Origin of the sequence: Cryptosporangium arvum DSM 44712 (assembly GCF_000585375.1) — a bacterium.
GTDB lineage: Bacteria > Actinomycetota > Actinomycetes > Mycobacteriales > Cryptosporangiaceae > Cryptosporangium > Cryptosporangium arvum.
Genome location: NZ_KK073874.1, coordinates 7,062,538 through 7,118,758 on the forward strand (window position 1 = coordinate 7,062,538; position 56,221 = coordinate 7,118,758).

General features: G+C 71.5%; 54 protein-coding genes, 1 tRNA gene and 2 pseudogenes (2 of these 57 running past the window's edge). 12 read left to right on the forward strand and 45 right to left on the reverse strand.

All coding sequences use genetic code 11. The features are described from left to right. Positions 1-2,638 carry the 5' portion of a DNA polymerase I gene (gene polA / locus CRYAR_RS32295; RefSeq protein ID WP_035857014.1) on the reverse strand. It extends 41 nt beyond the left edge of the window, so only the first 2,638 of its 2,679 coding nucleotides appear in the window; its start codon is at positions 2,636-2,638; its stop codon lies off the left edge, out of view. A 52-nt stretch (positions 2,639-2,690) separates the two neighbouring features. Between polA and CRYAR_RS32300 the strand changes: the two genes are divergently transcribed. After that, positions 2,691-3,101 (forward strand): PaaI family thioesterase, encoded by a 411-nt coding sequence (locus CRYAR_RS32300; RefSeq protein ID WP_035857015.1) that lies wholly within the window; start codon positions 2,691-2,693, stop codon positions 3,099-3,101. On the opposite strand, the gene CRYAR_RS32305 is transcribed toward CRYAR_RS32300, so the two are convergent. From CRYAR_RS32305 to CRYAR_RS32350, 10 genes and pseudogenes are all read right to left on the reverse strand, one after another. Continuing rightward, entirely contained in the window at positions 3,069-4,439 is a 1,371-nt protein-coding gene (locus tag CRYAR_RS32305) for a cytochrome P450 (protein ID WP_051571231.1), read from the reverse strand. The two genes, CRYAR_RS32300 and CRYAR_RS32305, sit on opposite strands and share 33 nt — an antisense overlap. Positions 4,440-4,475: 36 nt before the next feature. Beyond that, a complete protein-coding gene (locus tag CRYAR_RS32310; RefSeq protein ID WP_035857016.1) occupies positions 4,476-5,240 on the reverse strand; it encodes an ATP-binding cassette domain-containing protein in 765 nt (254 codons plus the stop codon). Then, entirely contained in the window at positions 5,237-6,223 is a 987-nt protein-coding gene (locus CRYAR_RS32315; RefSeq protein ID WP_051571232.1) for an amino acid ABC transporter permease, read from the reverse strand. The genes CRYAR_RS32310 and CRYAR_RS32315 overlap by 4 nt, the downstream gene beginning before the upstream one ends. Before the next feature lie 7 nt (positions 6,224-6,230). After that, a complete protein-coding gene (locus CRYAR_RS32320; protein WP_211247746.1) occupies positions 6,231-7,103 on the reverse strand; it encodes an ABC transporter substrate-binding protein in 873 nt (290 codons plus the stop codon). A 139-nt stretch (positions 7,104-7,242) separates the two neighbouring features. After that, entirely contained in the window at positions 7,243-7,959 is a 717-nt protein-coding gene (locus tag CRYAR_RS32325; protein ID WP_035857018.1) for an ABC transporter ATP-binding protein, read from the reverse strand. Further along, positions 7,949-8,785: an ABC transporter ATP-binding protein gene (locus CRYAR_RS32330; RefSeq protein ID WP_342673882.1), complete on the reverse strand. Its 837-nt coding sequence runs from the start codon at positions 8,783-8,785 to the stop codon at positions 7,949-7,951. Before CRYAR_RS32330 ends, CRYAR_RS32325 begins: the two co-directional genes overlap by 11 nt. A gap of 469 nt (positions 8,786-9,254) precedes the next feature. Further along, a pseudogene (locus tag CRYAR_RS49220) lies at positions 9,255-10,295 on the reverse strand (branched-chain amino acid ABC transporter permease); the annotation flags it as partial. 89 nt (positions 10,296-10,384) lie between these two features. Further along, complete coding sequence (locus tag CRYAR_RS32340) at positions 10,385-11,335, reverse strand: branched-chain amino acid ABC transporter permease (RefSeq protein WP_035857020.1); 951 nt, start codon at positions 11,333-11,335, stop codon at positions 10,385-10,387. Between the two features lie 174 nt (positions 11,336-11,509). Next, positions 11,510-12,643 (reverse strand): branched-chain amino acid ABC transporter substrate-binding protein, encoded by a 1,134-nt coding sequence (locus CRYAR_RS32345; protein ID WP_211247747.1) that lies wholly within the window; start codon positions 12,641-12,643, stop codon positions 11,510-11,512. Positions 12,644-12,923: 280 nt separating this feature from the next. Next, positions 12,924-13,559 (reverse strand): ANTAR domain-containing response regulator, encoded by a 636-nt coding sequence (locus tag CRYAR_RS32350; protein ID WP_035857022.1) that lies wholly within the window; start codon positions 13,557-13,559, stop codon positions 12,924-12,926. Between the two features lie 228 nt (positions 13,560-13,787). Between CRYAR_RS32350 and CRYAR_RS32355 the strand changes: the two genes are divergently transcribed. After that, a tRNA-Leu gene (locus CRYAR_RS32355) sits at positions 13,788-13,873 on the forward strand. Between the two features lie 50 nt (positions 13,874-13,923). Here the strand turns inward: CRYAR_RS32355 and pyk are convergent. Further along, complete coding sequence (gene pyk, locus CRYAR_RS32360) at positions 13,924-15,339, reverse strand: pyruvate kinase (protein ID WP_035857023.1); 1,416 nt, start codon at positions 15,337-15,339, stop codon at positions 13,924-13,926. 116 nt (positions 15,340-15,455) lie between these two features. On the opposite strand from pyk, the gene CRYAR_RS51005 reads away from it, so the two are divergent. Further along, positions 15,456-15,671 (forward strand): FmdB family zinc ribbon protein, encoded by a 216-nt coding sequence (locus tag CRYAR_RS51005; RefSeq protein WP_084702006.1) that lies wholly within the window; start codon positions 15,456-15,458, stop codon positions 15,669-15,671. 13 nt (positions 15,672-15,684) lie between these two features. Here CRYAR_RS51005 and CRYAR_RS32365 read toward each other — a convergent pair whose 3' ends face one another. Together CRYAR_RS32365 and CRYAR_RS32370 are read right to left on the reverse strand one after the other, a co-directional pair. Further along, positions 15,685-17,910, reverse strand: coding sequence for a glycosyltransferase family 39 protein (locus CRYAR_RS32365; protein WP_211247748.1), 2,226 nt, complete (start codon positions 17,908-17,910; stop codon positions 15,685-15,687). 106 nt (positions 17,911-18,016) lie between these two features. Beyond that, on the reverse strand, positions 18,017-18,493 hold the full coding sequence (locus tag CRYAR_RS32370) for a PaaI family thioesterase (protein WP_035857024.1): 477 nt from the start codon (positions 18,491-18,493) through the stop codon (positions 18,017-18,019). A gap of 61 nt (positions 18,494-18,554) precedes the next feature. Between CRYAR_RS32370 and CRYAR_RS32375 the strand changes: the two genes are divergently transcribed. Continuing rightward, positions 18,555-19,007 (forward strand): winged helix-turn-helix transcriptional regulator, encoded by a 453-nt coding sequence (locus tag CRYAR_RS32375; protein ID WP_035857025.1) that lies wholly within the window; start codon positions 18,555-18,557, stop codon positions 19,005-19,007. Between the two features lie 235 nt (positions 19,008-19,242). Here the strand turns inward: CRYAR_RS32375 and CRYAR_RS32380 are convergent, their stop codons facing one another. The 3 genes from CRYAR_RS32380 to CRYAR_RS32390 form a co-directional block, all read right to left on the reverse strand. Beyond that, the gene (locus CRYAR_RS32380) at positions 19,243-20,421 is read right to left on the reverse strand and encodes an acyltransferase family protein (protein WP_035857026.1); all 1,179 of its coding nucleotides are present in this window, start codon (positions 20,419-20,421) and stop codon (positions 19,243-19,245) included. Then, the gene (locus CRYAR_RS32385) at positions 20,418-21,524 is read right to left on the reverse strand and encodes an alpha/beta hydrolase (RefSeq protein WP_035857027.1); all 1,107 of its coding nucleotides are present in this window, start codon (positions 21,522-21,524) and stop codon (positions 20,418-20,420) included. The genes CRYAR_RS32380 and CRYAR_RS32385 overlap by 4 nt, the downstream gene beginning before the upstream one ends. 100 nt (positions 21,525-21,624) lie before the next feature. Continuing rightward, positions 21,625-22,281 carry a response regulator gene (locus CRYAR_RS32390; RefSeq protein WP_035857028.1) on the reverse strand — a complete coding sequence of 219 codons (657 nt, stop codon included), beginning with the start codon at positions 22,279-22,281 and terminating at the stop codon, positions 21,625-21,627. A 234-nt stretch (positions 22,282-22,515) separates the two neighbouring features. Between CRYAR_RS32390 and CRYAR_RS32395 the strand changes: the two genes are divergently transcribed. After that, positions 22,516-22,770, forward strand: coding sequence for a hypothetical protein (locus tag CRYAR_RS32395; RefSeq protein WP_157018256.1), 255 nt, complete (start codon positions 22,516-22,518; stop codon positions 22,768-22,770). 9 nt (positions 22,771-22,779) lie between these two features. Here CRYAR_RS32395 and CRYAR_RS43935 read toward each other — a convergent pair whose 3' ends face one another. The 10 genes from CRYAR_RS43935 to CRYAR_RS32445 all read right to left on the reverse strand — a co-directional run bounded on the left by CRYAR_RS43935 (position 22,780) and on the right by CRYAR_RS32445 (position 37,411). After that, on the reverse strand, positions 22,780-24,162 hold the full coding sequence (locus CRYAR_RS43935; RefSeq protein WP_051571235.1) for a sensor histidine kinase: 1,383 nt from the start codon (positions 24,160-24,162) through the stop codon (positions 22,780-22,782). Between the two features lie 48 nt (positions 24,163-24,210). Next, entirely contained in the window at positions 24,211-25,665 is a 1,455-nt protein-coding gene (locus CRYAR_RS32405) for a glutamate synthase subunit beta (protein WP_035857029.1), read from the reverse strand. Next, complete coding sequence (gene gltB / locus CRYAR_RS32410) at positions 25,658-30,220, reverse strand: glutamate synthase large subunit (protein ID WP_035857030.1); 4,563 nt, start codon at positions 30,218-30,220, stop codon at positions 25,658-25,660. The genes CRYAR_RS32405 and gltB overlap by 8 nt, the downstream gene beginning before the upstream one ends. Before the next feature lie 322 nt (positions 30,221-30,542). Beyond that, complete coding sequence (gene lgt, locus CRYAR_RS32415) at positions 30,543-31,535, reverse strand: prolipoprotein diacylglyceryl transferase (protein ID WP_084701240.1); 993 nt, start codon at positions 31,533-31,535, stop codon at positions 30,543-30,545. A 17-nt stretch (positions 31,536-31,552) separates the two neighbouring features. Next, a complete protein-coding gene (locus CRYAR_RS32420; protein WP_169745114.1) occupies positions 31,553-32,134 on the reverse strand; it encodes a VanZ family protein in 582 nt (193 codons plus the stop codon). Positions 32,135-32,222: 88 nt separating this feature from the next. Then, on the reverse strand, positions 32,223-33,050 hold the full coding sequence (gene trpA, locus CRYAR_RS32425) for a tryptophan synthase subunit alpha (RefSeq protein ID WP_051571238.1): 828 nt from the start codon (positions 33,048-33,050) through the stop codon (positions 32,223-32,225). After that, the gene (gene trpB, locus CRYAR_RS32430; RefSeq protein WP_035857031.1) at positions 33,047-34,267 is read right to left on the reverse strand and encodes a tryptophan synthase subunit beta; all 1,221 of its coding nucleotides are present in this window, start codon (positions 34,265-34,267) and stop codon (positions 33,047-33,049) included. The genes trpA and trpB overlap by 4 nt, the downstream gene beginning before the upstream one ends. A 107-nt stretch (positions 34,268-34,374) precedes the next feature. After that, positions 34,375-35,187 carry an indole-3-glycerol phosphate synthase TrpC gene (trpC, locus tag CRYAR_RS32435; RefSeq protein ID WP_035857032.1) on the reverse strand — a complete coding sequence of 271 codons (813 nt, stop codon included), beginning with the start codon at positions 35,185-35,187 and terminating at the stop codon, positions 34,375-34,377. 146 nt (positions 35,188-35,333) lie between these two features. Beyond that, positions 35,334-35,900, reverse strand: a complete 567-nt coding sequence (locus CRYAR_RS32440) for a Trp biosynthesis-associated membrane protein (protein ID WP_035857033.1) — start codon at positions 35,898-35,900, stop codon at positions 35,334-35,336. Continuing rightward, entirely contained in the window at positions 35,897-37,411 is a 1,515-nt protein-coding gene (locus CRYAR_RS32445; RefSeq protein WP_035857034.1) for an anthranilate synthase component I, read from the reverse strand. The genes CRYAR_RS32440 and CRYAR_RS32445 overlap by 4 nt, the downstream gene beginning before the upstream one ends. Before the next feature lie 52 nt (positions 37,412-37,463). On the opposite strand from CRYAR_RS32445, the gene CRYAR_RS32450 reads away from it, so the two are divergent. Further along, positions 37,464-38,663, forward strand: coding sequence for a PP2C family protein-serine/threonine phosphatase (locus tag CRYAR_RS32450; protein ID WP_051571239.1), 1,200 nt, complete (start codon positions 37,464-37,466; stop codon positions 38,661-38,663). On the opposite strand, the gene hisI is transcribed toward CRYAR_RS32450, so the two are convergent. Both hisI and CRYAR_RS32460 read right to left on the reverse strand, forming a co-directional pair. Then, complete coding sequence (hisI, locus tag CRYAR_RS32455; protein ID WP_035857035.1) at positions 38,640-38,996, reverse strand: phosphoribosyl-AMP cyclohydrolase; 357 nt, start codon at positions 38,994-38,996, stop codon at positions 38,640-38,642. The two genes, CRYAR_RS32450 and hisI, sit on opposite strands and share 24 nt — an antisense overlap. Further along, the gene (locus tag CRYAR_RS32460) at positions 38,993-39,364 is read right to left on the reverse strand and encodes a MerR family transcriptional regulator (protein WP_035857036.1); all 372 of its coding nucleotides are present in this window, start codon (positions 39,362-39,364) and stop codon (positions 38,993-38,995) included. The genes hisI and CRYAR_RS32460 overlap by 4 nt, the downstream gene beginning before the upstream one ends. Positions 39,365-39,443: 79 nt before the next feature. On the opposite strand from CRYAR_RS32460, the gene CRYAR_RS32465 reads away from it, so the two are divergent. The 4 genes from CRYAR_RS32465 to CRYAR_RS32480 are packed head-to-tail and all read left to right on the forward strand — an operon-like array spanning position 39,444 to position 42,170. Then, on the forward strand, positions 39,444-40,166 hold the full coding sequence (locus tag CRYAR_RS32465) for an ABC transporter ATP-binding protein (protein ID WP_035857037.1): 723 nt from the start codon (positions 39,444-39,446) through the stop codon (positions 40,164-40,166). Position 40,167: 1 nt separating this feature from the next. Further along, positions 40,168-40,902 (forward strand): ABC transporter permease, encoded by a 735-nt coding sequence (locus CRYAR_RS32470; protein ID WP_035857038.1) that lies wholly within the window; start codon positions 40,168-40,170, stop codon positions 40,900-40,902. A gap of 12 nt (positions 40,903-40,914) precedes the next feature. Further along, complete coding sequence (locus CRYAR_RS32475) at positions 40,915-41,517, forward strand: TetR/AcrR family transcriptional regulator (protein WP_035857039.1); 603 nt, start codon at positions 40,915-40,917, stop codon at positions 41,515-41,517. A 20-nt stretch (positions 41,518-41,537) separates the two neighbouring features. Next, positions 41,538-42,170, forward strand: coding sequence for a TIGR03085 family metal-binding protein (locus tag CRYAR_RS32480; RefSeq protein ID WP_035857040.1), 633 nt, complete (start codon positions 41,538-41,540; stop codon positions 42,168-42,170). Positions 42,171-42,567: 397 nt separating this feature from the next. On the opposite strand, the gene CRYAR_RS32485 is transcribed toward CRYAR_RS32480, so the two are convergent. Next, positions 42,568-42,891: a hypothetical protein gene (locus tag CRYAR_RS32485; protein WP_035857042.1), complete on the reverse strand. Its 324-nt coding sequence runs from the start codon at positions 42,889-42,891 to the stop codon at positions 42,568-42,570. Between the two features lie 10 nt (positions 42,892-42,901). On the opposite strand from CRYAR_RS32485, the gene CRYAR_RS43940 reads away from it, so the two are divergent. Continuing rightward, positions 42,902-43,255, forward strand: coding sequence for a hypothetical protein (locus tag CRYAR_RS43940; RefSeq protein WP_051571240.1), 354 nt, complete (start codon positions 42,902-42,904; stop codon positions 43,253-43,255). Between the two features lie 41 nt (positions 43,256-43,296). Here CRYAR_RS43940 and hisF read toward each other — a convergent pair whose 3' ends face one another. The 7 genes from hisF to hisD are packed head-to-tail and all read right to left on the reverse strand — an operon-like array spanning position 43,297 to position 48,893. Then, positions 43,297-44,067, reverse strand: a complete 771-nt coding sequence (gene hisF, locus CRYAR_RS32495) for an imidazole glycerol phosphate synthase subunit HisF (protein WP_035857043.1) — start codon at positions 44,065-44,067, stop codon at positions 43,297-43,299. Beyond that, positions 44,064-44,789: a bifunctional 1-(5-phosphoribosyl)-5-((5-phosphoribosylamino)methylideneamino)imidazole-4-carboxamide isomerase/phosphoribosylanthranilate isomerase PriA gene (priA, locus tag CRYAR_RS32500; RefSeq protein ID WP_035857044.1), complete on the reverse strand. Its 726-nt coding sequence runs from the start codon at positions 44,787-44,789 to the stop codon at positions 44,064-44,066. The genes hisF and priA overlap by 4 nt, the downstream gene beginning before the upstream one ends. Positions 44,790-44,791: 2 nt before the next feature. Beyond that, positions 44,792-45,196, reverse strand: coding sequence for a hypothetical protein (locus tag CRYAR_RS32505; protein WP_035857045.1), 405 nt, complete (start codon positions 45,194-45,196; stop codon positions 44,792-44,794). Between the two features lie 19 nt (positions 45,197-45,215). Then, positions 45,216-45,827, reverse strand: a complete 612-nt coding sequence (hisH, locus tag CRYAR_RS32510; RefSeq protein ID WP_035857047.1) for an imidazole glycerol phosphate synthase subunit HisH — start codon at positions 45,825-45,827, stop codon at positions 45,216-45,218. Continuing rightward, complete coding sequence (gene hisB, locus CRYAR_RS32515; protein ID WP_035857048.1) at positions 45,824-46,426, reverse strand: imidazoleglycerol-phosphate dehydratase HisB; 603 nt, start codon at positions 46,424-46,426, stop codon at positions 45,824-45,826. Before hisB ends, hisH begins: the two co-directional genes overlap by 4 nt. Continuing rightward, positions 46,423-47,568: a histidinol-phosphate transaminase gene (locus CRYAR_RS32520; RefSeq protein WP_051571241.1), complete on the reverse strand. Its 1,146-nt coding sequence runs from the start codon at positions 47,566-47,568 to the stop codon at positions 46,423-46,425. Before CRYAR_RS32520 ends, hisB begins: the two co-directional genes overlap by 4 nt. Continuing rightward, positions 47,565-48,893 carry a histidinol dehydrogenase gene (hisD, locus tag CRYAR_RS32525; protein WP_035857050.1) on the reverse strand — a complete coding sequence of 443 codons (1,329 nt, stop codon included), beginning with the start codon at positions 48,891-48,893 and terminating at the stop codon, positions 47,565-47,567. Before hisD ends, CRYAR_RS32520 begins: the two co-directional genes overlap by 4 nt. 145 nt (positions 48,894-49,038) lie before the next feature. On the opposite strand from hisD, the gene CRYAR_RS32530 reads away from it, so the two are divergent. Beyond that, the gene (locus CRYAR_RS32530) at positions 49,039-49,770 is read left to right on the forward strand and encodes an LON peptidase substrate-binding domain-containing protein (protein WP_035868569.1); all 732 of its coding nucleotides are present in this window, start codon (positions 49,039-49,041) and stop codon (positions 49,768-49,770) included. A 4-nt stretch (positions 49,771-49,774) separates the two neighbouring features. Here the strand turns inward: CRYAR_RS32530 and CRYAR_RS43945 are convergent, their stop codons facing one another. The 8 genes and pseudogenes from CRYAR_RS43945 to CRYAR_RS32570 all read right to left on the reverse strand — a co-directional run. Next, positions 49,775-50,644: a DUF2567 domain-containing protein gene (locus CRYAR_RS43945; protein WP_211247749.1), complete on the reverse strand. Its 870-nt coding sequence runs from the start codon at positions 50,642-50,644 to the stop codon at positions 49,775-49,777. A 16-nt stretch (positions 50,645-50,660) separates the two neighbouring features. Beyond that, positions 50,661-51,710, reverse strand: a complete 1,050-nt coding sequence (locus CRYAR_RS32540; protein ID WP_051571243.1) for a MinD/ParA family ATP-binding protein — start codon at positions 51,708-51,710, stop codon at positions 50,661-50,663. A gap of 93 nt (positions 51,711-51,803) precedes the next feature. Beyond that, on the reverse strand, positions 51,804-52,766 hold the full coding sequence (locus tag CRYAR_RS46225; protein ID WP_084702009.1) for a GNAT family N-acetyltransferase: 963 nt from the start codon (positions 52,764-52,766) through the stop codon (positions 51,804-51,806). A 67-nt stretch (positions 52,767-52,833) separates the two neighbouring features. Further along, on the reverse strand, positions 52,834-53,613 hold the full coding sequence (locus CRYAR_RS32550) for a hypothetical protein (RefSeq protein ID WP_051571244.1): 780 nt from the start codon (positions 53,611-53,613) through the stop codon (positions 52,834-52,836). Beyond that, positions 53,610-54,554, reverse strand: a complete 945-nt coding sequence (locus CRYAR_RS32555) for an RluA family pseudouridine synthase (protein WP_035857051.1) — start codon at positions 54,552-54,554, stop codon at positions 53,610-53,612. Before CRYAR_RS32555 ends, CRYAR_RS32550 begins: the two co-directional genes overlap by 4 nt. A gap of 3 nt (positions 54,555-54,557) precedes the next feature. Further along, the gene (gene lspA, locus CRYAR_RS32560; RefSeq protein ID WP_035857052.1) at positions 54,558-55,064 is read right to left on the reverse strand and encodes a signal peptidase II; all 507 of its coding nucleotides are present in this window, start codon (positions 55,062-55,064) and stop codon (positions 54,558-54,560) included. Between the two features lie 122 nt (positions 55,065-55,186). Continuing rightward, positions 55,187-55,588 (reverse strand): annotated as a pseudogene (locus tag CRYAR_RS51010) (TraR/DksA family transcriptional regulator); the annotation flags it as partial. Between the two features lie 361 nt (positions 55,589-55,949). Beyond that, positions 55,950-56,221: the 3' portion of a DUF167 domain-containing protein gene (locus CRYAR_RS32570; protein ID WP_051571245.1), read on the reverse strand. 25 nt of this gene lie beyond the right edge of the window; 272 of the gene's 297 nt are visible here — the last part of the coding sequence; the start codon falls outside the window, past its right edge; its stop codon occupies positions 55,950-55,952.

A 56,221-nucleotide genomic window follows, 5' to 3' on the forward strand; every position in this document is an offset into this window, starting at 1 on the left:
TCACGTCGAGCGGCAGGTCCAACGGGTAGGCCGCGCCCATCGCGTCGCGGACCAGGGCCTCGAGCGCCTCGCGCTCGCCGGCGGCGGTCTCGAACACGAGCTCGTCGTGCACCTGGAGCAGCAGCCGCGACCGCAGCCCTTCCTCGCGCAGGCGCTTGTCGACCGCGAGCATCGCGACCTTGATGATGTCGGCGGCCGAGCCCTGGATCGGGGCGTTGAGCGCCATCCGCTCGGCCATCTCGCGCCGCTGCCGGTTGTCGCTGTTGAGGTCGGGCAGGTACCGCCGCCGCCCCATCATCGTCTCGGTGTACCCCTCGCCGCGGGCCCGCGCCACCACCGCGGACAGGTAGTCACGCACGCCGCCGAACTGTTCGAAGTAGTCGGTCATCAGCGCCCGCGCCTCCTCGGTGGTGATGCCGAGCTGCTGGGAGAGCCCGTACGCCGAGAGCCCGTACGCCAGGCCGTAGTTCATCGCTTTGATCTTGCTGCGCTGCTCGCCGCTGACCGCGGTGGGCTCGACGCCGAACACGCTGGCCGCGGTGGCCGCGTGGAAGTCGTGCCCGGACGTGAACGCCTCGATCAGCGTCGGGTCGGCCGAGAGGTGCGACATGATGCGCATCTCGATCTGGCTGTAGTCGGCCGTGAGCAGGGTCTCGTACCCCTCCCCCACGACGAACGCCTTCCGGATCGTGCGCCCCTCCTGGGTGCGTACCGGGATGTTCTGCAGGTTCGGGTCGGTGGACGAGAGCCGCCCGGTGGCCGCGATCGTCTGGTTGTACGTGGTGTGGATGCGGCCGTCGTCGGCGACGGTCTTCAGCAGACCGTCGACAGTGGTCTTGAGCTTCGCGACGTCCCGGTGACGCAGCAGGTGCTCGAGCAGCGGGTGTTCGGTCTGCGCGTAGAGCCACTGCAGCGAGTCGGCGTCGGTGGTGTAGCCGGTCTTGATCCGCTTGGTCTTCGGCAGGCCCAACTCGTCGAACAGGATGACCTGCAGCTGCTTCGGCGACCCCAGGTTGAACTCGCGCCCGATCACCCCGTAGGCGGCCTGCGCGGCGGCCTTCACCTCGGCGGCGAAGTGCGACTCGAGATCGGCCAGGTGCGCGGTGTCGGCGGCGATACCGACGCGTTCCATGCCGGCCAGCACGCGCACCAGCGGCAGCTCGACGCCGGTGAGCAGCGCCGTGCCGCCGCGCTGGTCGAGCTCCTGCACCAGCGCCTCGGCGAGCTCGCTGGTGGCCTGCGCCCGCTCCATCAGGTGGTTCTTCTCGGCGTTCTCGTCCAGCCCGTCGAGTGAGAGCTGACCGTCGCCGGAACCCTCGGCACGCAGCTCGCGCCGGAGATACCGGAGGGCGAGGTCGGCCAGGTCGTACGTGCGGTTGTCGGGCTTGACCAGGTAGGCGATCAGCGCGGTGTCGGCGGTGACACCCTCGATGCTCCAGCCGCGGGCGGTCAGCGCCAGCAGCGGACCCTTCAGGTCGTGGATCGCCTTGGGCCGGGTCTCGTCGGCGAGCCAGGCCGCGACCGCCTGGTCGTCGGCCGAGGTGAGCTGCGACGGGTCGAACCAGGCCCCGGCTCCGTCGGCACCGGCCACCCCGACCGCGGTCAGCTCACCGCTGCCGCGGCCCCACTTCCCGTCGAACGCCACCCCGGTGCGGACGCCGACCGGCGCGTGCGCGGCGAGCCACGGCCCGACCGCGTCGGCCCCCAGCAGTTCGCCGGTGACCTCGATCGTCGAATCGGCCTCCGGCTCGGCGGACTCGAGCGTCGCGTAGAGGCGGTCGCGCAGGACGCGGAACTGCAGCGTGTCGAAGACCTGGTGGACCTGCTCCCGGTCCCACGCGCGACGCTCCAGGTCGGCCAGGTGCAGCGGCAGCTCGAGCTCGGTCATCAGCGCGTTGATCTGGTAGTTGCGCAGGACGTCGGCCAGGTGCGTGCGCAGGTTCTCACCGGCCATGCCCTTCACCTCGTCGACGTGCTCGACCAGGCCTTCGAGCGAGCCGTACTGGGTGAGCCACTTCGCCGCCGTCTTCGGGCCGACCTTCGGCACACCGGGCAGGTTGTCGCTGGTCTCGCCGACCAGCGCGGCCAGGTGGCGGTAGAGCGCCGGCGGTACGCCGTAGCGGGCGACGACCTCGGCCGGATCGATCCGGGCCAGGTCGGAGACGCCCTTCCGCGGGTAGAGCACCGTGGTCTTGTCGTTGACGAGCTGGAACGCGTCCCGGTCGCCGCTGCAGATCAGCACCTCGGCCCCGGCGGCGTTCGCCTCGGTGGCCAGCGTCGCCAGGATGTCGTCGGCCTCGTAGCCCTCGACGCTGAGGAACGGGATCTGCAGCGCGTCCAGAATTTCCTGGATCAGGCTGACCTGGCCCTTGAAGTCCGACGGTGTCTCCGAACGGCCGGCTTTGTACTCCGCGTACGCCTCGGTGCGGAACGACGTCCTGGAGACGTCGAACGCCACGCCGAGGTGCGTGGGTTTCTCGTCACGCAGCACGTTGATCAGCATCGACGTGAAGCCGTACACGGCGTTCGTCGGCTGCCCGGTGGTGGTGGAGAAATTCTCCACCGGCAGCGCGAAGAACGCCCGGTACGCCAACGAGTGGCCGTCGAGCAGGAGCAGTCGGGAGGCGGTCTGGCTCACACCCCGAGCCTAGTCAAGACCACCGACAAAACTCGCGCCTAGGCTAAGTGCCATGTTCACCAGCGATGATCTCGGCCCGTTCGCCAAATTCCTCGGGCTGGAACTCGAGACCGTCACGGCGGACGAGATCTCCGCCTCCTGGACGGTGCGGGCCGACCTGCTGCAGCCCTACGGGATCCTGCACGGCGGTGTGCACTGCGCGATCGTCGAGAGCCTGGCCAGCACCGGGGCCGCCGTCTGGCTCTCCGACCGCGGCCAGGTCGTCGGGGCCACGAACACCACGGACTTCTACCGGCCCACCACCGAGGGCGCCCAGCTGCGATCGGTGGCCACGCCGGTCCACCGCGGCCGCTCGCAGCAGGTCTGGCTGGTCGAGACCCACGACGCGGACGGCAAACTCGTCGCCCGCGGCCAGGTGCGCCTGGCGAACCTAGGCGTCGACACGCTCCACAATGCCCGGTAGCCCACCGGCCGGACGCAGCGTGATCGCCGCGTGCAGCGCCATCCGGTGGCCCGGGTCCACCCGGAACGACCAGCGGCGGGCCAGCGCGGCGAGCACCAGCACCGCCTCGGTCCAGGCGAACGACTCGCCGATGCAGATCCGGGTGCCGGCGCCGAACGGGTACCAGGCGCCGCGCGGCACGCCCGGGTTGTCCTCGCTGAAGCGACCGTCCGCGTCCAGCCACCGCACCGGCGCGAACACGTCCGGCTCGGGCCAGAACCGCGGGTCGCGGTGGAGCACGAACTGCGACGCGAGCACGGTCGCCCCGGCGGGAATCGTCCAGCCACCGAGGGCGAGGTCCTGCTCGACCTCGCGCTCGAGGATCCAGGCCGGCGGGAACAGCCGGAGCGTCTCCGCCACCACCGCGTAGGCGTAGTGCAGTTCGCGCAGGTCGCCGTAGCCGGGATCGGCGTCGGGCAGCGACTCGCGTAAGGCGGCGGCCTCGGCCGGGTGCCGGGCGAGCAGCCAGAACGCCCAGGTCAGCGCCAACGCGGTGGTCTCGTGCCCGGCGAGCATCAGGTTCATCGTCTCGTCGTGCATCGCGGCGTCGTCGAGTGCGGCGCCGTCGTCGCGGGCCTTCCTCATCTCGGTGACGACGCTGTCCGCGGTCTCCCCGGCGAGCACCCGCCGCACCACCGCGTGGAGGTTGTCGGCCGCCGCCCAGAACCGGCGGGGCGCGCCCAGCGGGAGCTTCAGGTACCAGGCACCGCCCGGCACCATCAGCGCCTCCCAGCCGCGCATCGCGATCGTGAGCTCCTTGCCCACGTGCTGCCAGTCCAGCTCGGCCCCGAGGACGGTGCGGCCGATGACGTCGAGCGTGAGCCGGGACATCTCCCGGCTCAGGTCCACGTGCGCGCCGTCCCGCCAGCGGGCGTCGGTGGCGCGGGTGGCGTCGAGCATGCCGGTGGCGTAGCCCGCCATCCGCGCGTGGGCGAACGCCGGGTTGACCAGGCGGCGCCGCGGCAGGTGCAGGGCCCGGCGGGCGGTGATCAGACCCTCGCCGAGCACGATGTTCGCCGTGCGCAGCGCCTCGCCCTTGTCGACCTTCCGGCCGTCGGTCACCAGCACCTGGCGGACCAGCTCCGGGTCGGAGACGAGGTAGAGGTGCCGGCCGGGCACCCCGAGGTAGGCGACGCCCGGCCAGCGCCGGGCGACCGCGCGCATCGTCCAGGGCATGGTCTCGCGCCGGAAGCCGGCCAGCCGGTCCAGCGAGAACCCCGGCCCCGGCGGGAGCGGAACGCCGCCCCCTCGCGAGGTGCGGCGCCGCTCCCGCAGCGTGATCGACGGGCCGATGCTCATGGCTCGGACGTTACCATCCAGGGATGGCGATATAGCTCAGAGCACCTTCGAGAGGAACGTCTTGGTGCGTTCGTGCTGCGGGTTGTTGATGACCTCGCGCGGCGGGCCCGACTCGACCACCACACCGCCGTCCATGAACACCAGGCTGTCGCCGACCTCGCGGGCGAACCCGATCTCGTGCGTGACGACGACCATCGTCATGCCGTCCTCGGCGAGCGAGCGCATGACGTCGAGCACCTCGCCGACCAGCTCCGGGTCGAGCGCCGACGTGGGCTCGTCGAACAGCATCAGCTTCGGACGCATGGCGAGCGCCCGGGCGATCGCCACCCGCTGCTGCTGTCCGCCGGAGAGCTGCGCCGGGTAGTTGTCGACCTTGTCACCCAGGCCGACCCGGTCGAGCAGCGTCCGGGCGCGGTCCCGCGCGTCCGCCTTCCGCTCCCTCTTGACCTGCACCGGCGCCTCGATGACGTTGTCGAGCACCGTCTTGTGCGGGAACAGGTTGAAGCGCTGGAACACCATGCCGATGTCCCGCCGCTGGGCCGCGATGTGCTTCTCCGACAGCTCGTGCAGCTTGCCGCCGCGCTCCCGGTAGCCGACCAGCTCACCGTCGACCCAGAGCTTTCCGGCGTTGATCTTCTCCAGGTGGTTGATGCACCGCAGGAACGTCGACTTCCCCGACCCGGACGGGCCGAGGATGCACATCACCTCGCCGGGGTCGACCCTCAGGTCGATCCCCTTGAGCACTTCGAGGCTGCCGAACGACTTGTGGACGTTGTCGGACAGAACCATTGGAGTACTCATGCGCCCCCCGCTCCCCCGCGGATGCCCAGCCGCCGCCGGGGCTGCTGCAGCCCGAACCCGCGGCCGAAGTACCGCTCCAGGAAGTACTGACCGATCATCAGGATGCTGGACAGCGCCAGGTACCACAGGCAGGCCGAGACGAGCATCGGGAACACCTGGAACGTGCGCGACCCGACCTCGCGGAGCTGGAAGAACAGCTCGTTGGTGACCGGCACCGCGGTCAGCAGCGAGGTGTCCTTGAGCATCGCGATCGTCTCGTTGCCGGTCGGCGGCACGACCACGCGCATCGCCTGCGGCAGCACGATCCGACGCATCGTCAGCGGCCGGGACATGCCCAGCGCCTGCGCCGCCTCGTTCTGCCCCGGGTCGACCGACTGGATGCCGGCCCGGACGATCTCGGCCATGTACGCGCCCTCGGAGAGCGCGAGACCGATCAGACCGGCGGTGAACCCGGCCAGCCACTCGTTCGCGCTGAAACCGAAGAACCGCCCGTCCAGGTCGAAGCCGAACAGGTTACCGAGCTGCCGGTCGAACGGGATCCCGAACTCGAAGCGCGCGTAGAGGATGCCGAGGTTGCCGCAGAGCACGAGCAGCACGTACCGCGGCACCGCGCGGAAGAACCAGGTGTAGAACCAGGCCGCGCCGGCGAGGATCGGGTTCGGCGAGAGCCGCATCACGGCGACGAGCGTGCCGATCAGCACGCCGATCACCATGGCCAGCACGGTCATGATCAGCGTGGTGCGGACACCCTCGATGATCGGCGTCCGGAACATGTGGTTGACCATGAACTCCCACTGGAACGCGGGGTTGGTCACCAGCATGTGGGCGAACATCACGACCAGGAGCGCGATGACGACGACCGCGACCCAGCGGCCGGGGTGGCGGACGGGAACGGCTGCGATCGGCTCCGGACGGACCCGCGCGGCGGACGCCGAAGCGCCCGCCGCGGGGGAAGCCGGGGAACCGTCCTCCGGCGAACTCACGGCCGGATCAGGGGTTGACGGCCGGGTCGGTGATCGCGCCCGCTTCGACGCCCCACTTCTCCAGGATCGTCTTGTAGCTGCCGTCGGCGATCAGCGCCTTCGTCGCGTCAGCCACCGCCTGGCTGAAGTCGCCCTGCGCCTTCTTCACCACGTAGCCGTAGGGCGCGGCGTCGTAGATGTCGCCGACGAGCTCGAGCTGCCCGTTCGTCTTCTCCACCGCGTACGCGGCGATCGGCGAGTCGGCCAGCGTGGCCTCGTCCTTGCCCGACACGACGGCCGCGGTGGCCTGGTCCTGTCCGTCGTACTGGTCGATCTTGATCGCCGGCTTGCCGGCGGTGGTGCACTTCTTCGAGCGGGCGGTGATGTCCTCGACCTGGACGGTGCCCTGCTGGACGGCGATCTTCTTGCCGCACGCGTTCTCGATGTCGATGCTCGCGCCCTTCTTCGCCGCCCACTGGGTGCCGGCGTTGAAGTAGCTGATCATGTCGACGGTCTTCTTGCGCTCGTCGTTGATCGTGAACGACGAGACGCCGACCTCGTACTTGCCCGAGCTGATGCCCGGGATGATCGCGTCGAAGTCCGCGGTCTGGAACTCCGCCTTCAGGCCGAGCTTCTGGGCGACCGCGGTGAACAGGTCGATGTCGAAGCCCTGGATGGTCTTGCCGTCCTCGGCGAGGAACTCGTTCGGGGCGTACGACGAGTCGACGCCGACCAGGAGCTTGCCGTCGGTCTTGAGCGCGTCCGGCACCTTCGAGGCGAGGTCGGTGTCGGCCGAGGCGCTCGGAGCCGACGACGACTCGGCGGTGCTGGTGCTGGGGTCGTCGCCACAGCCGGCCAGGCCGGCCGCGACGGCGGTCAGCACCGCCACGGTGGCGAACATTCGACGGCCACGGCCGACGGGGAGCGAGCGCATTGGAGTTACCTCCCGGTGGATAACTGGCGCCGGGTCGAGGGAACCGGCGGGAATGCCACCGCGGGCCGGCTTCTGCGCTGAGCCGGCCCGCGGGCCTTGCATGGGGTTATGCGACGCCCAGGTAGGCGGCCTTGATCGCGGGGTCGCCGAGCATGTCACGTCCCTGACCGCTCTTGACGATCGAGCCGGTCTCCAGGATGTAGGCGCGGTCGGCGATCGAGAGCGCCTGCTGGGCGTTCTGCTCGACGACGAGCACCGTGGTGCCCTGCTCGTTGATCTCCTTGATGATGCGGAAGATCTGCGCGATGAGCATCGGCGCCAGCCCCATCGACGGCTCGTCGAGGAGCAGCAACCGCGGACGCGCCATCAGGGCCCGGCCGATCGTGAGCATCTGCTGCTCACCGCCCGACATCGTCCCGGCGATCTGGGTACGCCGCTCCGCCAGCCGCGGGAACAGCGTGAACACGCGCTCGAGGCCTTCTTCCCGAGCCCGGCCACGCAGGTCCTTGCGGGCGTACGTTCCCATGTCGAGGTTCTCGGCCACCGTCATGCCGGCGAAGATTCCCCGGCCTTCCGGTGCCTGCGAGATGCCCCGCGTCACACGCAGGTCCGCGCGCAGCGTGGTGATGTCCTCGCCGTCGAACACGATGCTGCCGCGGGTCGCCGGTCGCAGACCGGAGATCGCGCGCATCGTCGTGCTCTTCCCGGCGCCGTTGGCGCCGATCAGCGTGACGATCTCGCCCGCCTCGACCTGGATCGAGATCCCGTGCAGTGCCTCGATCCGCCCGTAGGCGACCGCGAGGTCGTTGATCTCAAGCAACATCGGTCGGCTCCTCCTCCGGCACACCGAGGTAGGCGGCGATGACCGCGGGGTTGTCGCGGACCTCGGCCGGCGTGCCCTCGGCGATCTTCTTGCCGAACTCGAGGACGACGATCCGGTCGGTCACTCCCATGACCAGCCGCATGTCGTGCTCGATCAGCAGGACCGTGTACCCCTGGTCCCGGATCGCCCGGATCAGGTCCATCAGTTCGGCCTTCTCGGCCGGGTTGAAGCCGGCGGCCGGCTCGTCCAGGCAGAGCAGCGTCGGCTCGGTGGCCAGCGCCCTGGCGATCTCCAGACGACGCTGGTAGCCGTAGGGCAGGTTGCGTGCCGACGAGTACGCCTGGTCGGCGATCCCGACGAACTGGAGCAGCTCCATCGCCCGCTCGCGGCCGTCCCTCTCCTCGCGGAAGTGCCGCGGGGAGAGGCGGAAGACCGCACCGGGCACGCTCGTCTTGTGGCGGGCGTCGGCCCCCACCATGACGTTCTCGAGCGCGCTCATCTCGGGGAACAACCGGATGTTCTGGAACGTCCGGGCGATGCCGAGGCGGGTGATCTGGAACTTCTTGCGCCGGCCCAGCTTCTTGCCGTCGAACCAGACCTCACCGTCGGTCGGCTGGTAGACGCCGGTCATCACGTTGAAGCACGTGGTCTTGCCGGCACCGTTGGGCCCGATCAGACCGAGGATCTCGCCCCGGTTGATCGCGAAGTCGACGCCGTTGAGCGCCGTGACCCCGCCGAAGCGCAACGTGACGTCACGCATCTCGAGCAGCTTCTCGCCGACGCTGACATGTGCCTCGGGCTCCGGCAGATCGACGCTCTCGTCGATCGCCGGCGGCGGTGCGTCCGGGACGACGCCGTTCGTCTCGGGGGCGTTCTCAGGCGTTGACACCGGCCGCCACCTCCTTCTTCCGGTCGGCGAGTTCGGTCGCACGGCGCCGGTTGGGCAGCAGACCCTGCGGGCGGAACACGCTCATCACGATCAGGGCGACGCCGAAGGCGAAGTACCGCAGCGCCTGGACACCGTCCCCGATCTCGTCGAACACGTACGGAGCGACCGCCCCGAGCAGCACCGTGACGAAGGCTCCCAGGAAGAGTGCCACGGTCTTGGCTCCGTCGCCCGACGCGAGGCCGACCAGCCGGGTCACCACGATTCCCACGATCGCGACGACGACGACGGACCCGACCAGCAGCCGCGTCGGGTTGTCGGTACCGACGTCGGTCACGATCGAGTGCAACTGGGTGCCGACCGACACCGCGACCACGAAGCCGAGCAGGCCGCCGACGATCGTCGCGATCGCCCGCGCCGTGGTGCTCAGCAGCTTCCGCCGCTGGGAGATCAGCGCGACCAGCAGCGCCACGATCAGCACCACGAACCAGGCGCCGAACAGCGTCTCGTCGAAGCCGCGCAGGCGCTCCGGGACGTAGACGACGATGACCGCACCGAGGATGACGCCGAACTTGTTGCCGGAGCCGCCGATCACGACCGCGGCGAGGAACAGGATCGAGGTCAGGACGTCGAACGTGTCGGGGTTGATGAAGCCTTGGCGGCTGGCGAAGATACCGCCGGAGATGCCACCGACCGCCGCACCGATCGCGAACGCCCAGAGCTTGAACCGGAACGTCGGGACGCCCATCAGCTCGGCGGCGTCCTCGTCCTCGCGGATCGCGAGCCAGGCGCGGCCGACGCGGCTGCGCTCCAGGTTCGAGATGAGCACCAGGATGACGATGATGAACGCCAGGATCAGCCAGTAGAACGGCGTGATGTCGACGACGCCGAACAGCTTCGAGCCGTCGGCCTTCTCGCCGGGCGGCTTCGGGATGTTCGAGATACCCGACCGGTTGCCGAGCCACGACGTGTTGACCGCGGCCAGCCGGACGATCTCACCGAAGCCGAGCGTCACGATGGCCAGGTAGTCGCCGCGCAGGCGCAGCGTCGGGCCACCGAGGATGACGCCGGCGACCATCGCGATCGCGATGCCGATCGGCACGCAGATCAGCCACGGGTAGGCGGTGGCGAGATCGCTGGAGGGCGACCCGAACACCGACACCGTGTAGGCGCCGACCGCGTAGAAGCCGACGTACCCGAGGTCGAGCAGACCGGCGAAGCCGACGACGACGTTCAGGCCGATCGCGCAGAGCGCGAACGCGCCGACCAGGAACAAGACGCCCGAGAAGCTCGTGTTGGGCGTACCGATGACCGGGATGCCGGAACCGGTGGACGCGCGCAGGCTCTTGTCCCAGACCGGGAGCAGCACCAGCACGATCAGCAGTACCGCGGCCGGGACGTACCGGGCCGGGGTGGGCAGCCGGCCGAACCGGGACCGGAACGAGCCCATGGCCGCGGAGCGCCGATCGGCGATCGCGTCCGCGACCCGCAGCAGCGGCGACCCGGTGGCGGGCGCCGGCGGAGCCAGAGTGTCCTGAGTCATGCGCGGGCCCTCCCCAGCGACTCGCCGAGCAGACCGGTCGGCCGGAACATCAGGACCAGGATCAGGAAGACGAACGCGATGACGTCACGCCACTGCGACCCGATCACCGCCTGTCCCCAGTTCTCGACCAGACCCAGCAGCAGCCCGCCGAGCAGCGCGCCGCGCAGGTTACCGATACCGCCGAGCACCGCGGCGGTGAACGCCTTGAGGCCCAGCAGGAAGCCCGCGTTGAACTTCGTGACGCCGAACTGCAGGTTGTAGAGCACCGCGGCGACACCGGCCATCAGACCGCCGAGGACGAACGTCCACGCGATGACGCGGTCCTTGTTGACGCCCATCAGCGCGGCGGCGTCCGGGTCCATGGCCACCGCCCGGATACCGCGGCCGAGCCGGGTCCGGTTGATGATCGTGTCGAGCAGGATCATGACGCCGAACGCGGCGACGACGACCAGGATCATCTGGTTCGTGATCGACGCGCCGAGGAGCTCGAACTGCGTCGAGGGCTCGATCAGGTTGCCGACCGGCACGTTGTCGCGGCTGTAGAAGACGCCGAACGCCTCCGAGATCGCGATCGACGCGCCGATCGCGCTGATCAGGAAGACCAGGGGCGGCGCGTTGCGCTTACGCAGCGGGCGGTACGCGACCCGCTCGACGATCAGCGCGGTGGCACCCGACGCGGCCATCGCGGCGACCACGGCCGCGAAGATCACCGCGATCACGATCGCGACGCTCGGCACCGCCTCGTCCGCGCCGACACCCACCAGTCGAAGGGTGAGGATCGCCGCGAAGGTGCCGGTGACGAACACCTCGGAGTGCGCGAAGTTGATCAGGCGCAGGACGCCGTACACGAGCGTGTACCCCAGGGCGACGAGCGCATAGATCGCCCCCTGGGTGAAGCCGGTCGCTGTCAGCTGACCGAAGTTATCGAAGAGTGCAGAGAAGTCCATCTGCCAAAGTTCCAACCGGTGGGTTCGAGGGGCTACAGGGTGACGCTGCCGTTCGTGGCGGCAACGCCTGGCCTTGCACGACGAAGGCCGGGCGCCGCTCGGTGCCGGCGCCCGGCCTCGTCGTTACTCAGGAGAAGATCAGGCGGGCCGGAAATACGATCCGGCCCGGCGAAACTACTTGATCTCCTTGAGCGCGACGATCTTGCCGCCCTCGAACTTGTAGGCCCAGACGCCCTTGTCGGCGACCTCACCCTTGTCGTCGAACTTGACCTGCTTCGTGATGCCCTGCTTGTCGTAGGCGTTCACGAACTCGAGCATCTCGGCGCGGGTCTTCTTGCCGTCGGCGATGCCGTCGAGGAACACGGTCGCGGCGTCGTACGCCTCGGCCGAGTAGGTCGACGGGTCGGCGCTGAAGGCCTTCTTGTAGTCGTCGAAGAACGTGCCCGGGGCCTTCTCCGGCGGGAGGCACGGGCAGGTGACGATGGTGCCCTCAGCGGCGGCCGCACCGGCACCGTCGACGAACTTGACGTCCTTCACACCGTCGCCGGCGATCATCGTGATCGCCTGGCCACCGGCCTGGCTCAGCTGCTTGCGGAGCAGACCGGCCTCGTCGTAGTAACCACCGAAGTACACGGCGGTGGCACCGGACGAGCGGATGTCGGTGACGACCGCGGAGAAGTCGGTCTGACCGTCCTGGATCGTCTGCGACTTGACCACGGCGCTGCCGAGGTCCTTCTTGACGATGTCGGCGAGGCCCTTGCCGTACTCCGACGCGTCGTCGACGACGTAGACCTTCGTGGCCTTCAGGTCTTCCTTGATGTACTTCGCGGCCTGCGGGCCCTGCGCGTTGTCGCTACCGAGAACGCGGTGGAAGATCTTCCAGCCGTTCTCCGACAGCGCCGGGTTCGTCGCCGAGGCGGAGATGATCGGGAGACCGGCCTCCTCGAACGTCGGGCCGGTCGCCTTGGTCTCACCCGAGAACGCCGGGCCGACGACGCCGATGATCTTCTCGTCCTGGACGACCTCGGGAACGACCGTGGAAGCCTTCTCGGGCTTGCCCTCGGAGTCGTACTTCTTCAGCGTGACCTTGCAGTCCGCGTTCTTCTCGTTGTACTGGTCGACGGCCAGCTGGGCCCCGTTCGAGATGTTGATCCCGAGCGCCGCGTTGTCGCCGGTCTGCGGCCCGACGAACCCGATGATCAGGTCACAGGCCTTGTCGCCGCCGCTGGCGGACGACCCGCCCTCGTCGTCACCGCCGCTACTGCAGCCGGTGATGGCGAGCGCGACAGCGGCACTGACAGCCGCCACGCGCGCGAGGTTGCGAAGACGCACGAGTAAACCTCCACTAAACGTGGGCATGCCGTCCGTCACCGCTCTCGGCACGAATCCGCATCCCCCTGTGTGGGAGGGACTATAGGAGTGCCGTCACTGCTCTGACCAGCCTTGTTGGACGTCGTAACAGCAAAGTGATCAGAAGAAAGCTCGCGTTGGGGCGAAATCCGCACGTCGTGCGTCTGACCAGCAGAGAGTGACAACCCGGCCGTTACCCAATTGGGACGACCGGGTGCCCGAAAGGACTACTACCGCCTCAACTACCGGCTCGTTGCGTCTGCGTTTCCACGATGGTTTCGGCGACCAGTTTCATCGTGGTCCGGCGGTCCATGGCGGTGCGCTGGATCCAGCGGAACGCCTCCGGCTCGCTCATGCCCTGCTCCTGGAGCAGCCCCTTGGCCCGCTCGATCACCTTGCGGGTGGAGAGGCGCTCGGTGAGGTCGGTGACCTCCTTCTCGAGCGCGGTGATCTCGGCGAAGCGCGACACCGCCATCTCGATGGTGGGCAGCAGGTCCTTCTTCTGGAACGGCTTGACCAGGTAGGCCATCGCGCCCGCGCTGCGGGCCCGCTCGACCAGGTCGCGCTGGCTGAACGCGGTGAGAATCACCACCGGCGCGATGCGGTCGCCGGCGATGCGCTCGGCGGCGGCCAGCCCGTCGAGCACCGGCATCTTGACGTCCAGGATCACCAGGTCGGGGCGGAGCTCTTCGGCGAGCTCGATCGCCTTCTGGCCGTCACCGGCCTCACCGACCACCTCGTAGCCCTCTTCGACCAGCATCTCCTTCAGATCGAGGCGGATCAGTGCCTCGTCCTCGGCGATGAGGACGCGTCGCGTCGTAGCTGCGGTTTCGGCGGCGGCCGAAGCCGGGTTGGACGCCGGAGACTCAGCCATGGGGCCTCCTCTGGGTTGACGTGGAGCCGTGCTCGCGCACCCCGGGTCGCGGGGTGTCGGAGACCGACGGCTGATGGTGCCTGCTGGCGAGCAGCGTACCGGGCTAAGCTGTCAGAGCTTCCGTGCGCGGGCCGTGAACCGGCTGCCGGTCTCTTTCGGCTGCCCGATTCACAGTGCGCAGATGTTGCGGAGGCAGGTCGCGCGGTGGTAACTCATGCTCACCACCCCGCCGGGATGGAGGAATGGCAGACTCGGACGCCTCAAAAGCGTCTGCCCGAAAGGGCGTGCGGGTTCGAATCCCGCTCCCGGCACCACCGGAAAGGCCTGGCCGCCGCAGCGGCCAGGCCTTTTGTTCTGAATGGGTTCAGCCCAATGACCCGATCCGGTGGACGCGGACGGTGTTGGTCGCGCCGGCCTGGTTCGGCGGCGTGCCCGCGACGATGACGACGCTGTCGCCCTGCGAGCACCAGCCGGCCTCCTGCAGCAGCGTGTCGACCTGCTTCACCATGTCGTCGGTGTGCTCGACCGACGGTGAGAGAAACGTCTCGACACCCCAGGACAGCGCGAGCTGGTTGCGCACGCTCTCGATCGGTGTGAACGCGAGCAGCGGCAGCTGGGTGTGCAGACGGGCGACGCGGCGCACGGTGTCGCCGGTGAGCGTGAACGCCACCAGGGCCTTGGCCTCGATGACCTCGCCGATCTGGCGCGCGGCGGCCGCGATGGCGCCACCCTGCGTCCTCGGCGCGTGCAGCAGCGACGGGACCGGCGTCTTCGACTCCTCGACCGTCTCGATGATCTTGCCCATCGTGCGGACGGTGAGGATCGGGTAGCGCCCGACGCTGGTCTCGGCCGAGAGCATCAGCGCGTCGGCGCCGTCGAGGACGGCGTTCGCGACGTCGGAGGTCTCCGCGCGGGTCGGGCGCGAGTTCTCGATCATCGAGTCGAGCATCTGGGTCGCGACGATCACCGGGCGGGCGTTCTCACGCGCCAGCTGGATCGCGCGCTTCTGCACCAGCGGCACCTGCTCCAGCGGGAGCTCGACGCCCAGGTCGCCGCGGGCGACCATCAGCCCGTCGAACGCCAGCACGATCTGCTCGAGGTGGTCGACCGCCTCGGGCTTCTCGATCTTCGCGATGACCGGGACCCGGCGGCCCTCCTCGTCCATGATCGCGTGGACGAGCTTGATGTCGTCGGGCGAGCGGACGAAGGAGAGCGCGATCATGTCGGCGCCGAGACGGAGGGCGAAGCGGAGGTCCTCCGCGTCCTTCTCCGAGAGTGCGGGCACGCTGATCTTCACGTTGGGCAGCGAGAGGCCCTTGTTGTTGCTGACCGGACCACCCTCGAGAACCAGGCAGCGGATGTCGTTGCCCTCGACGCCGGTGACCTCGAGGGCCAGCTTGCCGTCGTCGATCAGCAGCCGGTCGCCGATCGCGACCTCGTTGGCCAGCTTGCGGTAGGTGGTGGAGACCCGGTCGTGATCGCCGAGGATGTCGTCGGTGGTGATCGAGACGACCTCGCCGGTCTTCCACTCGACAGGACCCTCGGCGAACTTACCGAGGCGGATCTTGGGTCCCTGCAGGTCGGCGAGAACACCGACCGCCTTGCCGGTGGCCTCGGCGGCCTCCCGGACCCGTTGGTAGACCCCTTCGTGGTCGGCGTGTGCACCGTGGCTGAAGTTCAGCCTGGCGATGTTCATACCGGCGTCGACCAGCGCGCGGAGGCGCTCTGACGACGCGGTCGCCGGTCCGATGGTGCACACGATTTTGGCTCGACGCGTCATGAGGTCAAGGTAGCCCTCCTAGTGAACCGATTCACATCCCTCCCGTGGCTGATAGATGGCAACTAGGGTGCTATAGGCGGAGAGACGTGTGCCGGGGCGGCGATATCGTGGTGCCCGTGGCTGCATATGAGTACCGCTGTCGGGAGTGTCGCACCACCTTTGAGGTGCGACGTTCGGTGCACGAGAGCACCCCGTCGGTGGTGTTGTGCCCCGCGGGTCACGCGGCGACCTCGCGGGTGTTCTCCGCCGTCGCCGTGGGTGGGGGCGCGTCCGCGCCGGCTCCGGCCGGATCGGCCGGGGGCGGGTGCTGCGGCGGGGGTTGCTGCGGCTGAGGTCGCCCGGCCGTCATGACGTCGGTTTCGTGAGGTCGTAAACGGTCTGGCTGCCGACGGTGGTGGCGGTGTAGTGCTGCTCCACCCAGGTGGAGATGGCGCCGGCGGTGCCGCGGTCACCGCCCCGGCCACCGCCCCGGCCACCGCCGCCCATTCCGCCGCCGACGAAGTAGTGGATCCGGCCTTCGGCGACCCACTGCTGGAACCGGGCGAGCGTGGGGGCGGGGTCGCCGCCGCTGAAGCCGCCGATCGGGATGACCGCGCGGTCGCTCTCCAGCTGGAGGGCCGAGGCGCTCTGGGAGCCGATCGCGGCCGCGGCCCACTTCGTGGTGGTCTTCTTCAGCAGCGCGACGACTGCGGCGTCGGCCTGCCCGCCGCGCCCGAAGCCCGGCCCACCGTTCGCACCTGGAGTGCCCGGCGCCGATCCACCCGGCGCGGTTCCACCCGGCGCGGTTCCACCCGGCGCGGTTCCACCCGGCGCGGTTCCACCCGGCGCCGTACCACCCGGCGCCGTGCCGCCAGGCGGGTTGCCGCCTTGCGCAGTGCCGCCCGGACCGTTGCCGTTCGGGACGTTGCCGTTCGGGACGTTGCCGTTCGGGACGTTGCCGTTCGGGACGTTGCCGTTCGGGACGTTGCCGTTCGGGACGTTGCCGCCCGGGAGGTTCGGGGCGCCGGGGAAGTCGCCGCCGGGGAACTGGCCTCGGCGGGTGCCGGGGCCGCCGAAGCCGCCGGTGCCCGCCGGGCCCGCGGTCGGGGTCGAGCCGGTGTGCGGGGTCGCCGCGGTCTGCGCGGCGTACGCGGCCGGCCCGGCCAGCACGGCGACGGCCCCGACGGCGGCCCCGACCACCGCGACCCGCCGAGCCGGACGCGCCCCGACGAGCAGCGCCAGCGCCCCGAGCACCCCGGCGACCAGCACGACCCACCGCAGCCAGGGGTTCCAGTCGGCCGCGCGCCCGAGCAGCTCCCACGCCACCCAGGCCGACACCGCGACCAGCCCCGCGAGCCCGACCCGCCCGGCGACGCTCCCCCGCACCCGCCAGAGCTCACGACCACCGATCGCGAGCGTCGCCGCGACCCCGGGCGCGAGCGCGACGTTGTAGTACGAGTGGAAGATGCCTTCCATGTAGCTGAAGATCCCGGCGGTCACGACCAGCCACCCGCCCCACAGGATCAACCCGGCCCGCACCCGGTCGGTACGCGCCGCCCGCCGCGTGAGCCACAGCCCGGCCACCAGCGCCACCACCGCCGCCGGCAGGAACCACGCGATCTGCGTCCCCATCTGCTCGTTGAGCAGCCGGGTCAGTCCGGTCGTGCCGCCGAAGCCACCGCCGCCGAAGCCACCGCCACCGAAGCCACCGCCGCCGGGCCCCCCGCCCGGGCCGCCTCCGCCCCCGGAGACGACCCGGTCGAGCCCGTTGTAGCCGAACGCGAGCCCCAGAAACGTGTTGTCCCCCGATCCGCCGAGGTAGGGCCGGCTCTCCGCCGGCCACAGCATCGTCGCGACGACGTACCACCCCGCCGCGACGACCAGCGCGGCCCCGCCGACGAGCAGCTGCCCCATGCGCCGCCAGAGCCCGGTCGGCGCGCACACCAGGTACACCAGCGCCAGCGCCGGCAGCACCAGGAACGACTGCAGGGTCTTGGTGAGGAACGCGAACCCCAGCGCGACCCCGGCCAACGCCAGCCACCACGTGCCGCCCCGCGACGCCGCCGCGTCCACGGCCCGCGTCACGCAGTACGCCGCCGCGAGCATCAGCAGCACGAGCAGGGCGTCCGGATTGTTGAACCGGAACATGAGCACGACGACCGGCGTGACCGCGAACGACGCGGCGGCGGCCAGGCCGGCCGCGGGGCCGGACCAGCGGCGGACGGCCGCGTAGAGCAGCCAGACCGAGGCCACGCCCATCAGCGCCTCGGGCACCAGCATGCTCCAGCTGGAGAAGCCGAAGATCCGCCCGGACAGCGCCATCACCCACATCGCCGCCGGTGGCTTGTCGACGGTGATGACGTTGCCCCAGTCGGACGAGGCGAAGAAGAACGACGTCCAGCTCTTCGTGCCCGCCTGCACCGCCGCGGCGTAGAAGTCGTTGGACCAGCCCGACGCCCCGAGGTCCCAGAGGTAGAGCAGGGCCGCCACCGCCAGGATCACCAGCAGCGCGGGACGGACCCAGGCGGGGTCGCGCGGGCGGGTGGTCGCCGCCGGGGTCGAGCTTCGTTCGTCGGTCGCAGTCTCCAGCACGGAGCCGACGATCGACGACGAACCTGGCACCAGACTGAGTCACACCCCAGAACAACCTGTGCCTTCGGCGGTTGCTCTGACCCGGAGCCCGCCCAGGGCGGCCCACCTACCGGAAGATCATGCAGGTGGTGGTGGCGTGGGCCAGGAGTTTGCCGGCGCTGTCGGTGACGCGGCCGTCCGCGGTGGCCACCCGGCCCCCGACGTGGATCACCTCGCCGACGCAGGTCAGCGTTCCGGCGTCCAACGTGATGGCTTTGACGTAGTTGACCTTCAGTTCGAGCGTGGTGTAGCCGACGCCGGCGGGCAGCGTGGTGTGCACGGCGCAGCCCATCGCCGAGTCGAGCAGCGTGGCGTGGATGCCGCCGTGCACGGTGCCGAGCGGGTTCGAGAACTCCCGCCTGGTGTCGAGCGTGAACACGACGCGGCCCTCGTCGGCCTCGACCATCTGCATGCCCAGCAGCTGGGCGATGTTCGGGGGTGGGGCCTCGCCGGTGGCGATCGCGCGGATGAGCTCGAGACCGGAGAGGCCGGCCCGGCCGTGAAGGGCGGACGGATCCGACTGTCCCGGTCGGGTCGTGGTCACGGCGTCTCCCTGCCTCGGTGAGTTCTGTTTCGGAACCTAGCAGCTCAGATAGGATCTTGGGATGCGATGGTCGGAGATCGGCGGGGAGCGGTGCTCGATTGCCCGGACGCTGTCGGTGGTCGGTGAGCGCTGGACGATGCTCGTGTTGCGGGAGTCGTTCCGCGGTGTGCGGCGGTTCGAGGACTTCCAGCAGCGCACCGGGGCGTCGCGGCCGGTGCTGGCCGAGCGGCTTCGGCAGCTCACCGCCGACGACGTGCTGCGGCGCGAGCGGTACGCCGAGAAACCCGACCGGTACGAGTACCGGCTCACCGCGAAGGGGCTGGAGCTGTATCCGGTGATCGTGTCGCTGATGAGTTGGGGCGATCGGTGGATGGACGACGGCAGCGGGCCGCCGGTGCGGCTCACCCACGTGCACTGCGAAGGGCCGCTCGCCCCCACCCTCGCGTGCGGTACCTGCGGTGACCCGGTCACCGCCCGCGACGTCCGCGCGACCCCCTCCGCACCCGCCACCTGACCCGACCGCCTCGCGCGGCCCGCCCAGAGCGGCCCGCACGAACCGGCCCGCACGAGGCGGTCCCGCACGAACCCGGCCCCGCACGAACCCGGCCCCGCACGAACCCAGCCCCGCACGAACCCGGCCCCGCACGAACCCGGCCCCGCACAAACCAGCCCCGCACAAACCGGCCCCGCACGAACCAGCCCCGCACGAACCGGCCGAGGCTGCGAAGCGGGCGGGGCCGCGGGAGCGGTCAGAGCACGTGGATCGCGTAGGCGCCGAAGCCGGCCGAGAGCGCCACCGCCACCGGCCCGATCCGGCGCAGGACACCCGTCCACTCGGCCTCGAAACGGCGGGTGGCCCACACCAGCCCGGCCAGCACCACGCAGTGCACCGGGAGCCACAGCAGGCGCCAGCCCGCCCAGCCGAGACCGTCCGGCAGCTCGTGGAGCCCGGGCAGATCGGCCGTGACCAGCGTCAACACGACGAGCGCGAGCTGGTGCCAGCAGAACACGGTGAGCGCGACCAGGTTCAGCATCGCCACCGCCGCCCATCGCCGCGGTGACCGCAGGAACGCCGCCAGCCGGTCGCGCAGCAGTACGGCCAGCCCGCACTGCGCCATCGCCAGCGCCACGACCAGCAGGGACGGCGGGTGCGAGTTCACCCGTCCGGCGCCGGGAACGCCGACCACGCTCGCCGGGTAACCGAACCACAGCACCAGCGCCACCAGCAGGACCACGCCGACGCCCGCGAGCGCCGCCGACGCCCGCCGCGACAGCCGCCCCCGGGCCCAGGCGACGCCGAGCACGTACGCGAACGCCCAGCCCGGCAGCACGTTGAGCAACCCGATCCAGCCCGGGACGCCGTCCACCCCGTAGCGCAGGGCGTCGACGACCGCGACGGTCACCACCAGCGGCAACGCGGCCCAGGCCCCCATCCGGCGCACCGCCGCGACCACCAGCGGCGTCAGCGCGGTCACCACCCCGTACACCGCGATGAACCACAGCGGCTGGATGACGAGCGCGGTCGTGGTGCGCAGCGTCCCGGCCGGCACCCCGGCCAGCGCCAGTAGCGGGAACGCGCAGGCCAGCACCGCGGTCACCGCGATCACCGGCCGGGTCAGCCGGACCAGCCGGCGGCGGATCCAGGGGCCGTACGCGCGGCCCTCCAGGCCCCGCGCCGCCGAGTACCCACCGACCAGGAAGAACAGCGCCAGCAGCTGGAGCACCCAGCTCAGCGGCGCGAAGTCCGGCAGCGCGGTGAGCGGGCTGCGTACCCGCAGCGCTCCCGAGGCGTCCGGCACCAGCGCCATGACCAGGAAGTGACCGACGACGACGCCGACCACGGCCAGAGCACGCAGACCGTCGAGCGCCCGGTCCCGGTTCGCCGGAGTAGCGGCTTCGATGCGCGTCACGAACGAGTTCTGAGTCATCGCAGCGTCACCTCCGCCGCGTGTCCGAGCACGATCCGGGTGATGTTCGCCAGCGACTCGGTGCCTTCGGCGTAGTACTGGTCGTGGCCGACGGCCGTGCCGGTACGGAACACCCGCGCGCCGAATTCCGGGTCGACCGGTGACGTGCCGTGCCCCAGCCCGAGCACGCGGACCGCCGGGGTGATGCGGATCGGGTCGTCGGCGGTGCGTGCGGCCCAGACGCGGGCGGTGGTGCGCAGGTCGGACGCCGTGCCGACGTCCATGCCCGGCGAGCCGAGCGCGACCACCTCGTCGACCGGCGAACCGGGGAGCGCGCGGCCGCAGACCACCGTGCCGTAGCTGTGGCAGAGCAGGCTGACGTGCACGGCCGGCAGGCTGTGCAGGAACCGTCGCAGGGCACCGGCGCCGGCGATCGCCCTGGCCGATCCGATCGCGGCCAGGTCCACCCGCTCCGGAGCGTCGTAGCCGAGCCAGACCACGATCGCCGCGTCCTCGCCGAGCGCGCGCTGTAAGACGACCGCGTTGGCCAGCGGGGACACCCGGTGAGCGGAGGGCCAGCGCAGCACGTTGTCCAGCCGCCAGCTGCTGCCGGGCACGAGGACCGCGATGTGCTTCGCCCGCTCCAGGTCGCCGACGACCTGCACGACCCGCCCGTCGCCGCGCGGGTCGTAGGCCAGCGTGCGTCCGGGCCGCGTCCGCTCGGTCGGCCGGAGACCGGCGACCGCGTTCACCGCGAGCACCTGCTCCACCGCCGGGGTGGGGGCCGCGGTCACCATGGACTCGTTGGCGGCGTAACGCATCGTGAGCGGAATGCCGTCGAGGTTGCCGATCGTGGCCGGCGCGAGCCGCACCAGGTCGTCGCGTTGGCGCGGGGTCAGCCGGTCGGCGAACGCCGCCACCTCGGAGGGGGACGCGGTGGCCGGGTCGGGCACGTCCGCGCGGTCGAGCCCGGGGGCGATCGTCGTGACGACGCTGGTCCACGCCTCCGCACCGAGGGGAGCCTGGGGACGTGAGGAGGGGTTGCCGGTCGCCCACCACCCGGTGGCGGCGATCGAGCCGACAAGGAGCAATCCACTGAGGAGGAGAACGAGGCTGGCCTTCATGCCTCAGACGCTAGAAATTTCCGCGTCCTGAATCGTCACGCTGCGGAGTCCAGCCTGACTCCCTCTCAGGTATCGGTCCCGCGATCGACCCTTAGTACCCCTACCCCACCAGCCCGCGCTGGTAGGCGAATACGACCGCCTGCGTGCGGTCGCGGAGGTTGAGCTTGGTCAGGATGTGTCCGACGTGCGTCTTGATCGTCTGCTCGGCGAGGAAGAGCTCGGCGGCGATCTCGGCGTTGGAGAGCCCGCGGGCGATCAACCCGAGCACCTCGCGCTCGCGCGGCGTCAGCTCGGTGACGGCCCCACCAGGCAGATCACGCTTCCGGCGGCGGGCGAAGTCACCGATAAGGCGCCGCGTGACCGACGGGGCGAGCAGTGCGTCACCCCGCGCGACGACACGCACCGCGTTGAGCAGGTCCGCGCCCGGCGCGTCCTTGAGCAGGAAGCCGCTCGCTCCGGCGGAGAGCGCGTCGTACACGTACTCGTCGAGGTCGAACGTCGTCAGCACGAGGATCTTCGGGGCGTCGTCCTCCGGCGTCTCCCCCAGGATCTCGGCGGTCGCGGCGATGCCGTCGAGCACCGGCATCCGCACGTCCATCACGATGACGTCGGGCGTGAGGCTGCGCGCCAGCTCCACCGCCTCGCGGCCGTTGCCGGCCTGTCCCACCACCTCGACGTCGCCCGCGGCGGTCAGCAGCGTCGCCAGACCGTCCCGAATCATCACCTGGTCGTCGGCGACCACCACCCGGATCGTCATGGACGCACCTTATTGGGTTGCCACCCGGCCGTAGATTGGAGGACGTGCTGACCGAAGGAGAGAGGGCCCGACGGCCCCGCGGCGGGCTGTTGCCCTGCGGGGTTCGCTAGCCCTTCCAGGCGAGCCCCGGCCCATCTCCTCGCTTGGAGCACCCCCATGCCACGGCTTTCCCGTAACCGTGTCTTCTACCGACGGCTCTGGTTGAACCGTCCGGGCTTCCACAGCACGGCGTACGTGCTGTCGGAGATCAAACTGCAGCCGGACGACCAGGGTCTCGACCTTCTCGCTCAGTTCCAGCTCGCGGATTGTTCCCGTTCGGCGCGACTCGACTTCGACGTCTACTCGAACACCCCCGAGCCCGATCGCAAGAACATGCTGCGCAAGGCCCGTCTTCTGCGTCAGTCGGTGAACGATTTCTGCGACGCGCTCGAAGCCGCCGCCGCCGAACAGAAGAAGGCCACGAAGAAGCGCCCGCGCAAGTCCGCCTGATCCGTTCGGTCAGGCCGGAATGCCCGCGCCCGGAAGCCCCGCTCCCGGGCGCGGGGATTCCGCGGTCGGCAGTACCGCGGTCACCGCCCAGCCCCCACCCGGGCGAGGCCCGGCGGACATTTCCCCGCCGAGCATCGCCGTGCGCTCCCGGATCCCCACCAGCCCGTGCCCGCCCCCGAGCGACGCCCGCTCCGCGGCTTCGGCCGCCGCCGCGCCCCGGCGTGCTCCGAGCTCGCGGGACCCGTCGGACGGTGCGGGGACGCCACCCGCTCCTACGGCGGCGCGCTGATCGACGTCGGCGGCGGAGTTGGTGACCGACAGGTGCAGGGCCTCGGGCCCGTACCGGACCTCGACCCCCACCTCGCTGCCGGGCGCGTAGCGCGTGGCGTTGCTGAGCGCCTCCTGCAGGATGCGGTAGGCGGAGACGTCGACGGCCGCGGACAGCGGGCGGGGCACGCCGACGACCGCGGGCTTCACCCGGAGACCGCCGGACCGGGCGTGCTCCACCAGGTCCTCGAGGAGCTCCAGGCCGGGCGCAGGAGCCCGCTCGGCGGCCTCCTCCTCCGACCGCAGCAGGCCCACGACCGTGCGGGTCTCGGTGAGCGCCTCCCGCGCGGCCTTGTTGAGCTGGGCGAAGATCTCGGCCGCCGCGGGCGGGAGGTCGGGCACCTTCAGCGGCGCCGCCTCGGACTGGATCGCGATCATCGTCATGTGGTGCGCGACCACGTCGTGCAGTTCGCGGGCGATCCGGCCGCGTTCCTCGAGCACCGCCTGGCGGGCCAGGTCCCGTTTGCGGAGGGCACGCTGCTCGTCGAGGCGGGCCTGGATGCTGCGGCGGCTGCCGACCGCGTCGCCGAACAGCAGCCCGGCGAACGCGGCCGCCGCGAGGATGTCACCGATCCAGAACGGCATGCCGGCCATCGCCCCGAACCCGAACACCGCGACCGAGCTCAGGACGCCGACCCCGAACCAGATCCGGCGCGGATGGGACGCCCCGATCAGAACGAGCGTCAGCAGCATCGCGACGCACGCGGTGACCGGCCACGGCCACACCACGCCCTCGCGCGGGCCGAACGTGACCGCGAGCGGCGTAACGAGGAAGAAGACGATCATGACGCGCCAGGCCAGCAGCGGCCGGGCCGGCGCGACGACGAGCGGCAACGCCAGGCCGAGCCCCAGGAAGGCGGCCAGCACGCTCGGCACCCGCAGCGTCAGCACCAGTTCGGCGATCGTGCCGCCGGTGAGACCGCCGCCGACGAGCACCGAGGCCACCCCGAGCACCCACCGCCGCCACCCGCGCCGGGGCAGCCACGGACGCCCCTGCTCGGGCTTGATCGGCGCGCGGACGGCCGCGTCCCACAGTCCGAGGAAGTAGGACGCGACCGTTCTCATGGGCCCGAGATTACGGCGTGAACGCGGGTGGGGCGTCACCCCACAGAGCTAGCGTGCGGTGAGGGCCATCGTCGTCGGGAGGATCGGGGACGGCAGGAACGTCGAGCCGGCCAGGTGCTTGTCGACCGCGGCCGCGGTGGCCCGGCCCTCGGCGATCGCCCAGACGATCAGCGACTGGCCGCGGCCCGCGTCTCCGGTGACGAAGACGTTGTCGGCGGCCGTCTTCCAGGTCGCGTCGCGCACGACCCGGCCCCGCTCGTCGATCTCGACGCCGAGCTCGTCGTAGAGCGGGCCCTTCTCCACCCCGACGAAGCCCATCGCGAGGAAGATCGCCTCCGCCGGGATCTCCCGCGACGTGCCCTCGACCGGCACGAACTTCCCGCCCTCGGAGACGACCTCGTGCAGGACGATCGCCCGGACGTTGCCGGCGTCGTCACCCACGAACTTCTCGGTGTTGACGGCGTAGACCCGCTCGCCGCCCTCCTCGTGCGCCGAGGTGACCCGGTACAGCATCGGGTAGGTCGGCCAGGGCATGTGCCCGGCGCGTGCCTCCGGCGGCTGCGGCATGATCTCCAGCTGCGTGACGCTCTTCGCGCCCTGCCGGTGGGCGGTGCCCAGGCAGTCCGCGCCGGTGTCGCCGCCACCGATGATCACGACGTGCTTGCCGCGGACGTCGATGTGTCCGTCCGGGTCCGGGTCCCCGAGAGCCGCCTTGTTGGCGGGCACCAGGTACTCCATCGCGGCGTGGATGCCGTTCAGCTCCCGGCCGGGCGCGGGCAGGTCACGCGGCACGGTGGAGCCGGTGGCCAGCACGATCGCATCGGCGTCGAGCTCCGACACGGGCAGGTCGGAGCCGACCGTGACCCCGGTGACGAACTTCGTGCCTTCCGCCTCCATCTGGGCGAGGCGACGGTCGATGTGCGACTTCTCCATCTTGAACTCGGGGATCCCGTAGCGGAGCAGGCCACCGATCTTGTCGGCCCGCTCGTACACGGTCACCTCGTGCCCGGCCCGCGTCAGCTGCTGGGCGGCCGCGAGACCGGCCGGCCCGGACCCGATCACCGCGACCTTCTTGCCGGAGAGCTTCTCCGGCAGCTGCGGCTTCACCAGGCCGTCGTCGAACGCGCGCAGGATCGTCTCGACCTCGATCTGCTTGATCGTGACCGGGTCGTCGGCGATGCCGAGCACGCAGGCCGCCTCGCAGGGCGCCGGGCAGAGCTTCCCGGTGAACTCCGGGAAGTTGTTCGTCGCGTGCAGGCGGTCGATCGCGAGCGACCACTGCCCGGTGCGGGCCAGGTCGTTCCACTCCGGGATGAGGTTGCCGAGGGGGCAGCCGTTGTGGCAGAACGGGATGCCGCAGTCCATGCACCGGGAGGCCTGCGTCCGCAGGTTCTTCTCCGGGAACTCCTCGTAGACCTCGCGCCAGTCGGTGATCCGGATGTCGACCGGACGCCGGACGGGCAGCTCCCGCCCGTTCTTCAAGAAACCCTGTGGATCAGCCACGAGCCGCCTCCATGATCGCCTCGTCCACCGGACGGCCAGCGGCCTGCGCCTGACGAGTCGCTTCCAGGACCCGCTTGTAGTCGCGGGGCATGATCTTCGTGAACGACCGGACGTGCCGGCTCCAGTCGGACAGCAGCCCCTCGGCCACCGTCGAGCCGGTCTCGTCCAGGTGCCGTCCGATCAGCGCGCGCAGCGTCGCGGCGTCGTCGGTCGAGAGCTCTTCCAGATCGACCATCTCGGTGTTGACGAGCACCGGGTCGAGGTCGAGCACGTACGCGGTGCCGCCGGACATGCCGGCGGCGAAGTTACGGCCGGTCGGGCCGAGCACGACGACCGTGCCACCGGTCATGTACTCGCACCCGTGGTCACCGACGCCCTCGACGACCGCGGTCGCGCCGGAGTTGCGGACGCAGAACCGCTCGCCCACCCGGCCCCGGAGGAAGACCTCACCGGCCGTGGCGCCGTACAGGATCGTGTTGCCGGCGATGACGTTCTCCTGCGGCAGGAACGTCGCCGCGGCCGCCGGGCGCACGACGATCCGCCCACCGGAGAGACCCTTGCCGACGTAGTCGTTGGCGTCGCCGAGCAGCCGCAGCGTGATGCCGCGGGGCACGAACGCGCCGAACGACTGGCCGGCCGAGCCGGTGAACGTCAGGTCGATCGTGCCGTCGGGCAGCCCTTCGCCGCCGTAGCGACGCGTCACCATCGAGCCGAGCATCGTGCCGACCGTCCGGTTGACGTTGCGCACCGGGATCTCGAACTTCACCGGCGAACCGTCGAGCAGCGCGCCTTCGCAGAGCTGGATCAGTGTGTTGTCCAGCGCCCGGTCGAGGCCGTGGTCCTGCTGCACGGTCTGCTTGAGCGACGCGCCTTCCGGCAGCGAAGGCACCGCGAAGATCGGCGACAGGTCGAGCCCGTCGGCCTTCCAGTGGTCGACCGCCCCGGCGACGTCGAGCAGCTCGGCGTGGCCGACGGCCTCGTCGATCGAGCGGAAGCCCAGCTCGGCCAGGTACTGCCGGACCTCTTCGGCGATGTACTCGAAGAACGTGACGACGAACTCCGGCTTGCCGCTGAACTTCTCACGCAGCACCGGGTTCTGCGTCGCCACGCCCACCGGGCAGGTGTCGAGGTGGCAGACGCGCATCATGATGCAGCCGCTGACCACCAGCGGAGCGGTCGCGAACCCGAACTCCTCGGCGCCGAGCAGGGCACCGATGACCACGTCCCGACCGGTCTTGAGCTGGCCGTCGACCTGCACGACGATGCGGTCGCGCAGGTTGTTGAGCAGCAGCGTCTGCTGGGTCTCGGCCAGGCCGAGCTCCCACGGCGCACCCGCGTGCTTGAGCGAGGTCAGCGGCGCGGCACCGGTTCCGCCGTCGTGGCCGGAGATGAGGACGACGTCGGCGTGGGCCTTGGAGACACCGGCCGCGACCGTGCCCACCCCGATCTCGGCGACCAGCTTGACGTGAACCCGCGCGGCGTCGTTCGCGTTCTTCAGGTCGTGGATGAGCTGGGCGAGGTCCTCGATCGAGTAGATGTCGTGGTGCGGCGGCGGCGAGATCAACCCGACGCCCGGCGTTGAGTGCCGGGTCTTGGCGATCCACGGGTAGACCTTGTGGCCGGGCAGCTGACCACCCTCACCGGGCTTCGCGCCCTGGGCCATCTTGATCTGGATGTCGTCGGCGTTGACCAGGTATTCGCTGGTGACGCCGAACCGGCCGCTCGCGACCTGCTTGATCGCGCTGCGCCGGGTCGGGTCGTAGAGACGCTCCGGGTCCTCGCCGCCCTCGCCGGTGTTGGACTTCCCGCCGAGCTGGTTCATCGCGATCGCGAGGGTCTGGTGCGCCTCCATCGAGATCGAGCCGTAGCTCATCGCACCGGTGCTGAACCGCTTCACGATCTCGGAGACCGGCTCGACCTCGTCGATCGGCACCGGGGGACGCTCACCGGTCTTCAGCTTGAACAGGCCCCGGAGCGTGCCCGACTTGGCCGCGAGCTCGTCGACCGAGGACGTGTACTTCTTGAACACCTCGTACTGCCGCGACCGGGTCGCGTGCTGCAGCAGGAACACCGTCTCCGGGTTGAAGAGGTGCACCTCGCCCTCGCGACGCCACTGGTACTCGCCGCCGACCTCGAGCCGACGGTAGGCCAGCTCGGTCGAGTTCGTCGGCCAGGCCCGCTCGTGCCGCGTCTCGACCTCGACCGCGATCGTGTCGAGCCCGATACCGCCGAGCGTCGACGTCGTGCCGGTGAAGTACTTGTCGACGAGCTCCTGCGAGAGGCCGATCGCCTCGAAGATCTGCGCGCCGGCGTAGGACGCCACGGTGGAGACGCCCATTTTCGACATGACCTTGAGCAGGCCCTTGCCGAGACCCTTGACGTAGTTGCGGATCGCCTTCTGCGGGTCGAGCCCGGCCAGCTCGCCGGTCGAGACCATGTCCTCGATCGACTCGAACGCCAGGTACGGGTTCACCGCGGACGCGCCGAAGCCGAGCAGCAGCGCGACGTGGTGCACCTCGCGGGCGTCGCCGGACTCGGCGATCAGGCCGACCTGGGTCCGCGTCCGCTCGCGCACCAGGTGGTGGTGCACGGCCGCGGTGAGCAGCAGCGACGGGATCGGCGCCAGGTCGCGGGTGGAATCGCGGTCGGACAGCACGATCAGCCGCGCGCCGTCCTCGATCGCCTCGGAGACGTGCTGGCAGATCTGGTCCAGGCGGGCCTTCATGCCCGCGGCGCCGTCCTTCACCCGGTACAGACCGGAGACGGTGACGGCCTGGAAGCCGGACTTGTCGCCGTCCTCGTTGATGTGGACGATCTTCGCGAGCTCGTCGTTGTCGATGACCGGGAACGGCAGCGTGATCAGGCGGCACGAGGCCGGGCCGGGCTCGAGCAGGTTCTGCTCGGGGCCGATCGCGTTGCTGACCGCGGTGACGATCTCTTCCCGGATCGCATCCAGCGGCGGGTTCGTGACCTGCGCGAACAGCTGGCTGAAGTAGTCGAACACCAGCCGGGAGCGGTTGCTCAGCACCGCGATCGGGGTGTCGGTGCCCATCGAGCCGAGGCCCTCACCGGCGGTTCGCGCCAGCGGCGTGATCAGAACCCTCAGGTCCTCTTCGGTGTAGCCGAAGGTCTGCTGACGGCGCTGAACGGACTCGTGGCCGTAGGTGACGTGCTCACGATCAGGGAGGTCCGACAGGTTCATCAGACCGGCGTGCAGCCACTCGGTGTACGGCTCGGCGTTGGCGAGTTCGGCCTTGATCTCGTCGTCGGCCACGATGCGGCCGGCGTCGGTGTCGACGAGGAACATGCGTCCGGGCTGCAGACGACCCTTGGCCACGACGTCGGCGGGGTCGATGTCGAGGACACCGGCTTCGCTCGCGAGGACGACCAGGTCGTCCTTCGTCTTCCACCAGCGGGCAGGGCGCAGACCGTTGCGGTCGAGCACGGCGCCGATCAGCGAACCGTCGGTGAAACAGACCGCGGCCGGGCCGTCCCAGGCCTCCATCATCGTGGAGTGGAACTGGTAGAACGCCCGCCGCTTCGGGTCCATCGCGGCGTTGTTCTCCCAGGCCTCCGGGATCATCATCAGCACCGCGTGCGGCAGCGACCGCCCACCGAGGTGGAGCAGCTCCAGCACCTCGTCGAACGTCGCCGAGTCGCTCGCGCCGGGCGTGCAGATCGGGAAGACCCGCTCGATGTCGCCACCGAAGAGCTCGGTGGTCTGCGGGGAGCGCAGCAGCGCCTCGCGGGCACGCATCCAGTTCCGGTTGCCCCGGACGGTGTTGATCTCACCGTTGTGGGCTATGAACCGGTACGGGTGGGCGAGCGGCCAGGACGGGAACGTGTTCGTGGAGAACCGGGAGTGAACCAGCGCGATCGCGCTCTCGACCCGCGGGTCGAGCAGGTCGGGGAAGAACAGCGGCAGCTGGCTCGTGGTCAGCATGCCCTTGTACACGATCGTGCGGGCGGACAGCGAGGGGAAGTACACCTCGACGCCGGCCGCGCGGGACTCGTGTTCCACCCGCTTGCGGACGACGAACGCGACCCGGTCGAGGGCCAGACCGGTTCGGGCTTCTTCGCCGACCACGCTGTCGGAGAAGAAGAACTGGGCGACGTGAGGCTCGACGGCGCGGGCGGTGGGCCCGATGTCGGCTCCGTCGTTGTCGGTCGGAACGGTGCGCCAGCCCAGCGGCTTCGCACCCTCGTCGACCGCGATGCGCTCGATCAGCTCGATCGCGCGGGCACGCGCGTCGGCGTCGGCGGGAAGGAAGGTGTTGCCGACGACGTACGCGCCGGCCTCGGGGAGCGCGAAGTCGACGACCTCGCGCAGGAACGCGTCCGGAATCTGCAGCAGGAGGCCGGCCCCGTCACCGGAGTTGGCCTCGGCGCCCGCGGCACCCCGGTGATCGAGGTTCGCCAGCGCGGTGATGCCCTGTTCGACGATGCGATGAGAACGACGGCCCTGGGCATCGACCACGAACGCGACCCCGCAGGCGTCGTGTTCGTTCGCGGGATCATACAGTCCCTGAGCCGGGGGGAGCGCAGAAAAAGTCACGCGCGGGCTCCTTCCGTCGTCAGCCCGCTGAGATCCGCTGGGTGCGTGATCGACGGGCGAGGTCGATGCGGGACGACGTCGGCCCAAGTTTCCTAGAGGTTACACATGTGGCGACCCGCCGGTAACAAGTGCTGAAGTGAGCAACGTCACCGGCGTGGCGTGGACACCGTGCGGTAACGCTCGCTCCAGTTCTTCGTGCTCCCGGGTCGTGTCAGCGTCGTGTAGTTCCCGGTAGAGACGCTGTTGGGCCGGCCGGAAGACGCGATCCTTCTACTATGCCCGACGCGGGTCGCATTGACACCGGTCCGCGGGTGTGAGGCCGTCAGTCCCGCTCGGGTTTCGCCTCGGTTTCGGTTTTCCCGGCCGACGCCAGCCCCGGCTGTTCGGGGTCTTCCTCGTCGGTGGCCGGCTCCGCGGCCACCGGCTCCTCGTCGTCGTCGACCTCGGTGGCCGGTTGCGCGTCCGGGTCGAGAACGACGATCCGGCCGTCGTCGGTGTACTCGAGCCGGGCGGGTGCGATTCCGCGGCGCGCGAGGAACCAGATCAGGCCACCGATGAAGCAGACGAGCGCGGTCCACTCGTTGAGCCGCAGCCCGAGCACGTGGTGCGCCTCGTCGATGCGCAGGTGCTCGATCCACCCGCGGCCGGCGGTGTAACCCATGACGTAGAGCGCGAAGACGCGCCCGCCGCCGAGCCGCCACCGGCGCTCGGCGACGATCAGCAGCACCGCGACCCCGATGCACCAGAGCGACTCGTAGAGGAACGTGGGGTGGTAGAGGCCCGGCTCCACGTCGACGGCCCGGCCGTCGGCGCCCATCCGGTGGACCTCGAGGCCCCACGGCAGCGAGGTCTCGCGGCCGAAGAGCTCGTTGTTGAACCAGTTGCCCCAGCGCCCGACGCCCTGCGCCAGGACGAGGCCGGGTGCGACGACGTCACCGAGGACCATCAGCGGGAGCCCCGACCGGCGGCACGCGATCCACGCTCCGAGCGCGCCCCCGGCGATCGAACCCCAGACGCCGAGGCCGCCCTCCCAGATCTTGAACGCGTCGAGCGGCTGGCCGTTGGCGCCGAAGTAGTGATCCGGCGACGTGATGACGTGGTAGACCCGCGCGCCGATGATGCCGAACGGCACCGCCCAGACCGCGATGTCGACGATCATGCCGGGCGGGCCGCCCCGGGCCCGCAGCCGGCGATCGGACACCCACACCGCGACCAGCACCCCGGCCAGGATGCACAGCGCGTACGCCCGGAGCGGGATCGGTCCGAGGTGCCACACGCTTGTCGTCGGGCTCGGGAGCGAGGCGAGGGCGGTCACGCCTCCACGCTAGACCGTCAGCGCCGCACGAGACGTACCAGGGCGGCAACACCGCGCCAAGTGGCCACCAGCAATCCGCCGAACAGCGCACCGGACACGTTGAGGATGACGTCGTCGATGTCGAACATCCGGCCCGCGATGTGGGTGAGCTGCACCAGCTCGACGACGGCCGACGCCGTGGCCGCCGCCAGCACCGCGGTGACGATGCTCAGCCGGGGGAACGAATGCGGCACCAGGATGCCGAACGGCACGAACAACAACGCGTTGCCGACGACCTGCGCGAGCGAGCGCAGCGAACCGTCGGCCAGCGAGCGGTTGATCTCGGCGAACGGCGTGTAGTTGTCGCTCGCGCCCGCACCGGCGGCGGCCTCGGGGTCGCCCGGGCCGAGCGTGATCGCGGCCAGGATGGCGAGGTACACCAGCAGGAGCAGCAGCGGCCCGATCCGCAGCCAGGGGCGGCGGTACTTGCCCTTGAGCGGCTTCGGAGCCGGCTCCGCGGCCGGCTCCGGCGCGGCCTGCGCCGAGCGGGGCTTGCGGGTGATCTTCGTGCGCAGTCGGTCAATGGCCCTGGGCGCTGTGGGCTCAACGTTCACGGTCACGAGGTGCCAGTCCCCCGTGGACCACGACTTCAACCCTGCCCCCGCCGGCGTGCACGATCCGACCGGACCGTGCACGCCTCGACGGGCGTCAGCGGCGCCGGACCCCGGCGGCCAGATCGGCCGAGAGCTCCGAGATCGCGCGCAGACCCGCGGCGCGATCGGACGCGTCGAGCAGGCAGCGCACCAGGGCCGACCCCACGATCACCCCGTCGGCGTACCCGGCCACCTCGGCGGCCTGGGCGCCGGTGGAGACCCCGAGGCCGATACCGACGGGCAGGTCGGTGGCCGAACGCACCCGCTCGACCAGAGGCTGGGCCGCCGCGCTGGTGGACTCACGCGCGCCGGTCACCCCCATCACCGCGGTGGCGTAGACGAACCCGCGGCACACCGCGACCGTCGACGCGATCCGCGCCGCCGTCGACGACGGCGCCACCAGGAACACGCGGTCGAGCCCGTGCTGCTCGGACGCCGCCAGCCACGGCTCGGCCTCGTCGGGAATGAGGTCGGGGGTGATCAGCCCCGCTCCCCCGGCCGACGACAGATCGGCGGCGAACCGCTCGACGCCGTACTTCTCCACCGGGTTCCAGTACGTCATCACCAGCGCCGGGGCGCCGGCGGACGCGACCGCCTCGACGGCCTTGAACACGTCCTTCACCCGGACGCCGCCCCGCAGCGCCTGCTCGGCCGCGGCCTGGATCGTCGGCCCGTCCATCACCGGGTCGGAGTACGGCACGCCGACCTCGACGACGTCGACCCCGGCGTCGACCATGGCCTTCATCGCGTCCAGGGAGCCGGGCACGTCGGGGAACCCGACCGGCAGGTAGCCGACGAGCACACCGCGGTTCTCGGCCTTCGCCGTGGAGAACACCGCGGAGACGCTCGTCTGCGCTGTCTGCTCTTCGCGCACGCGGCTCATCGGCCCTCACTCGCCTCGAGGTCGCGCTCGTCGAGCAGACCGAACCACCGGCCCGCCGTGGCCACGTCCTTGTCGCCGCGCCCGGAGAGGTTCACCAGGATCGTGGCGTCGGGGCCGAGTTCCTTCGCGACCCGCAGCGCGCCGGCCAGCGCGTGGGCGCTCTCGATCGCCGGAATGATGCCCTCGGTGCGGCAGAGCAGGCGGAACGCCTCCATCGCCTCGGCGTCGGTGGCCGGCCGGTAGTCGACCCGGCCGATGTCGTGCAGGTGCGCGTGTTCCGGCCCGACGCCCGGGTAGTCCAAGCCGGCCGAGATCGAGTGCGACTCGATCGTCTGGCCGTCCTCGTTCTGCAGCACGAACGACCGCGCCCCGTGCAGGACGCCCGGCGAGCCGCCGGTGATCGCGGCGGCGTGCAGACCGGTGTCGACACCGTCGCCCCCGGCCTCGAAGCCGAAGAGCCGCACGTCGGCGTCGTCGAGGAAAGCGTGGAAGATGCCGATGGCGTTCGAGCCGCCGCCGACGCACGCGCAGACGGCGGTGGGCAACTGGCCGGTGAGGGCCAGCGTCTGCTCGCGGGCCTCCTCGCCGATGATCTTCTGGAAGTCGCGCACGATCAGCGGGAACGGGTGCGGGCCGCCGACCGAACCGATCAGGTAGTGCGTGGTGTCGACGTTGGTGACCCAGTCGCGGAACGCCTCGTTCATCGCGTCCTTGAGCGTGCGGCTGCCGGACTTGACCGGGACCACGGTCGAGCCGAGCAACTCCATGCGGGCGACGTTGAGCGCCTGGCGCTCGGTGTCGACCTCACCCATGTAGACGGTGCACTCGAGGCCGAACAGCGCGGCCGCGGTGGCCGACGCGACGCCGTGCTGGCCGGCGCCGGTCTCGGCGATGATGCGCTTCTTGCCCATCCGGCGGGTGAGCAACGCCTGACCGAGAACGTTGTTCACCTTGTGGGCGCCGGTGTGGTTCAGGTCTTCGCGCTTGAGCAGGATGCGTGCACCGGCCGCTTCGGAGAAGCGGGTCGCGTCGTAGAGACGGCTCGGGCGGCCGGCGTAGTCGTCGAGCAGGTGCTTGAGCTCGGCCCGGAAGGCCGGGTCGGCCTGCGCCCTGGTGTATTCGGCATCGAGTTCGTCGAGAGCCGCAATCAGGGCTTCCGGGACGAAACGACCACCGAAACGACCAAAGTGTCCAGTTTTGTCGGGCATTACGGTCATGAGGATCCTTACGGGAGAACGGCGTGGGCTATGAACTCAGCCGCGACGCCATCGTCTCCCGTCGGGACGAGCCCTGTCGTCCCCGGTGCGGTACGTGGTCGCCATGGTTAGCGCGGGCTCCGCGGCGTGGCCGGGTGCGAGCCCGCGGTCACCAGATCGGCGACCGCCTGGCGGGGGCTGCGGTCGGTGACCAGGCCCTCGCCCACCAGCACCGCGTCGGCACCGGCCGCGGCGTAGGAGATCAGGTCGTGCGGACCGCGGACGCCGGACTCGGCGATCTTCACGATCTGCGACGGCAGCCCCGGCGCGATGCGCTCGAACACCGACCGGTCGACCTCGAGTGTCTTGAGGTCACGCGCGTTGACACCGATCACCCGGGCGCCGGCCTCCAGCGCGCGGCTGGCCTCCTCCTCGGTGTGGACCTCGACGAGCGCGGTCATCCCGAGCGACTCGACGCGCTCCAGCAGGCCGGTGAGGCGGTTCTGCTCCAGCGCCGCGACGATCAGCAGCACGAGATCGGCGCCGTGGGCGCGTGCCTCGTGGACCTGGTACGTCGAGACGATGAAGTCTTTGCGCAGCACCGGTACGTCGACCTTCGCGCGGACCGCGTCCAGGTCCTCCAGCGAACCGCCGAAGCGGTGCCGCTCGGTGAGGACGCTGATGCAGCGGGCGCCGCCGGCCTCGTAGTCGCCGGCCAGCGCGGCCGGGTCAGGAATGTCGGCGATCGTTCCGCGTGAAGGCGAAGCACGCTTCACCTCGGCGATCACGCCGACGCCTGGCGCGCGCAGCGCAGCCCAGGCATCGCGTGCCGGCTTCGCGGCCGCGGCGAGTTCCTTGACCCGTTCGAACGGTACGCGGCTCTCGCGGTCAGCAAGGTCGGCTCGGACGCCGACCAGAATCTCGTCAAGCGCGCTCGTCATGCGGCTCCATCCCGTGGTGCCATGGCGGAATCGTAACGAGAGTGCCAGACCGGATGGATCCGGGGTGACTCCGGGTGCCCTCTACACGGCTCACCGCCGTACAAACCCCCCAATTTCGAGGTTTTCGCCGCCCCCGGGCCGGCACCTCAGCGGGTTGGGTCGTCGCCCCGGTCCAGGGCGTCCCAGAGCGCGGTGGGGGGCGCGTCGGGGCCGGTGGTGGCGTGGGCCTTCGCCCGGGTCGCCGGCGCGTCGTAGCGGGCGCCCATCGCGGCCCACCGACGCCCACGGGCGAGCGCCAGGGCACCGGCACCCAGCACCAGCACACCCCCGGCGACGCTCAGCAGCGGCCAGCCGACCGTCGAGTCGCCGACGAGCCCGCGGACCCCGCCCGCGACCGCACCGGCACCGGCCAGCGCCACCAGGACCGCAACCGCCGCCCGCCCCCGGCCGCGGGTGGCCAGCAGCGCCAGCCCACCCGCGATCCCGACCAGCGCCGCAGCCGACGCCCACGGCACCAGGTCGCTGCCGGTCGTCCGCACGGTCTCGGGCAGCAGCGGAGCGGCGCGCGCGACGGTGGTCGACTCCCACACCCGCCCGGTGGCGAAGTACGCGACCGCGCCTCCGATCACCGCGGCGACCACCGCGACCGCGAGCCCCCGCCGCTGGGCCCCACCCGGACGGGCCCCCTCCGACCGCGGGTCGGGCTCGGTCATCGGGCGGCCCGGAGCGTCTCGGCGGTGGCGATCGCCGACAGCACCGCGGCAGCCTTGTTCTGCGACTCGCGCTCCTCCGCGAGCGGATCGGAGTCGGCCACGACCCCGCCACCGGCCTGCACGTAGGCCGTACCGGCACGCATCAGCGCGGTGCGGATCGCGATCGCCATGTCGAGGTTGCCGGCGAAGTCCAGGTACCCCACGGTGCCGCCGTAGAGCCCGCGCCGCGTCGGCTCCAGCGCGTCGATGATCTCCATCGCCCGCACCTTCGGCGCTCCGGTGAGCGTCCCGGCCGGGAACGTCGCGGTCAGCACGTCGAACGCCGAGCGCCCGGCGGTGATCTCACCGACCACCGTCGACACGATGTGCATCACGTGCGAGTACCGCTCGATCTCCATGAAGTCGACGACGTCGACGGTGCCGGGCTCGCACACCCGCCCGAGGTCGTTGCGCCCCAGGTCGACGAGCATCACGTGCTCGGCGCGCTCCTTCGGGTCGGCGATCAGCTCGGCGGCCAGCCGCACGTCCTCCTCGGGTGTGGCACCCCTCCAGCGCGTCCCGGCGATCGGGTGCAGCAGCGCCCGGCCGTCGGTGACCTTGACGTGCGCCTCCGGCGACGACCCGACGATGTCGAACCCGTCGAAGCGCAGCAGGTACATGTACGGGCTCGGGTTCGTCGTGCGCAGCACCCGGTAGACGTCGAGCGGGTCGGCCTCGGTGGCCACCTCGAACCGCTGGCTCGGCACGATCTGGAAGCACTCGCCGGCCCGGATCGCCTCCTTGGCGACCTCCACGGCCTTCGGGAACTCGCCCTCCGGCGTCCGGCTGCGGAACGAGCCCGGGCCGAGCCGGGTCATCGTCGCGACACCGGGCGGTGTCGGCCGGGACAGCGCGGTGGTCATCGACTCCAGCCGGCCGACCGCCCGGTAGTAGGCCTCCGAGACCGCTTCCGGCGACGCACCGGCGGGCACGATCGCGTTGGCGATCAGCAGCAGCGAGCCGTCGGTGTGGTCGAGCACGGCCAGGTCGGTGGCGAGCATCATGCCCAGTTCGGGCAGCTCCAGGTCGTCGATACCGTTGCTCGGCAGTTTCTCGATCCGGCGGACGATGTCGTACGCCAGGTAACCGACCATCCCCCCGGTGAGCGTGGGCAGCCCGGGCAGCACCGGCGACTCCAACGCCGAGACGACCTCGCCGAGCACGGCCAGCGGATCCCCGGAGACGGGCACTCCCGGCGGCGGGTCGCCCAGCCAGTGGGCGGAACCGTCCCGGCTGGTCAGGGTGGCCACGCTGCGCACGCCGACGAACGAGTAGCGCGACCAGACGCCGCCGTGCTCGGCCGACTCGAGCAGGAACGTGCCCGGTCCTCCGGCCAGCTTGCGGTAGAGCCCGACGGGGGTCTCGCCGTCGGCGAGCAGACGTCGGGTCACCGGGACGACCCGCCGGTCGCGGACCAGGCGGGCGAACTCGTCGCGGTCGGGGCTGAACGTGCCGTCGGTGCCAGTAGTCACGAACCCATTGTGGCCGACGGGAGAATTCGCGGCAGCCGGGTAACCCAGGGGCATGGGCGACCTCGGTGAGGAAATGTTCGACGGTCTGCTGCACGGTTCCCATCGCTGCCATCCCGAGGATCTGATCGATCTGGTGGCCACTCACGCCACCCCGGTCGGGCTGCACGATCCGCAGCTCTACCTGGCCGATCTGCAGCAGGTGAACCTGGTGCGGGTGCCGCGTGGCCGGGTGGGGACGCCGGTGCGGCCGGTCGAACGGATCCCGATCGACACCACGTCGGTCGGCCGGGTGTTCCGCCGGACCGGGGTCCAGTACGTGCCGGCCGGGGGCGACCGGACCCACGTGTGGCTCCCGCTGCTGGAAGGCGCCGAGCGGCTCGGCGTGTTGCGGCTGACGGTCGAGGGACGCGACCGCGACCACGTCGACCCGGTGATCAAGCGACGGGCCCGCCGGCTCGCCTCGCTGGTCGGGCTCCTGGTCGTGACGAAGCGGGCCTACAGCGACACGCTCGTGGGGCTCACCCGGCACAACGACATGACGCTCTCGGCCGAGATGCAGTGGGGGCTGCTGCCGCCGCTGACGTTCGCGACCGACCGGATCGTGGTCGCCGGTGCGCTCGAGCCGGCGTACAAGGTGGCCGGCGACACGTTCGACTACGGCGTCATCGACGACGGCGTGCACCTGGCGTTGTTCGACGCGGCCGGGCACGACCTGAACTCGGCCGTGGTCGTCGGCCTGGCCGCGGCGGCGTACCGGCAGGGCCGCCGCCAGAGCCTCGGCCTGCGTGAGCTCGGGGACGCGATCGACGAGAAGGTCGCCGCCCGGTTCGGGCCGCCGGAGCTGGTCACCGGCGTCCTCGCGCACTTCGACGCCGGGTCCGGGAAACTCGAATGGGTGCTGCGGGGGCACCCGCCGCCCGTGCTGATCCGGGACGGCAAATGGGTGAAGACGCTCTGGCTCAAACCCGGCCTTCCGATGGGGATCGGGTTGCGCCGCCCGACCGAGCTGGGCTCCGTCCAGCTCGAACCGGGCGACCGGCTGCTGTTCTACACCGACGGGGTCACCGAGGCCCGCGACGCCGACGGCAACGAGTTCGGGCTGGACCGCCTGGTTGACTTCGTGATCAAGCGGGAGGCCGACGCGCTACCGGCGACCGAGGCGCTGCGCCGGCTGATCCGGTCGATCCTCGATCACCAGCACGGCCACCTCCAGGACGACGCGACCGTGCTACTCGTCGAGTGGGGCGGTTAGCAGCTTCGTGGCGTCGAAACACGTCCGGTCGCCGGTGTGGCAGGCCGCGCCTTCCTGATCGACGGTGACGAGCAGCGTGTCGCCGTCGCAGTCCAGGGCCACGGCCTTGACCCACTGGCGGTGACCGGACGTCTCGCCCTTGACCCAGTACTCCTTCCGGCTGCGCGACCAGTAGGTCGCCCGGCCGGTGGTGAGCGTGCGGTGCAGCGCCTCGTCGTCCATCCAGCCGACCATCAGCACCTCGCCGGTGTCGTGCTGCTGGACCACCGCGGTGACCAGGCCGGAGTCGTCACGTTTGAGCTGGGCGGCGATTGCCGGATCGAGAGCGGTCACGGTTCGATCTTAAGTCGCTGCTCGTAGACGGCGATCTTGTCGTCGATGACCGCGAGGTCGGCGGTGAGCTCGGCCACCCGGGCGGCGAGCGCGACCCGGTGGTCGCGCAGCAGGTCCAGCCGCTCGGCGTCGGCGCGACCGGACTTCACCAGCTCCGCGTAGCGCAGCATCCCTGCGATCGGCATCCCGGTCGCCCGCAGCCGCGTCAGCAGTACCAGCCAGTCGACCTGACCGGACGTGTAGCGCCGGTGCCCGGCGGCGTCCCGCTCCACGCCCCAGATCAGCCCGACGCGCTCGTAGTACCGGAGGGTGTGGGCGGTCAGCCCGGTCTTGTCGGCGGTGTCCGCGACCGTGAGCCCTGGCGTCATGCGATCAAGTCTCCCTCTTCCGCGAGCCACGGATTTCCACTACCGTTGAATTCAACAGCTGATGACTTCAGGAGGAGCCATGGAACCGGCAATAGTGGTCGACGATCTGGTCGTCGACCGCGGGAAGCGGCGGGTGCTGCACGGAATCGGTTTCCGGGCCGCGCCCGGCTCGGTCGTGGGCCTGCTCGGCCCGAGCGGCTGCGGCAAGACCACGCTCATGCGGTGCCTGGTGGGCGTCCAGAAAGTCCGGTCGGGCACGGTCACGGTGCTGGGCGAGCCGGCCGGCAGCGCCTCCCTCCGCCGCCGGGTCGGCTACGTCACCCAGGCGCCCTCCGTCTACACCGACCTCACGGTGCGGGAGAACGCCCGCTACTTCGCCACCGTCCTCGGCGTCCCGGTGGCCGAGGCCGACCGCGCGGTCCGGAACGTCGGGCTGGAGAGCCACGCCGGTCAGCTGGTCGGCGCGCTCTCCGGCGGTCAGCGCACCCGGGCCTCGCTCGCGTGCGCGCTGGTGGGCCGGCCCGAGGTCCTGGTGCTCGACGAGCCGACCGTCGGTCTCGACCCGGTGTTGCGCCACGAGCTCTGGCAGCAGTTCCACGAGCTGGCCGCGGCCGGTACCGCGCTCGTCGTCTCCAGCCACGTGATGGACGAGGCCGGCCGGTGCGACCGGCTGCTGCTGATGCGTGAGGGCCGTCTCGTCGCCGACGACACCCCGGACGCGCTCCGCGCCGAGACCGGCACCGACGACCTCGAGGAAGCGTTCCTCCGCCTGATCCGCTCCGCGTCGATGGAGGTGGCCTGAGATGTCCCCCCGCGTCACCGCGGCGACGGCCCGCCGGGTGCTCACCCAGCTGCTGCGTGACCGCCGCACGGTCGCGATGCTGCTCGTCGTCCCGAGCGTCCTGATGGTGCTGCTGCGCTACGTCTTCAACAGCGAAGCGCTGTTCGACCGCCTCGCTCCGGCGCTGCTCGGCGTCTTCCCGTTCATCATCATGTTCCTGGTCACCAGCGTCGCGATGCTGCGGGAGCGCACCAGCGGCACGCTGGAGCGCCTGCTCACCACGCCACTGGGCAAGCTCGACCTGCTGCTCGGCTACGGGATCGCATTCGCGCTCGCGGCCGCCGTCCAGGCCACGGTGGCGTGCGCGACCGCGTACTGGCTGCTCGGGTTGGCGACGCGCGGCCAGGCCTGGCTGGTCGTCGTCATCGCGGTCGCCGACGCGGTGCTCGGCATGGCGCTCGGGCTGTGGGTCAGCGCGTTCGCCCGCACCGAGTTCCAGGCCGTGCAGTTCATGCCGGCGTTCGTGCTGCCCCAGCTCCTGCTCTGCGGGTTGTTCGCACCGCGCGAGGCGATGGCCGGTTGGCTCGAAGCGATCAGTAACGTGCTACCGATGAGTTATGCGGTGGACGCGCTCAACGAGGTCACCGCGCAGACCGACATCACCGGCGTGCTGGTGCGCGACATCGTCATCGTGAGCGGTGCGGCGCTCGCCGCGCTGGCGCTCGCGGCCGCGACCCTGCGGCGCCGCACAGAATAGGAACCGCACTGCATGGCACGGACCGGACGACGACCGGGCGGCGGTTCGGGGACGCAGGAGGCGATCCTCGACGCCGCCCGCGCCGCGTTCAGCGAAGCCGGTTACGACGGAGCGACGATCCGGGGCATCGCCGGCAAGGCCGCGGTCGACCCCGCGCTCGTGCACCACTACTACGGCACGAAGGAGCAGCTCTTCGTCGCGGCGATGGAGCTCCCGTTCGATCCGAGCGCGGTGCTCCCGGCGCTCCTCGAGCCCGGCCTGGACGGCATCGGCGAGCGGATCGTCCGGCTGATGGTGACGCTCTGGGACTCCGCCGGCGACTACAACCCGTTCGCCGCGCTGCTGCGTAGCGCGATGACCCAGGAGAAGGCGGCCACGATGTTCCGCGAGTTCGCCACCCGGGCGATCTTCGCGAACGTGGTCAAGGCGATCGACGCCGACCGGCCCGAGCTCCGCACCGGCCTGGTGGCATCCCAGATGGCCGGCCTGATCATGACCCGGTACCTGCTCAAGCTGCCCGCGATGGTGCAGGCCACTCCGGACGAACTCGTCGCCGGCATCGGCCCGACGCTGCAGCGCTACTTGACCGATCCGCTGGACCTGCCGAGCGGCTAGTGCGGGTCTAGGCTGCGGGCATGCCGACGATCGCCCAGTCCGAGCGCGCCGCCCTCGCCGACCTGTTCGAGGCCCTGGGCCCGGACGCCCCGACGCTCTGCGCCGGTTGGACCACCGCCGACCTGGCCGCTCACCTGGTCGTCCGGGAGCGACGCCCGGACAGCCTGCCGGGCGTCCGCCTCGCCGCGTTCGCCGGGTACACCGACCGCGTCCGGCTGAGCGCGCTGCGCGGGCGCGGCTTCGAGCGGCTGGTCCGGGAGCTCCGTTCCGGCCCGCCGCGGCTGAGCCCGTTCGGGCTCCCCGGGGTCGACGGGATCGCGAACACCGCGGAGATGTTCATCCACCACGAGGACGTCCGGCGGGCGCAGGACGGGTGGGAGCCGCGTCCGCTGGACCCGGCCGTCCAGAAAGAACTCTGGGGGACGCTGCGCGCGGCCAAGGTGCTGCTGCGATCCGCACCGGCCGGCGTGCGATTGGTGTCACCGGGCCACGGCGAGCGGATCGCCAAGGCGGGTGAGCCGATGCTGCGGGTGGCGGGCGAACCGGCCGAGCTGGTGCTGTTCTGTTTCGGCCGCCAGGAGCACGCCCGGGTGACGATCGAGGGTGACGAGGACGCGATCGCCCGGCTGCGCGGCAGCGACCTGGGGGTGTGACCGCCACCGGAAAACACGAGTCACCGGAATAGCCCCTGGTAACGTGCGTTTCCGGTGCCGGCGATCCGGGGGTTCGCCGGAGCCGCCGCTGGGCCCCGTTTTCCCGGACGATACCGTCGCCCCGCGGTTACCCGAGGTTGCCGTCGGCGCGGGGATCAACCGCCGGCCGGCGCCTCGCGGTCCGTCATGAGGAGAGGACCTTTCAGATGCAACCCGGTGACCGTTCGCGGACGTCCCTTGCCGGGTCCGACCCGTCGGGCCAGTCGGCCGAGGAGGTCGTCGACAACCTCTGGGCGGCCCTACAACGGAGCAAAGGACAGGAGTCTCGAGTGCCAGACGTCGACACGAGCGACCGGCCGGGTGACAGCACCCGCAGCACGCCGCCGGTGACGCCGGCTCAGCGCGGTCCCGGAGCGCCGGGCAGCAGTGCGTCCCCGTCGTCCTCCCCCGGCAGCTCGTCGAGCGGATCGTCGACCACGCCGGCCGGCGGCACCAGCACGCCGAGCCCGAACCCGACGTTCGGTTCCGGTTCGCCGGCCACGGGCACCCCGGGCCCGGGGTCGGCCGGGGCCGGCAGCCCCGGAACCGGATCGCCGGCCGGAGCGGGCGGTCCCGGCGCGGGATCGACGTCCGGAGCGGGCGGTCCCGGTGTCGGTGCGCCCGGGGCCGGTGCGCCCGGGGCCGGTACCTCCGGTGCGGGATCGACGTCCGGGGACGGCACCGCGGGCCTGGTGCCCGCCGGTCGTCCCGCCGGCGCCGGCGGAGCCCGCCCGGGCCTCAACGGCGGACGTGACGCCGGTGGCGCAGCCGCCCGCCCGGACGTCCAGCCGCTGCTGGAGGCCGAGTACGCGGCGACCGTGCGCGAACGGTGGTTCGGGGTGCAGTCGGCGTTCGTCGACGACCCGGAGAGCGCGGTGCGTGAGGCCAGCGTCGTGCTGGAGGACTCGATCGGCGAGATCGGGCGCGGCCTGGAGCGGCTGCGCCGATCGGTGACCGACGCCGCCGAGGCGGCCGACGGCACCGAGGACCTCCGCGTCGCCCTCCTCCGCCACCGCGAAGTGATCGGCCGGCTGCTGCAGCTCTGAGCGCACGACGAAGCCCCCGCCGAGGCGGGGGCTTCGTCGTGTCAGCGCACCGGGGTGCCGTCCGCGCGGAGGGCGGCTTTCACCTCGCCGATCGTGAGTTCCCCGAAGTGGAAGACGCTCGCGGCGAGGACGGCGTCGGCCCCGGCGGCGATCGCGGGCGGGAAGTGCTCGAGGGCCCCGGCGCCGCCGGACGCGATCACCGGCACGTCGACGACCGCGCGCACCGCGGTGATCAGCGGCAGGTCGTACCCGTCCTTCGTCCCGTCGCCGTCCATCGAGTTCAGCAGGATCTCGCCGACGCCGTACTCCTGGCCGCGGGCCGCCCACTCGACCGCGTCGATCCCGGTGCCCCGCCGGCCCCCGTGCGTCGTCACCTCGAAGCCGCTCGGCGTGGGCGGGCCGTCGACCACCCGCCGGGCGTCCACCGACAGCACGACGCACTGCGAGCCGAACCGCTCGGCCGCTTCACGCAGGAGTTCCGGCCGGGCGATCGCCGCGGTGTTGATGCCGACCTTGTCGGCGCCGGCCCGCAGGAGCGCGTCGACGTCGTCGGTGGTGCGTACCCCGCCACCGACGGTCAGCGGGATGAAGACCGTCTCGGCCGTGCGCCGCACCACGTCGTAGGTGGTCTCCCGCCCGGACGAGGACGCGGTGATGTCGAGGAACGTCAGCTCGTCGGCCCCGGCCGCGTCGTAGGCCCTGGCCAGCTCGACCGGGTCACCGGCGTCACGCAGCCGGGTGAAGTTGACGCCCTTGACGACCCGGCCCTTGTCGACGTCCAGACACGGGATGACCCGGACCGCGACCGTCATTCCGCGACCGCCGACAGCGCCTCGGGCAGCGTGAACGCCCCGGCGTAGAGCGCCTTGCCGACGATCGCGCCCTCGACGCCGATCGGCACCAGCGTCGCGAGCTCACGCAGGTCGTCCAGCGTGGACACCCCGCCGGACGCGATCACCGGCCGGTCGGTCGCCGCGCACACCGACTTCAGCAGCTCGACGTTCGGGCCGGTCAGCGTCCCGTCGCGGCGCACATCGGTGACGACGTAGCGCGCGCAGCCCTCGGCGTCGAGCCGGGCCAGCACCTCGAACAGCTCACCGCCGTCCTTCGTCCAGCCCCGCGCGGACAGCGTCGTGCCCCGGACGTCGAGGCCGACCGCGATCCGGTCGCCGTGCTCGGCGATGGCCTTGGCGCACCACTCGGGGTCCTCCAGCGCGGCGGTGCCGATGTTGACCCGCCGGCAGCCGGTGGCCAGCGCGGCACGCAGTGAGGCGTCGTCGCGGATGCCGCCGGAGAGCTCGACCTGCACGTCGAGCGCCCGGACGACCTCGGCCAGCTGGGCGGCGTTGGAGCCACGGCCGAACGCCGCGTCGAGGTCGACGAGGTGGATCCACTCGGCACCGTCGCGCTGCCAGGTGAGGGCGGCCTCCAGCGGGTCGCCGTACGACGTCTCGCTGCCGGCCTCCCCCTGCACCAGCCGGACGGCCTGGCCGTCGGCGACGTCGACCGCGGGGAGCAGCTCGAGCCTGGTCATATCTAGCGCACACTCCGGGAGTAATCAGTACGGGTCAGAGCAAGCAGGACCGGGGTCAGCAGTAACGCGAGAACGACCGCGCCGATCCGCAGGGCCCACGAGTCGATCGTGACGAACACGACGAGGATCAGGACGAGCAGGCCCATCGCGATCGCGGCGACCTGCGCGCGATCACGCCGCGAACGCATCTTTCCGGTGCGCCCCCGCCCGAGGAAGCCGCGCCCGGATCGTCCGCGCCCGGATCCGGGGCGACCGGACGCCGTGCGGCCGGGGAGCAGCGCGCGGACCGCACGGTAGGGGGCGGTGAGGATCGCCCGCCGCCGGGCGCGGCGCTCGGCCTCGCGCCGCAACCGCTCGGCCTCGGCCTCGCGTGCGGCCCGCGCCAGCGCGCGCGCCTTGCTGGTCATCGGGGTTCCGCCGTGGTCGTCATGACAACGCTCGTACCCAGTTCGCGAGCACCGCAGCACCGGCGTCGCCGGACTTCTCCGGGTGGAACTGGGTCGCCGCCACCGCGTCGCGTTCGATCGCGGCCAGGAACGGCTCGTCGTGGGTGGCGGTGGTGAGCACCCCGTCGACGCCGGACGCCGGGGCGGCGTAGGAGTGGACGAAGTAGAACCGCTCGTCCTCGACGCCACGGAAGAGCTGCGAGCCCGCGCCGACGTCGATCGTGTTCCAGCCCATGTGCGGGATACGCCGCGCGGTCAGCCGGGTGACACCACCGGCGAAGACACCCAGCCCGTGCGTGCGCACCCCGTGCTCGACGCCGTAGTCGAACAGCACCTGCATGCCGACGCAGATGCCGAGCACCGGCCGGGAATCGGCGACCCGCGCGTGGATGACCTCCTGCGCGCCGAGCTTCTCGATCCCGGCCATGACCGCCGCGAACGCCCCGACGCCGGGCACGACCAGTCCGTCGGCCTCGGCGGCGGCGGCTAGGTCGGGGGTGACCGTGACGTCGGCACCGGCCCGCTCGAGTGCCCGCTCGGCCGAGCGGAGGTTGCCCGACCCGTAGTCCAGTACGACGACCCGCGGGCTCATCCGGACAACCGCCCCTTCGTCGACGGGATGCCGCTCACCCGCGGGTCGAACGCGGTCGCGTCACGCAGCGCCCTGGCGACGGCCTTGAACTGCGACTCCGCGATGTGGTGCGGGTCGCGGCCGGAGCGGACGAGCACGTGCAGCGCGATCGAGGCGTTGTGGGTGAACGCCTCCCAGATGTGCCGGACCAGCGTCGCCGGGAAGGCGGGGCCGATCGTGGCCACCTCCATCACCGCGGGCTCCTCGTGCACCAGGTAGGGACGCCCGGCCAGGTCGACCGCGACCTGCACCAGGGCCTCGTCGAGCGGCACCAGCGCGTCGCCGAACCGGCGGATGCCGGCCTTGTCGCCGAGCGCCTGGTTGAACGCCTGCCCGAGCGCGATCGCGGTGTCTTCCACCGTGTGGTGCGCGTCGATGTGCAGGTCCCCGACGGTCTGCACGGTCAGGTCGAACCCGCCGTGCTTCCCGAGCTGGTTGAGCATGTGGTCGTAGAAGCCGACGCCGGTGGAGATGTCACACGTCCCCGACCCGTCGAGGTCGATCTCCACGAGTACCTTCGACTCGCCGGTCGCCCGCTCGATCCGCCCGGTGCGGCTCATGCTTCGCCTTTCGTGGTGGTGGCGGCGCCTTCGAGTGACTCGGTGAGGGCCGCGAGGAACGCGTCGGTCTCGGCCGGGGTGCCCGCGGTGACCCGCAGGTGGCCGGGCAGGCCGACGTCACGGATGAGGACCCCGTGCTCGAGCACCCGCTGCCAGACCGCTTTCTGGTCGCCGAGGCCACCGAACAGCACGAAGTTCGCGTCGCTGGGGACGACGTCGAGGCCGCGCGCGGTCAGCTCGGCGACGATCCGGTCGCGCTGCTCCTTGATCGCCTCGACCGTGGCGAGCAGCACGTCGGCGTGCGCGAGCGCCGCGCGGGCCGCGGCCTGGGTGATCGACGAGAGGTGGTAGGGCAACCGGACCAGCCGGATCGCGTCGACCACCGCCGGATCGGCGGCCAGATAACCGAGCCGGGCACCGGCCAGCGCGAACGCCTTGCTCATCGTGCGGGTGACGACCAGCCGGTGGCTCGCGCCGAGCAACGACAGCGCGCTCGGCGTGCCCTCGCGGGCGAACTCCGCGTAGGCCTCGTCGACGACGACGACGCCGCGGGCCGCGTCCAGCACGGCTTCGACGACGTCGAGCCCGAGCGCGGTACCGGTCGGGTTGTTCGGCGAGCAGAGGAACACGACGTCGGGGTCGTGGCGGCGCACGTCGGCGGCGGCGCTCTCCGCGTCGACCGAGAAGTCGGCGTTGCGCCGGCCGTCGATCCACGCGGTGCCGGTGCCCAGCGCCAGGATCGGGTGCATCGAGTACGCGGGCGTGAAGCCCAGCGCGGTGCGCCCGGGGCCGCCGAACACCTGCAGCAGCTCCTGCAGCACCTCGTTGGAGCCGTTGGCGGCCCAGAGATTGTGGACGGTGAGCCCGTGCCCGACGTAACGCGCCAGATCCTCGCGGAGCGCGACGGCCTCGCGGTCGGGGTACCGGTTGAGGCCGGCCGCCTCCGCGCGGACCGCGGCCACGATCGCCTCGACGACGACGTCGGGCACCGGATACGAGTTCTCGTTCGTGTTTAGCGCCACCGGGACGTCCAGCTGCGGCGCACCGTACGGCTCGCTGCCCTTGAGTTCGTCGCGGATCGGGAGTTCGGCGAGCGTCACGCTGCGGCCCGCCCACCGCCCGTCGGGGCCGGGAGCGCTCATCGGGCGAACCTGGCCCGGACGGCCGCGCCGTGCGCCGGGAGGTCCTCGGCGTCGGCGAGCGTCGTGACGTGACCGGCCACCTCGCGCAGTGCCTCCTCGGTGTACTCCACGACGTGGACACCACGCAGGAACGTCTGCACCGACAGCCCGGACGAATGCCGCGCGCAGCCGCCGGTGGGCAGCACGTGGTTGGACCCCGCGCAGTAGTCGCCGAGCGACACCGGCGACCAGGGCCCGACGAAGATCGCGCCGGCGTTGCGGACCCGCGCGGCGACCGCAGCGGCGTCGGCGGTCTGGATCTCCAGGTGCTCGGCGGCGTAGGCGTCGACGACACGAAGGCCCTGCTCCAGGTCGTCGACGAGCACGACGCCCGACTGCGGCCCGGAGAGCGCGGCTCGCACCCGCTCGACGTGCTTGGTGACCGCCACCTGCCGGACGACCTCGGCCTCGACCGCGTCGGCCAGTTCGGTGGACGCGGTGACCAGCACCGACGCGGCGGCCGGGTCGTGCTCGGCCTGGCTGATCAGGTCGGCGGCGACGTGCACCGGATCGGCGGTGTCGTCGGCGAGCACGGCGATCTCGGTGGTGCCGGCCTCCGAGTCGATGCCGATGATCCCGCGCAGCAGCCGCTTCGCCGCGGTGACGTAGATGTTGCCGGGGCCGGTGACGACGTCGACCGGCTCGACCGGGCTCGCGCCGTCGCCGGCGTCGGCGAGCCCGTACGCGAACACCGCGATCGCCTGCGCGCCGCCGACCGCGTACACCTCGTCGACGCCGAGCAGCGCGCAGGCCGCCAGGATCGTCGGGTGGGGCAGGCCGCCGAACTCCTTCTGCGGCGGCGACGCGACGGCCAGCGACGGGACCCCGGCCTCCTGGGCCGGCACCACGTTCATCACGACGCTGGACGGGTAGACGGCCAGGCCGCCGGGAACGTAGAGGCCGACGCGGCCGGCCGGCACGAACCGCTCGGTGACGGTGCCGCCGGGCACGACCCGGGTGGTGACGTCGGTGCGCCGCTGATCGGCGTGGACCAGCCGGGCGCGCCGGATCGACTCGCGCAGCGCCGCGCGCACACCGTCGTCGAGGCCCGCTTCGGCCGCCGCGATCGCCTCGGCCGGCACGCGGACGCCGGTGGCCTCCACGCCGTCGAACCGGCGGGTCGCGTCGAGCACGGCGGGCAGGCCGTCGCGATGAATCGCCGACACGACCGGCCGGACCCGTTCGACGGCGGAGTCGACGTCGAAGGCGGCGCGGGGCAGTACTCCCCGCAGGTCGGCGGTGCTGCGATCGGCAGCGGTCCCGCGGAGGTCGATTCGGGTCAGCACGGGTAAGAGTCTACGGAGCGGCCCGACAGGTTTTGCCCGGTGGTGACGCGGCCAACCGACCCGCCTACCCCGAACTGATTGTGGTAACCGACGCAGCGCACGATTTCAGCGCGCACGCTTGCGGCCGCGCTCCTACGCTGGGGACGTGGCCGAGATCATCCCGCTGTTTCCGCTCGGCACCGTCCTGTTCCCGGGAGTGGTGCTCCCGCTGCACATCTTCGAGCCCCGGTACCGGGCGTTGATCCGCGATCTGATGACGGCCGACACCCGGTCCCGTCAGTTCGGGGTGTGTGCGATCCGGCAGGGCTGGGAGGTCGGCGAGGACGCCGTGACCGCTCTGTACGACGTGGGCTGCACGGCGGAGCTCCGGCAGGTCCACCCTTACCGCGACGGGCGGTTCGACGTGGTGAACGTCGGCCGGGACCGGTTCCGGCTGCTGGAGGTACTGCCGTCCGACGGTGACGTGCCCTACCTCCGCGCGCGGATCGAGCGGCTGCCGGAGGTGACGGCCGAGGCCCCCGCGGACGAGGAGGCCGAGGTGCTGGCGGCCGGGGTGCGCGAGGTGTTCGCCCGCTGCCGCACGCTCCTGCACGCGACGCTGCGCGCCGGCGAGGACCGCGCGGCCCGCGACGACGACGGCCACCCCGTGCTGCCTGCCCTCCCGCTGCCCAACGACCCGTCGATGCTGTCGTACCTGGTCGGGTCAGCCGCACCGCTGACGCTCGACGACCAGCAGAGCCTGCTGGCGATCGACGAGCCGGTGAGCCGGCTGCGCCGAGAGCTGCGGTTGCTGAAGCGGGAAGCCACCATGCTCTCGCGGCTGCACGCGGTGCCGGTGCCGCTCGCGGAGCTCCAGGTCGTGCAGTCCCCCAACTGAACCGTCACTGGTCCGGCGGGCGGGCTCCCCAGTGGCGTCCGTGCGCGCGGTTGAGCGTCGGGTCGGCTTTCAGATCGGGGTAACGCGACCAGGCGGCCACCAGCACGTACCCGAGCACCGCGACGAGCGGCTCGAGGAACAGCAGGCCGCGGGCGTCCAACTCCACCGGCATCGTGAACTCGCGGCCCGGCGCGGCGGTCTGCAGCAGCGACTCGTACTCCGACTGCCCGACCCAGACGCCGAACTTCCAGCTGATCCACGCGGCCGCGAGGCCGCCCGCGGCCAGCCCGATCAGCACGATCGGCCCGCGGCGGCGGCGGATCACGTAGGCGATCGGGCCGGCGAGCAGGCCGGCCGCGAGCGCCAGCCCGCCGAAGGTCGCCTGCTGACCGACCGAGGACTCGCCGTAGTACTCGGCGAGGATCGGCCCGTTCGCCGTCATCAGCACCGGCACGTGCGGCCCGATCCAGGACCAGAGGGCCCCGGTGCCGACCCCGGTCGCGGCGACCACCAGGGCCAGGATCACGGCCGCGACCACGTCGCCCCAGGCCACCGAGGCGCGCAGGCCGGCCAGGAGGGCCGCGGGCGAGAGGGCCACCGGGTCGTCGGGCTCGTCGTCGGCACCGTGCCGGCGACGGTTCACCGGCACGAGCTCCGCGCCGGTGTTTCTGCTCGGGTCGGGACTCGTGTACTGGCCGGGGCCGGCGCTCGGGCCGGTGTTCGGGCCGGTGTTCGGGCTGGGGCCGGTGTTCGGGCCGATCAGGTAGCGGCCGGTGTCGGGGGCGCTGCCGGGATTTTCCGGCTGGGCCGGGCCGGGCGGGTGCGCGGGCGGCGGGGTCACGCCGTCCGACGGCCTCGGCGATTCCTGGCGCACACGTCAACCATAGTGCTCAACGTCCCCAACCCTGGACGAGGGCGGCGGACGCATCCAGCCAGGCGCGGCGGGTGACGTCCGCGATCTGGGAGAACGCGATCGTCGACCCGGACTCCAGCGCCGGGTCGTAGGGAATGACGGCGACCGCCCGGGTGCGCTGGGCGAAGTGCTCCACCAACTCCTCGAGCAGCGGAGAACGGATCGGGCTGGGGCAGCTCAGCACCGTGACCGCGTCGGCGACCAGGTCGGCGTGGCCGTCCGCCTCGAGCAGGTCGAGCATCCAGTCGGCGGTGAACGCCGCGTCCTCGCGGGGCAGCGTCGTGACCACCATCCGGTCGCTCTGCTGGATCACGGTCTTCCAGTTCGCGCTCTCGACGTTGTTCCCGGTGTCGACGCACACGATGTCGTACGCGCTGGTCAGCAACTTCATCAGGCGCTCGACGACGTCGGGGTTGAGGTGCCTGGCGACCCGCGGGTCCTCGTCGCCGGCCAGGACGTCGAACGACCCGTCGGACGAGTGGCGCAAGTAGTTCTCCAACACGTCCTGGACGGGTTGCCCCTGCGCGATCGCGGTCTCGACGCCCGGCAGATCACCGATCAGGTGCTTGATCGTCCGGGCGTGCCGTGCGGTGCCCGCGCGCAACCCGAGCGTGCCGCGCAGCTCGTTGTCGTCCCAGGCCAGCACCCCGCCGCCGCGCACGCTGCCGAGCGTCGCGGCGGCCAGCACGGTGGCGGTGGTCTTGTGGACGCCGCCCTTGGGGTTGACGAACGCCACCGCTTTCGACGAACCGACGTCGGCCCGGACCATCTCGAGCGCCTGCGGGATCGGCACCGTGCCCACGAGCGCCGGCGGTAACGGCGGCGCGACCGGCTGGGCCGGAGGCCGGGGTACCTCGCCGACCCGCTGCGCCGGCGGCACCGGCGTCGGCGCGGGAGGCGGCGGGAGCAGCGGAGGCACGAGCGGTGGCGCGGAACCCGCCGGGCGCGGCCGGCTGCGCGACCGGCCGAGTAACGCGCGCCAGCTCCGGACCGCTTCGCCCCGGTCGGCGGGCTCAGTGGGCCCCACCGGCACCTCCCGTTCGGACGCTTCGTGCGGTCAGCTCACCGCAAGACTACGTATCTTCTGCCCCGTTGTGCTCGTCGGTCGCGATCTCCTCGCTCATCCGGCGAGATCCGCGGTGTACGGAAACGTCTTCACGAACGGGTACTCGACCGTGTCGGACAGATCGTGCAGCTCTCGGTGGCCCGGCAGCCGGGTGTACCCGAGCCGGGCGTAGAACCGGTGGGCGTCGGCGAAGCGGGTGTCGGTCCACAGCTCCAGCTGACGCACGCCGCGAGCGAGGGCGTCGTCCTCCACCAGCGAGGTGAGCACCTCACCGAGCCCGTGCCGGCGCGCGGCCGCCCCGACGTAGAGGCTCTTGAGCTCGGCCGTGTCGTCGGGACCGGGCCGGAGGGCGATCGAGCCGACGATCGCGCCGCGCAGCTCCGCCACCCACATCCGCCCGCCGTTGGCGGCGTAGTAGCTACCCGGCGCCCGCAGCCACGGTTCCTCGCCGTCGATGTCGAGGACGCAGCCGGGGTACTCGCCCCAGGTGGTGCCGATCAGCTCGATCAGCCCCGCCGAGTCGGCGTCGGTGACCGGCCGGACAAGCGGGAGATCCTTGCGCATCTCGACGTGCCGGATGCCGGCCTCCTCGAACTCCGGCCCGGCCGTCGTGTAGCCGGCCTTCTCGTAGAACGCGGCGGCGTGCAGCTGCGCGTGGAGCACGATCTCCGGGTTGCCCCGGCGCATCGCGGCCCGCTCGAGGCCGCGGAGCACCGCCGTGCCCACCCCGGCGCGCCGGGCGTCGGCGCGGACGGCCATCCGCCCGACCCGGCCGGGCCCCGGTGGTTCGCCGACCAGCCGGCCGGTGCCGACCAGCCGGGGCTGGGCTCCGGCCGGGGCCGCCGGATCGGCCTCGTAGGCGCCGACGTGCACCGCGGTCTCGTCGAGCTCGTCACGCTCGATGTCGACCGGCACCCCCTGACCGACGACGAAGACTTCGTGACGCAGCGCGAACACGGCAGGCAACTCCGCACGGGCCGCCACCGTCACCCAGAGTGATCCGAGAGGGGTCTTCATGTGCATGCTCGAGAGCCTTCCTGAGTGGGCGGGGTGGGGCGCGGAACGACGTTCGGGTCGGTGCGGCTCAGCCGGCGGCCGTCGGGGACGGCGTCGTGCTCGGGCCGGCTGAATTATCGGACGGCGGACCGACAGTTCCGGATTGCTCCGGCAGCAACGGCACGAACGTCGCCCGATCCAACCGGGTGACCTCGGGCGCCGGATCGATCACCCGGATCCCCGGCCGCTGAGCCAGTGCCCGCAGCCGGTCGGGCGCCGCGCGGACCACGGCCGCGTACACGCACGCGCACAGCTGCCGGTAGGCGGCCGCCTCCCGGCGCTGCACGTCGGCCGCCGCCGTGTAGACCGCGGTCAGGTCGGGCGTCGCGGCGGACTTCGCTGCGGTGGCGGCGTCCGCGGCGGCCCGCTCCTTGTCCGACGCGGTCCGGTTCATCCCGGCCGGCACGTCCACGGCCAGCCGGTCGACGACGAGCGTCACCAGCTGGGTCTGGACGCCCGGGAGAGGGACCCGGGCCACCACCCGGTTCACCGTGTACCCGTCGAGCAGCGCCGGCAGGGCGTCCGGCCGCTGGTAGGCCGCCAGCCCGACCAACGCCCAGACCGGCTTCCCGGCCGGCAGGGCAGCCAGCTCGGCCGACGCCGCCGACCGGTAGGCGTCGACTACCTGGCCGTCGGCCGGCCCGACCCGCGGCACGTTCCCGACCGTGTCGTCGAAGGGCGCCGTCCGGGTTCCCGCCCGGTAGGCGGCGACGACGAGCGCCGCCACCAGCACGAACGTGATCAGCGCGGTCCACGACCGGGACAGCCGGAGAGCCCCGCGGCGGAGCCGGAGCAGTACGGCTCTCACGACTCCGCGCGGACCGTGTCCAGCGCCGCCTGCAGGTCGGCCGGGTACTCGCTGGTGAACTCGACCCACTCGCCGGTGTCGGGGTGGTCGAAGCCGAGCCGCATCGCGTGCAGCCACTGCCGGGTGAGCCCGAGCCGGGCCGACAGCGTGGGGTCGGCGCCGTAGGTCAGGTCCCCGACGCACGGGTGACGCAGGGCCGAGAAGTGCACCCGGATCTGGTGGGTACGACCGGTCTCCAACGTCACCTCGAGCAGCGACGCCGCCCGGAAGGCCTCCAGCGTGTCGTAGTGGGTGACGCTCGGCTTGCCGCCGGCCACCACCGCGAACCGCCAGTCCGACGAGGGGTGCCGGTCGATCGGCGCGTCGATCGTGCCGCGCGACGGGTCGGGATGGCCCTGCACCAGCGCGTGGTAGACCTTGCTGACCTCCCGCTCCTTGAACGCCCGCTTGAGCAGCGTGTACGCGCGCTCGCTGGTGGCCAGCACCATCAAGCCGGTGGTTCCGGCGTCGAGCCGGTGCACGACGCCCTGCCGCTCGGCCGCGCCGGACGTGGCGATGCGGTAGCCCATGGCCGCGACGCCACCGACCACCGTGGGGCCGGTCCAGCCGGGGCTCGGGTGCGCGGCGACCCCGACCGGTTTGTCGACGACGACGATGTGGTCGTCGGAGTACACGACGCGCAGACCGGGAACGGGCTCCGGGTTCGCGGTCGGCGGTGCGGGCGGCGCGGGCAGCGTCACGTCGAGCCAGGCTCCCCCGGAGACCCGGTCGGACTTCGCGGCCGGAGAGCCGTCGAGGTACACGTCACCGGACTCGATCACGCCGGCGGCCACGGTGCGCGACAGGCCGAACAAGCGGGCAAGCGCGGCGTCCAGGCGCATTCCCTCCAGCCCGTCGGGGACCGGAAGGGAACGGTGCTCGCCGGGGACGACTTCAGTCATCCCTCAATTGTGCCCCGGCGGGTCTTCGGCCACCGAAGCCCGCCCGGCCTTCGTCGCTCGCGAACCGTCGATCCGGCGCCCGGTCAGCTCCATCCCCACCAGGATCGCGACGCCGACGCACAGGCACGCGTCGGCGATGTTGAACACCGGCCACGGCGGGTCGAACGGGTCGACGATCGCGAAGAAGTCGACGACCCCACCGCCGGTACGGAACAGCCGATCGACGACGTTCCCGCAGGCCCCACCCAGGATCAGACCGAGGGCGACCGCCCAGCCGGTGGAGGCCAGCCGCCGCGCGCTGCGGATGATGACCAGGATGACGACGAGCGCGATCGCGGTCAGGACGTAGGTGTAGCTCGAGCCGAGCGAGAACGCCGCGCCCGTGTTCCGGGTGTGCACCAGGTAGAGGACGTCGGGTAGAAGCTGGACCGGCGGATGGCCGGTGTCTTCGAGCTCCGCGACGACGAGCAGCTTGCTGCCCAGGTCGAGCGCCAGGGCGACGAGCGCCACGACCGCGAACGTCCACCGTCCACGGGTGGTGGAGGGCGCACTGTTCGCGCGCGTCGCAGTGCCTGTGGGCGTCGCGGTGCCCGTGGGCGCGGTCGTCGCGTCCGGCTCGGCGGATTCCGTGTTCAGCGGCGTTCTTCGATCTGCTTGCAGCTCACGCACAGCGTCACGCTCGGGAAGGCCTCGAGCCGGGCCGTCGGGATCGGGTTGCCGCACCGCTCGCACGAGCCGTACTTGCCCTCGGCCAGCCGCGCCAGCGCGTGCTCCACCTGCTGGACGCGTTCACGCAGCCCGTGGACGAGCGACAGCTCCTGCTCGCGCTCGAACGTCTTGGTGCCCGTGTCGGCCTGGTCGTCGCCCGCCCCGTCGGCCACCCGGCTGCGCTGAAGGTCGGTCAGCGCGACGACCGCCTCGTCGTACTCGGTGGTGAGCTCGTGCAGCCGCGCCTCGAGGACGCTGCGCAGCTCCTCGTGCCGACCGTCGGCGGCCGGACCCGCCGCGGCCTTCCGGCCCGACGCGGGTGCCGCGGACTCGGATTTGGCCCGGGTCCGCGGAGCAGGTGCCTCCGCCGCCGTGCCGCCCGCCGCCGCGGTACGCGTCGTCCGGCGGGTGCCGGTCTTCGCCGCCGCCCGACGTGGGGTCTCCTTCGTGGCCTTCGCCTGCTCGGCCATACGCGGCCACCTCCGCCCAGGTTCGCCGTGCCTAGCCCGGCGGTTGGTCAGAGCGCTCAGGATACGTAGCCGATGCCCGCCCGACAATGCGACGCGCACCAATGCTGACGCCGTACACGCTCGTGTCGGCGAACAGCCTCCGTCAGTTGGCGCCTGTTCGCACTGTGAGTCTTCTCTCACATACCGTGACGAACGGGATTCTCAAACCTGGAGGGCTTCAGTCCGCACGCAGAGCGGCCAGTCTCGACGCCGCATCCGGCGGGGCCGGGGACAGCGCGATCAGCTTGTCCCGGCTGGTCCGACCGGCGAGCAGGGTGGCGCGCGACGGGCGGACCCCGAAGGCCTCGGCCACGGCGTCGAGCACCGCCCGGGTCGCCCGGCCCTCGACCGCACGGGCGGTGACCGCGACGACGAGCGCGGAGCCGTGCGAGCCGCCGACCCGAGGCCGCGAGGCACCGGGCTTCACCCGGACCGGAACAACGAAGTGGT

Coding starts and splice junctions, on each gene's coding strand:
- CRYAR_RS32300 (WP_035857015.1), top strand. CDS start 2,691: ATGTTCACCAGCGATGATCTCGGCCCGTTCGCCAAATTCCTCGGGCTG.
- CRYAR_RS32305 (WP_051571231.1), bottom strand. CDS start 4,439: ATGAGCATCGGCCCGTCGATCACGCTGCGGGAGCGGCGCCGCACCTCG.
- CRYAR_RS32310 (WP_035857016.1), bottom strand. CDS start 5,240: ATGAGTACTCCAATGGTTCTGTCCGACAACGTCCACAAGTCGTTCGGC.
- CRYAR_RS32320 (WP_211247746.1), bottom strand. CDS start 7,103: ATGTTCGCCACCGTGGCGGTGCTGACCGCCGTCGCGGCCGGCCTGGCC.
- CRYAR_RS32325 (WP_035857018.1), bottom strand. CDS start 7,959: ATGTTGCTTGAGATCAACGACCTCGCGGTCGCCTACGGGCGGATCGAG.
- CRYAR_RS32340 (WP_035857020.1), bottom strand. CDS start 11,335: ATGGACTTCTCTGCACTCTTCGATAACTTCGGTCAGCTGACAGCGACC.
- CRYAR_RS32350 (WP_035857022.1), bottom strand. CDS start 13,559: ATGGCTGAGTCTCCGGCGTCCAACCCGGCTTCGGCCGCCGCCGAAACC.
- pyk (WP_035857023.1), bottom strand. CDS start 15,339: ATGACGCGTCGAGCCAAAATCGTGTGCACCATCGGACCGGCGACCGCG.
- CRYAR_RS32375 (WP_035857025.1), top strand. CDS start 18,555: ATGCGATGGTCGGAGATCGGCGGGGAGCGGTGCTCGATTGCCCGGACG.
- CRYAR_RS32380 (WP_035857026.1), bottom strand. CDS start 20,421: ATGACTCAGAACTCGTTCGTGACGCGCATCGAAGCCGCTACTCCGGCG.
- CRYAR_RS32385 (WP_035857027.1), bottom strand. CDS start 21,524: ATGAAGGCCAGCCTCGTTCTCCTCCTCAGTGGATTGCTCCTTGTCGGC.
- CRYAR_RS32390 (WP_035857028.1), bottom strand. CDS start 22,281: ATGACGATCCGGGTGGTGGTCGCCGACGACCAGGTGATGATTCGGGAC.
- CRYAR_RS43935 (WP_051571235.1), bottom strand. CDS start 24,162: ATGAGAACGGTCGCGTCCTACTTCCTCGGACTGTGGGACGCGGCCGTC.
- trpA (WP_051571238.1), bottom strand. CDS start 33,050: ATGAGCCGCGTGCGCGAAGAGCAGACAGCGCAGACGAGCGTCTCCGCG.
- trpB (WP_035857031.1), bottom strand. CDS start 34,267: ATGACCGTAATGCCCGACAAAACTGGACACTTTGGTCGTTTCGGTGGT.
- trpC (WP_035857032.1), bottom strand. CDS start 35,187: ATGACGAGCGCGCTTGACGAGATTCTGGTCGGCGTCCGAGCCGACCTT.
- CRYAR_RS32440 (WP_035857033.1), bottom strand. CDS start 35,900: ATGACCGAGCCCGACCCGCGGTCGGAGGGGGCCCGTCCGGGTGGGGCC.
- CRYAR_RS32450 (WP_051571239.1), top strand. CDS start 37,464: ATGGGCGACCTCGGTGAGGAAATGTTCGACGGTCTGCTGCACGGTTCC.
- CRYAR_RS32460 (WP_035857036.1), bottom strand. CDS start 39,364: ATGACGCCAGGGCTCACGGTCGCGGACACCGCCGACAAGACCGGGCTG.
- CRYAR_RS32465 (WP_035857037.1), top strand. CDS start 39,444: ATGGAACCGGCAATAGTGGTCGACGATCTGGTCGTCGACCGCGGGAAG.
- CRYAR_RS32470 (WP_035857038.1), top strand. CDS start 40,168: ATGTCCCCCCGCGTCACCGCGGCGACGGCCCGCCGGGTGCTCACCCAG.
- CRYAR_RS32475 (WP_035857039.1), top strand. CDS start 40,915: ATGGCACGGACCGGACGACGACCGGGCGGCGGTTCGGGGACGCAGGAG.
- CRYAR_RS32480 (WP_035857040.1), top strand. CDS start 41,538: ATGCCGACGATCGCCCAGTCCGAGCGCGCCGCCCTCGCCGACCTGTTC.
- hisF (WP_035857043.1), bottom strand. CDS start 44,067: ATGACGGTCGCGGTCCGGGTCATCCCGTGTCTGGACGTCGACAAGGGC.
- priA (WP_035857044.1), bottom strand. CDS start 44,789: ATGACCAGGCTCGAGCTGCTCCCCGCGGTCGACGTCGCCGACGGCCAG.
- CRYAR_RS32505 (WP_035857045.1), bottom strand. CDS start 45,196: ATGACCAGCAAGGCGCGCGCGCTGGCGCGGGCCGCACGCGAGGCCGAG.
- hisH (WP_035857047.1), bottom strand. CDS start 45,827: ATGAGCCCGCGGGTCGTCGTACTGGACTACGGGTCGGGCAACCTCCGC.
- hisB (WP_035857048.1), bottom strand. CDS start 46,426: ATGAGCCGCACCGGGCGGATCGAGCGGGCGACCGGCGAGTCGAAGGTA.
- CRYAR_RS32520 (WP_051571241.1), bottom strand. CDS start 47,568: ATGAGCGCTCCCGGCCCCGACGGGCGGTGGGCGGGCCGCAGCGTGACG.
- CRYAR_RS46225 (WP_084702009.1), bottom strand. CDS start 52,766: ATGAAGACCCCTCTCGGATCACTCTGGGTGACGGTGGCGGCCCGTGCG.
- CRYAR_RS32555 (WP_035857051.1), bottom strand. CDS start 54,554: ATGACTGAAGTCGTCCCCGGCGAGCACCGTTCCCTTCCGGTCCCCGAC.